The organism is Arthrobacter sp. KUASC02 (assembly GCF_059739395.1).
In genome coordinates this window covers 1-57,671 of record NZ_AP046053.1, presented here as the reverse complement: position 1 = coordinate 57,671, position 57,671 = coordinate 1, and the positions used below count along the sequence as shown (strand labels likewise).

Genomic DNA, 57,671 nt, shown 5'->3' with positions numbered 1-57,671 from the left:
GCCGGTGGATAAAGGCGGCCATGGCCTCACGCGTGATGGCGTCCAGGGGCCGGTAGGTTCCGTCGCCCCAGCCCTTGGAGACTCCCGAATAGTTGGTCCAGGCGATCTCGCCGTAGAAAGGGGCCGGAACAGGAACGTCCTTGAACGGCGCGACCGGCGGCTCCGAATAGCCCAGGGTGGCAGGCAGCCGGCAGTATTCGCCGCTGTACCTGTAGATGAAGGCGGCCATGGCCTCACGGCTCATCGATGCTCCCGGCCGGAAAGTGCCGTCCTCCCAGCCGTTGGCCAGCCCTTCCGCCTCGAGCCAGGCGATCTGCTTGTAGAACAGGCTTCCGGTGGGGACGTCAACGAACGGTGACTTAGCCGGCGGAGTGTAGGCGGGGCTCCCCGCGAGCCGATACATGAAGGCGGCCATGGCCTCGCGGCTGATTGCCTGGTACGGCCGGTAGGTTCCGTCGCCCCAGCCGGTGCTCAATCCGGTGTCATACATCCAGATGATGTCCGAACGGAAGCCGGATCCGCTGATGTCGGTGAAGGGCTCGGGGGCCGTGATCGTGACACCTGCCGCGTCCCCGGACACGTAATCGATCCTGACCCTGGTGCCGGCGTGGGTCACGAACGTGCTTCCGGCCTGCCAGGCGTGGTTCGTCGCGTAGTAGCCGTCGAAGGGAATGGTGGACGGCATGAGCAGCAATGAGGAGACTGCTGTGGCGCCGCCGCGCTGGACGATCTTGACGCCCTTGTTGCCGTTCACGGCCAGCCGGGCGTCATAGCCCACGGGCAGCCGGAGCTCCATGAAATAGACCTCCCCGCTTTTGGGGTCCGTGAATTTCAACGCGCGATTGGCTTCGGTTCCGGCCCAGGCCTTGAGGGTGTAGCTCTTGCTTCCGGCGGCAATCCCCGTGTTGCGTATTTCATCACCGCGGCCGAACCCTCCGGCCTCCCAGTGGCTGGAGCTGATGGTAGGCAGCTCGAACCAGCGAGAGGCGCCCATGAGGTCCATGGTGTCGCCGTACTCCCGCACGGAGCAGGAGCTGTCCATGTAGTTTCCGTTGATATCGGATCCGACGTCCGCCTTGCCGCTCAGGCACTGCAGGCTGTCAGCGTGCATCAGGCCCAGGACGTGTCCGAACTCGTGGGCCACCACGTTGTTGGTGAAGTTGCTCGGCAGGGGCATCAGTATGCGCCCGCCCTGGTTTCCGGCGCTCCATCCCGCTCCCAGTGCCCCCCACGACAGTTCCGTCGTGGGCACGAACACTACGAGCGCTTTGTAGGGCGCATTGACCCAGCCCAGCTCGCGCGTCACGGTGTCCATGATCTCGTAATAGGTCTGGGTGGACTTTGCCGCCGATGGAACACCGGTCCGGGTGGTCGCCACGGACATCGAGAGCCGGTTGTTGGACATGGTCTTCCAGAAAGCACTGGATGCACTGATTCCGGCTTTTGCGGCATTCAAGTCAATGGCCGCCGTCTGCTCCGCCGATTTGTCAGCAAGCTTTACGGTCACCAGGGTCACCTGGATGTCTCCGGCCCGGGTCAGGCTGCTGGCGGCCCCCTGCGGGGTCTCCGCCTCCCGGATGGCCCTGAGGGCTTCGGGCTCGAAGGTGTGGTCCGAGTGCGGTGTCCCCTCCGCAGTCGAGGAGACGGGAGGCACTGCCGGGTCGGACGGGGCCGCCTGCGCCGGAACGGCAAGGACGTTGATCGAGGCCATCGAAAGAAGCAGGGCCGATAGGACGGCGGCCGTCCGGTGAATGAGCTGCATCGGGCGTCAGTGCTTCTTTCAGTGTTCAGAAATCAGGTGCAGTAAGCCGCCACGGGGCGAGCCCTCCCAGAATATGGTTCGCTTGCGTACTTTCCCGGTGCACTCGCCAAAAACTGACGGAATCCTGCGCCGAACCTGCGCTAACGCCGGGTTAACCGGCGGCGACGAGGAAGTCCTTGAGCAAAGGACCGGATGTCGTCGCTCCCAGGCCGCCTTCTTCGACGAAGACCGCCACGGCCAGATCGCCGTGCACCGCCACGATCCAGGCGTGCGTCTTGGGCGGGTTCTCATTTCCGAATTCCGCCGTGCCCGTTTTGGCTCCCACGGGTTCCCCCGGCACGGAGGCCAGGAATCCGGCGTGGCCCGAGGTGACCACGGCGCGCATCATGTCGGCCAGCGCGGCCGCTTCCGCCGCCGTGACCGGCTTCTCGGCGGCCTTGGCCGGAGCAGGAGCCGTGGAGGACGACGACGATGTCCCGTCCGCCGTCGGCGTTCCGGACTCTTCGGGGGCTGCTGTGCCGGAGCCGGCTTCCGCGTTCAGGACGAGGACGGGTGACACGGGGGAGCCCTTGGCCACAGAGCCGGCCATGACGGCAGCAGCCAGCGGCGAAAGCAGCACCTTGCCCTGGCCGATCATGGAAGCGGCATGCTCGGTGCCCTCCGCCTCGCCGGGGACCGAGCCGAGGAAGGCGGCTGCCCCCAGCCCGGGCGCCTCAACGGCAACACCGAGCGAGGTGGCCGCGGATTCAAGCTGCGCCTGGCTGACGGAGTCGCGGGCCGCAATGAAAGCCGTGTTGCAGGAGTGCGCGAACGCGTCCCGCAGGGTGACGGATCCCAGGGAGCTTTCCGGATAGCCCTCCGCGTTCTTGAACGTCCGGCCGTCCACCGTGAGCGTCGGCGTGCATTCAACTTTGGAGTCCGGGGTCAGGCCGTTGCGGATCATGGCCAGGGAATCAACCATCTTGAACGTTGAGCCGGGGGCGTACTGGCCGAGCAGGGCCGTGTTGTAGCCGTTGCTGCCGGGTCCCGAAGCTGCTGCCAGGACAGCGCCGCTGGAGGGGCGCAGGGCCACGATGGCGGACGCCGGCCCGACCTCGGCCAGGACGTCCTCGGCGAGCTGCTGCAGGCGCGGGTCCAAGGTGGTTTTCACCGGCGTTCCCTGTTTCATGTCAACCTGGAACAGGGTCCTGCGGCCATTGTTGGGCAACGCTTGTTTCTCCTCGGCCGAGAGCCCTGCCTTTTCGGCATAGACCTGGATTCCGTCAGTGCCGCGGAGCTGTGCATCATATTGCTGCTGAAGCCCGCCCGTTCCGGTGGTGTCCCCGGCCTTGAGGGTCCCGCCGGATTTTTCGATCTGTTCGGCATTCGCCTCGGCGGCCGTCCCCAGGAGGGCGCGGGCGAAGGTGCGGGTCGGCGCCAGGGGCAGGAGGCCGGCGATGGACCGGGCGCCGGGGATCTGGCCAATTTGTTCGTCGGTAATGGTCCGGCCGTCCTGGCGCAGGGTGATGGCGGTGACGAATGCCTCGGGACCGGCTGCCTGTACCTGCTGCGTGTACGCGGCCGGGTCCACGCCCACCAGCTGGGCGAGTTTGGCGGCGGATGCGGCGGGGTCGGCTGAACCCAGCTTGGGCTTGTCGATGCCAACGTTCACCACCGGCCGGTAAGTGACAAGCTTGGCGTCGCCGGCGCCCAGGATATCCGCACGCTGGGGCGCCTGGGCGCCCGCGCCAATAACTTCGCCTTCTGCCAGTTCGGGCACCAGCAGGGCAGGCTTCCACACTGTCAGCCATTTGTCGCCGGACTTCTTCAGTTCGGCTGCCGCGGTGTACTTCCACTCGCCGGAGCCGATCTTCCAGGTGTAATTCAGCGGGACCGTCGCGGTGTCCTTCTCCAACGTCAGCTCTCCGGATTCCACGGCCGGTTTGGCGGGATCCAGAGCCTGGAAGACTTCTTTCAGCTGTTCGTTGGCGGCTGCGGACTCCTTGCCCTCAAAGGCGACGGAGCCGACGTCCAGCGCAGCCATTGCAGAAGCGAGCTTTCTCGCTGCGTCCTGCGCACCGGCACGGCCGTCGTCGCAAGCCACCAGCGATCCGCCAATTATGAGTCCCACAAGGGCAAGCGAAAGTTTCTGAAAGTTCCCCATCGCGCCATTATGCCCGCAAGCCCGGACAATGTTCTTGTCACATGGCGCCGGCCCGCAATCAGGGGCGGATGATCCGGCGCTGCGTGGCCACGGAAATCGCCGCGGTGCGGTTGTCCACGCCGAGTTTTCCGTAAATGTGCACCAGGTGGGTCTTGACGGTGGCCTCGGAGATGAAAAGCTGCCGGGCGATGGCACGGTTCGGCAGTCCGGTGGCGAGCAGCTGCAGCAGTTGGATCTCCCTGGCGGACAGTGCGGGTTCAGGGTTCCGGATCCTGCCCATCAGCCGTGCGGCCACCTCGGGAGCCAGCGCGGTCCCGCCGGCCGCCGCGGAGAGGACTGCCTGGCGGATGTGCTCGGGCGGGGCATCCTTCAGCATGTAACCGCTGGCGCCGGCTTCGACGGCGGCCAGGATATCGGCGTCGGAATCATAGGTGGTGAGGATCAGCACCGGCGGTGCAGGCGTGCCGGCCTCGCCGGCCTTGATCTTTTGCGTGGCCGTGACGCCGTCCATGCCCGCGCCCATTTGCAGGTCCATCAGGACAACGTCCACTGGCTCGCCCAGGGCGCGGAGCCTGGCCAGCTGGGCGAGGGCGGCAGCACCGTCGCCGGCTTCGGCGGCCACTGTGATGCCTTCGAAGTCGCTCAGCATGGCTCGGAGCCCGGCGCGCACCACCGGATGGTCGTCCACCAGCAGGATCCGGATGCCGCTCATGGCCGATCCCCGCCGGCTGGTTTCCCGTGTGCCGGTTCCGCCGTTGCCGATGTGTCCACGAGCGGGAGCCGGATGGCCACCACTGTTCCCTCGCCCGGGGCGGACTCGACGTCGAGGGTGCCGGCCAGCGCCGCCACCCTCTCCCGGAGCGACCGCAGGCCGTATCCGGAACCGTCCTGCGGCTGTGGTTTGTCCGGCCCGACCCCGGATCCAGCCGCTTCCGGGCGGAACCCGACGCCGTCGTCGTAAATGTCCATGGCCACTTCGGCACCCAGAAAGGACAGGGTCACGACGGCGGTGCTTGCCTTTGCATGGACCCACACGTTCGCAAGGCTCGCCTGCGCCGCACGGAGAAGGGTGGTGGAGTACGGGTTGGGCAGCTCCACGGGCGTGCCTTCGAGGTCGAAGCGGCACCTAAGGCCCGCCCCGCGTGCCGCCGCCTCCGCCTCGGTCTTTTCGCAGAGCCGGCGCAGGCTCCCCGCCAGGGACATCTGCTCAAGGGCCGGTGACTGCAGGCCGCGGACAAAGTTGCGCGCCTCGGCGAGGTTGGCGGACGCAGTCTCCTGCACCGTGCGGAGCCGTTCGCGGGCTGTGGCGGTGTCGCCGTCGTCGAGCGCCTTTTCAGCCGATCGGCCCATCAGCACAATGCTCGAGAAGCCCTGGGCCAGGGTGTCGTGTATTTCGCGGGCCAGCCGTGCGCGCTCGGTGAGGGTACCGGCGTCGTGCTGGCTGCGGGCCAGTTCGCCGCGCGTCCGTCGCAACTCCTCGGCCGCGAGTCGCTGGTTCTCCGCTTCAAGGTACAGCGCCCGGTACGCGAGGCCGGTGATCACGGCGAATGCGGCACCGAACACGGGCCCCAGCACCATCGGCAGCTCCAGGGCAGGCCCGGCTGCGCCCCTGTTGTGGAACCAGAGCGCCACCACCACCAGCACCGTGGACACCGCAATGACCGGGAGGGCCACGCGCCGCCGCAGTACGTGGAGCTGCAGGAAGAAGAGTGGAAAGGCCAGCCAGACGAAATCCGCGCTGGACCAGATGAGCACCAGCCACAGGGCGGAGACTGCCCCGAGCCACCACGGTGCATACCGCCGCGGATCAAAGCGGTTCGCATCCGTGGAGTGGCGTTTCTCCAGGACCGTGCCGACGAGGTAGACGGCGGCGAGCACCACGGCAAGGGCCAGGGTAAACCAGCCGGACAGCTCCGGACCGGACATCAGCACGCGCGCCATGGCCACCAGAAGCAGGACGGCGAAGCCCACGTGGAGGCTGATTCTCAGGAGCCGCAGGATTATCGCGGAACCGCTGGGTTCGCCCTGGATCACCACGTGCCTCGCATCAATCCAGCGTATCCTCCGCGACTCCCGTTTCACGGTGAAATCGGGCCCGGCTCCCGGAGATCAACCATTTGGTTGAGCCGCTGCTCCACCCGCTGCCTCCTGATGGCCAACCGGGAGGCCGATGTGCGCTGCCTCCCGTGGCGGAAGAGTGGAAAGCAACACCACACCACCACGAAAGGAACCACGTGTTTCTCGCCATTCGCGATCTCCGCTTTGCCAAAGGACGCTTCGCCCTGATGGCAGCGGTCATCGCCCTGATCACCTTGCTGCTTGTGATGCTCTCGGGACTGACCGCCGGCCTGGGCAACCAGTCAACGTCGGCGATCGCCGGGCTGCGGACCGACCAGATCGTCTTCGGCGCCCCGGCCGGCACTCCGGCCAAGGCGTCGTTCACCGAGTCGGAAGTGACCCGGGAGCAGCTGGCTGCCTGGTCCGCGCGGGACGGCGTCGCCGGGGTGGAGGCGCTGGGCATCAGCCAGGTCCGGGCGCAGGCCGTTGGCTCAGCCGGTGCGCCGGGCGGCACCGCAAACGTGGCCGTTTTCGGCGGCAGCAACGGTTTGTCCGCGGGCCCGGGCAGTCTCCTGGCAGATCCCGCGGGTGACGGAACGGTTGTGGTTGGCGAAACCCTCGCAGCGGACCTGCACCTCAGCCCTGGCAGCCTTCTGGCAGTGGGCGGCCTTGAACTTGCCGTTGCGGGCATCGTCCCGGACCAGTGGTATTCACACACCGGCGTGGTCTGGACGTCCTTGAATGACTGGCGTCAACTGGCCCGCATTGGCAGCGGATCGGTGGGCACCGTACTGGCGGTGACGTTCGACGCCGGCGCCCGGGTTGACGTGGACGCCGCCAATGCTGCGGCCGGGACCGTCAGTGCCACCCGTGACGGTTCGTTCCAGGCCCTCGGATCCTTCAAGAGCGAGAACGGCTCGCTGATGATGATGCAGGCGTTCCTGTACGGCATCTCCGCCCTCGTGATCGTGGCGTTCCTGACGGTGTGGACCGTTCAACGGACCCGGGACATCGCCGTGGTCAAGGCCATGGGCGGCTCGCCCGGCTACGTACTCCGGGATGCCATGGGACAGGCCGTGATGGTGCTGGCCGCAGGGACAATTGCCGGCGGCGGAACGGGCCTGCTCGGCGGCTTCCTGGCGGCGCAGGCGGCGCCGTTCCTGCTCACCCCGGCCACCACGCTGGCGCCCGTCGCCGGCATCCTGCTCCTGGGCCTGTGCGGCGCCGCAGTGGCCGTCCGCGGCGTCACGAGGGTTGACCCCCTCCTTGCCCTCGGCGGCAACTGACTCTCCCCCGTGGTCCCCTCCACCCGTATATTCCTTGAAAGGCATACTCCATTGGATACCCCGCTCAACCTGGTCAACGTAACGCTCGAGTACCCGGACGGAGACACCACCCTGAAGGCGCTGGACTCCGTGAACCTCGCACTCGGCGCAGGGGAGTTTCTCGCCCTCGTAGGACCCTCCGGATCCGGCAAGTCCTCCATGCTTGCAGTCTCGGCGGCGCTCATCCGTTCCACGTCGGGCGTGGTGACCATCGACGGGCAGGAGGCCACCGGCCTGCGGGACGCTGAGCTGACAGCACTGCGCAGGGAGCGGATCGGCATCATCTTCCAACAGCCGAACCTTCTACCGTCCCTGACCGCGGCCGAACAGCTCCTCCTGGCCGATCATCTGCGCGGGAAACCCCTGGCTGCGGCCCGCACGCTTGCCGCGGAACTTCTGGACGTCGTCGGACTCGGTGCCGTGCGGGACAAGCGCCCGCATCAGCTTTCCGGCGGACAGCGTCAACGCGTCAACATAGCCCGCGCCCTGATGGGCCGCCCCAAGGTCCTCCTGGTGGACGAACCCACCGCGGCCCTGGACCACGAGCGGAGCGGAGCGATTGTCCGGCTCCTGCGCGAGGTCACGGACGAATTCAACGTGGCCACCGTGATGGTCACCCACGACACCGAATTTGTGCCGATGACGGACCTGGTTGCGAGCATGCGGGATGGGCGGATTTCTGCCCTTCAGCCTGCCAAGGCCCCTTCACGGGCGTCATCGTAGGCTTCCCTGGCGTCCAGAATGCTGGGGACATTTGACTCGGCCCATTCCCTGAGCACGGTGAGCGGGCCCAGAAGGGACACCCCCAGGTCCGTCAACTGGTAATCGACGCGGGGCGGGACCTGGGCGAACACCGTTCTGGTGATCAGCCCGTCCCGTTCCAGCGTCCTGAGCGTCTGGGTGAGGACCTTGGGGGTGATGACGTGGACGTGCTTGCGCAATTCGGAGAAACGGACCGGTCCGTTGGCCAGGACCTGCACCACCAGGGAGGCCCACTTGTCACCGACCCGCTGAAAGACAACCCGTGAGGGGCACTTCGGATCCATGATGTCTCCGCCCGGCCAGGCGTCAAGCTGGTTGGTATCGATGAGGCATCCTCGTTTCTTTCGCGCCCCTAGGTATCCTAGAGATACTGTGAATTTCTACGATACCCAGTGCGAGGAGCGGCATGAAAATCGCGGTGTACGGCGCCACCGGCATGGTGGGCGGCCAAATCGTCAAGGAATCGCTGCGGCGGGGCCACGAAGTCACCGCTATTTCGCGGACCGGCGCCGCACTCCCCGGCGCCACGGCCTGCAGCGCAGAACTGGCGGACACACGTATGTTCGCCAGCATTGCCAGCGATCACGACGCCGTGGTGCTGGCCACGGTGCCCAGCCGCACGGGCGGTGATCACGGCGAATGGCTGGCTGCCATGAAGGCAGCCTTCGGCAGTGCCGGTGCGACGCGCCTGCTGGTGGTAGGGGGCGCGGGTGCTCTGCAGATTAACGGTATGCGCCTGTGTGATTCCCCCGATTTCCCTGAGCCCTACCGCCCCGAAGCCCGCACCATGGCCGCCGCCTACGATGAAATTCGATCTGCTCCGGAGTCCCTTGACTGGACCATGCTGGCGCCAGCTCCCGTCATGCAGCCGGGCATCCGCAGCGGCAAGTATGTGACGGCGGACGACTCACCCGCCGGCCGGTCCATCACCACCCAGGACTTTGCCGTGGCAATGCTGGACGAGCTGGAAAATCCGTCCCACCATCGGGCACGCTTCACGGTAGCCAACACAGATGCCAATGCTGTTGGCGAGCCGGGGTACCCCGTTTCCTGATCCGGAGGTGCCCCGGCACTCGGCCACGCGCCACCGCCTAGGACCCTGGGCGCCTAGAGCCTTGGGGCTAAAGACCGAGCCGGGGAAGCGGCAGACCGAATATGTCTTTGAGGGCATATTTAGCGGCGTGGAAGCCCGGCATGCCGGTAACGCCGGGGCCAGGCGGGGTGGAGGAGGAACACAAGTACACACCCGGCAGGGGAGTTCGCCACGGGACGGGACTGACCACGGGCCGCTGTACCAGTCCGCGGAGATCCATCAGCCCCGCCGCGAAGTCGCCGCCCACGTAGTTCTGGTTGTAGTCCGCCAGTCCGGCCGCCGTCGTCACCTGCACCTGCACCACAAGGTCCCGGAAACCAGGGGCAAAACGTTCCAGCTGCGCCGTCACTGCCTCCGCCATATCCACGGTTGACCCGGCAGGGACATGGCAGTACGTCCACAGGATGTGCCGTCCTTGCGGGGCGCGGGAATCGTCAAACCGCGAAGGCTGGGAGACCAGGACGTAGGGACGATCCGGGTGCTTTCCGGCGGCCACCTGGTTTTCGGCTTCGGCCATCTCTGCGCGCGTGCCGCCCACATGGACCGTGCCGGCATCGGCCAATTCTGCCGCCTGCCACGGAACCGGTCCGGCGAGGATGAAATCGACCTTGCAGGCGGCGTTGCCGAACCGATAGGAGGCCAGGGAGCGGCGGTACCCGGCGGGCAGGCTGTCCCCGGCCAGCCTGAGCAGTGCCGGGGGAGCGATATCCAGCAGTGTCGCCCTGACGGCCGGCAGTTCCGCCAGGGAATCGATCCGCCGGCCGGTTTCCACCGTCCCGCCATGCGCTTCAATGTCCCGGACCATGGCACTGGCGATGGAAGCGGACCCGCCCACCGGAATGGGCCAGCCTTGCGCATGCGCCAGCGTCCCCAGCATGAGCCCCGCACCGGCGGGCGCCAGCGACGGCAGGGCGCCCACGGAGTGCGCGGCAACACCCGTCAGGAGGGCCGGTGCCAGATCGTCCCTGAATCTGGCGTTCCACGCCGCTGAGCCCTGCTCAAGGGTCCGCAGCCCGAACAAAACGGCGGCAACGGGGTCGTGCGGAATCCGCAGGAGCTGGTTCAGGGTGAAGTCGGCAACGCCGGCGGCCCGGGCGACGAGGGGTGCCATCAGGCGGCGGTACGCGGGGCCGTCCCGTCCTAGCCCCGCAGCAGTGCGGTCCAGGGAGCGGTACGCCAGCGCGGCCCTGCCCCCGTCCAGGGGCGACGCGAAGGAAAGCTCCGGCGTGATGAGGTCGATGCGCCGCGCCAGCTCGAAGTCTTGAAAGAACGGGGAGGCAAGCGCCATGGGCTGGACTGCCGAGCAGATGTCGTGCAGGTGGCCGGGCTGCATCAGTTCGGAGGTCCGAAGGCCGCCGCCTGGAGTGGCAGCCTCCTCAAACACCTGCACCTTGAGGCCGGCGCGGGCCATGGTCACCGCTGCCGCCAGGCCGTTGGGACCGGAGCCGACGACGGCGACGTCAGGCATCGCTGGCCGCCCGCCGCCAGGGGAGCACCGATGCGGCCGGGTTCGCCGGATCCAATCGCAACCAGTCGGGTGCGCCGTCGAACGGCCCTCCTTGGGGATCGTCCAATGAGTGGCGCCGGATGATGTCGTAGCCGGGGTCCCAGATATCCCAGGCGACCCGGACCATCAGGTACGCGGTGGCAATCATGTGCAGGCCCACCGCCAGCACGTAGTAGGGCATGTCGATGTTGTGCTGCGTCGGGCCGCCGCTTGTCACCTGCCCCAGGTACATCCAGACCGCCGCCCAGTGCAGGCCTTCGATGCCCTGCCAGATCAGGAAATCGCGCCAGCGCGGGCGGGCCAGGGCCAGGAGGGGGATCAGCCAGATGACGAACTGGGGTGAGTACACCTTGTTGGTCAGGATGAACGCCGCAACGATCAGAAAAGCCAGCTGGGCGAGCCTGGGGCGTCGCGGTGAGGTCAGCGCCAGCAAGGCAATGAGCACGCAGCTGATGAGGAACAGGTTGAGGGCGAGGGTGTTGATCGCCTCGGGCCCGAGGGGCGTCCATTGCAGCCGCCCGGCCACCAGGTTGTAGGCGAACCAGGGGGAGCTGTAGCCGGCCGGGCGGTCCTCGGTGAACTGGTAGAAGTACTTCCAGCCGGAGGGGTTCATTGCGGCGATGGGAAGGTTGATGGCTAGCCACGCGGCGGCGGCCGCGGCGGCGGTGACCAGCAGGGGCCGGATCTTTCCCGTCCGCAGCGCCAGCAGCAGGATCGCTCCGAAGACCAGGACCGGATACAGCTTGGTGGCCGTGCCCAGGCCGATCAGCACGCCGGCCAGCACCAGCCGGTCACGGGCGAAGAAGTACATCCCGACGGCCAGCAGGCACACGGCCCACATGTCCCAGTTGATCACCCCGGCAAGGATGATGCCGGGGGCCACTGCCACCATGGCGGCGTCCCACGGCCGGCGCCGGCTCATGCGCGCGGTTGCCAGGACCGTGACGATCCAGACGGCGGCGATGAGAGTGGCATTGACGTCGAAGTAGCCGAGAATGCGCGCATCGGTGGCGCCCTGCCCCGGGACCAGCATGGCAGTCAGGCCGGCAATGATTCCCATCAGGACGGGATATTCGAAGAAGCTGCCTTCACTGAAAAAGGGAAAGGTGCCGTCGCCCAGTCCGCGGTTGCGGAAGAGTTCCGGGAAATCCGAATAGCAGGTGGAGTAGAACTGGCCTGGCGACTCCCAGCCGTTCGCGCGGCAGTAGTTCTTGACCATGATGCTTGCCAGGGCGGCCAGAACCGTAAGGATGATCAGGACGCGTTCAACGGTGAATATACCCGGCGAGACGACTCCGGGTTCAGCCCGGCGCCCCATGGGCCCGCCGATCAGCTCGGTGAAGTTCCTGAGCAGGAGGTCACTTCGGCTCGGGATAACCAGGCGGGACCGTTTCCGGTGCGCCGGCGGCATTGTCTCCTGCATTCCTCGAGCTTACCGTCGCAGTTGCGCACCAGCCGTCCCGGCTTGGCGGTGTACCGGCAACAAAAAGCCCACGCGTCGCCGCGTGGGCTTTTTGTGCATGAATCTTGCTCGCCGCCATTGGTTCTCCTGGATTTTTCCGTTACCGGCTGCAGCTCGGTACTGAAGGGAACGACGATCGTTTGCTCAGCGAAGGACGCCGCCCATCTGGTGCAGGACGACGTACACGTCTTCACGGTTCTGGTCGAGGAGCTGGCCGTTGAACAGCGTCTTCTCCTTCAACGCCGGCTGCCAGCCAAAGCGCAGAACGCTCCGGAGCCATTTCATCATGGGTACCTCCTTCCGGGGTGTTGTCAGGCGTCGTCGGCCACGGTCGACTTGTTGCATGGTGCTGGCGGTGCTGCTCACGTGTGGTCCTTTGATGAGTGGTTGTGCCCGGAATTGGGCATGACAAATAAAGCCAATTAATTAACGGAATTAATGGCACTAAATTAGGCAGGAAATGCCCGGTGAATTAGCTCCGGCATAAAGACCGAAGCAGATGATGGATTTCGCTACGCGAAGAGTGGCCCCAGAGGCAGCTACGCCGCAGACCCCAACAAGAAGCGGGGTTCTGAACTATGGGGTGTTGCGTAACCGCATGGGGCCCGCCTACGGATGACTGCCGGGAGCTTCCTGAATCGGGAAGCCGTTACCAGGATTCGGCCGGGAGGCCGGAATCGCTAGGTTAGGAGGCGGTCACTCCGTGAAAAGGGCGCGTGGCAGCAACTGAGGCCGGGGTGGCGGTGATGGTCATCTTCCATCCGCTAGTCAAAGTAATCATTTTTCCCAACCTCCTTTTCTGTTCTGCCGCTGTTCGGTTGACTAACCGGACAGCACGCGCCGATGACCCTGGCAAAACGCACTGGAGTCAGGAATAAAATTACACCAGCAATGGAGGATTTGACTAGTGAATTTAAGCAATTCCCGGAAATATTTGATAAATCGTCTTTATAGTCCCCAGCGGACCACGGCCGGGGTCCTCTTGTCCCATCCCAGCGTGCAGACTTTCGCCGTCCCCAGGATGAAATGCCGGCCCTCGTGCGGGTCCAGTCCCAACCAGCGTGCGGTCAGGATCCTGGAGAAGTGTCCGTGGGCCACAATCAGTACGTTGTCCAGTCCGGATTCGAGCACGCGGGCCACGATCTTGTCCGCCCGTGCAGCCACTTCCTCAAGGGCCTCGCCGTTGGGCACGCCGTGGGTCCAGATCAGGTATTCCGGGTTGTCCTTGCGGATCAGGTCGGAACTGATGCCTTCGTAGTCGCCGTAATTCCATTCCACTGCAAGGGGTTCCTGTTCAGCGTCGGGGAATCCCGCAAGTTCCGCCGTCCGGCGTGCCCGCCGCAGGGGGGAGGTCAGCACCAGGTCGAAGTCAACGCCGTCGAGAATCTTCCGCGCCTCCACGGACTGCTGCTCGCCCTCCACCGTCAAGGGCAGATCGGTGAGTCCGGTGTACTGGCCACTCTTGGACCATTCAGTCTCACCGTGGCGCAGGATCCAAAGCTGGGGGCGTGCGGTGCTGTTAGCTGAAATCACTTATGACTCCTCAGTCGTGGAAAGTTCGACGCCGGCGGCCGGCTGCTGTTCTGCGGCCTCGGGCTGGCCTGCCCACCACTCCCGCAGCCTGGCCTCTGCCACTGCGGGATCGAGCGGGCCGTGCTCCATGCGCTCGTCAAGCAGGAATTTGTAGGCCTTGCCCACCACCGGCCCGGGCTTCAGCCCGAGCAGGGCCATGATCTGGCCGCCGTCAAGGTCAGGCCGCACAGCTTCCAGCGATTCCTGCTCGCGCAGCGCAGCAATGCGCGCCTCGAGGTCGTCATAGGCGAAGGAAAGCCTGTCGGCCTTGCGCTGGTTGCGTGTGGTCACATCAGACCGCGTCAGCCGGTGCAGGCGCTCCAGGAGGGGTCCGGCGTCCGTCACGTAGCGGCGGACCGCGGAGTCACTCCACCCGGCCTCGCCGTAGCCGTAGAAGCGCATGTGCAGCTCGACCAGCCGCGCCACGGCCTTGATGGTGTCGTTGTCGAAGCGGAGGGCCTTCATCCGCTTCTTGGTCAGTTTGGAACCCACCATGTCGTGGTGGCGGAAGCTCACGGCACCGCCCGGTTCAAAACGGCGCGTCGCCGGCTTGCCGACGTCGTGCATGAGGGCAGCAAACCGGAGCACAAAATCGGGGCCGGGGACGGCGCCGTCGGAATCCGTTTCCAGGGATGCGGCCTGCTCCAGCACTTGCAAGGAATGCTGGTAAACGTCCTTGTGGCGGTGGTGTTCGTCGGCTTCGAGCCGCAGCGCGGAAACTTCCGGCAGGACGAATTCGGCCAGGCCGGTGTCCACCAGGAGGTCGATGCCCACGCGGGGGTGGGATCCGCAGATGAGCTTCACCAGTTCCTCGCGGATACGTTCCGCGGAAATGATGGTGATCCGTTCCGCCATCCGGGTCATGGCCTCTTTCACGTCCGCACGGACGGCCACACCTAGCTGCGAGGCGAAGCGGGCCGCCCGCATCATGCGCAGCGGGTCATCGGAAAAGGATGACTCCGGCGAACTTGGCGTGGCCAGCAAGGAGGCATGGAGGTCGCGGACGCCGCCGAACGGATCAACCAGCTCCATCGAGGGCAGCCGCAGCGCCATCGCGTTAATGGTGAAGTCCCGGCGCAGGAGGTCATCCGTAAGGGATGAACCGAACGCGACGACCGGCTTGCGCGACTCCGGGTCGTATGCCTCGGCACGGTAGGTGGTGATTTCGATCTGGAAGCCGGACTTCCGCATTCCGATGGTGCCGAATGCCCGTCCGATCTCCCAGAAGTTGTCCGCCCATTTCTTGATCAGCGCCAGGGTCTGGTCCGGCGTGGCGTCCGTGGTGAAGTCCAGGTCAGGGGAGAGCCTGCCCAGGAAGAGGTCACGAACGGGACCGCCCACCAGCGACAATTCGTGGCCGGCGTCGACGAAGCGCTGCCCGAGCTCCAGGACCACCGGGTCCACCTGGAAATCGACGGTGTGCGGGTCGGACTTTTGATGTGCGTGCGCCATAGTTACTTAAGCTTGTCAGAAAACCACGCCAACAAGCACCAATCGGGGCCGCCTAACCGCGCCGTTACACCGTTGCTTCGGGAATCTACGTCACACGCAGTCCACTTTCTTGTCATGTTCCGGTCATCAGGAACGGGCAAGAGTCGTTAGAGTGGACTTCATGGCCCATCCCGTACCGAGTGCTCCTGGCAGGAGGACAAACCCACCGTTGCCGTCGGCAATCGGTGCCCATGTCGCGCCCGCCCAGCACCCGGGACCGGCCTCGCTGCCCACCGTTGAGGAAATCTCCGCCGGCGGCGTTGTTGTTGATACGTCCGACGGCGAACTGAGGGTTGCGATCATCGCCCGCCTTAACCGCGGGGGTCGCCTCGAGTGGTGCCTGCCGAAAGGCCATCCGGAGGGCAAGGAAAAGAACGAGGAAGCGGCCGTCCGCGAGATCGCCGAGGAAACCGGCATCAGCGGAAACATCCTGGCCCCGCTGGGCAGTATCGACTACTGGTTTACCGTCAGCGGGCACCGCGTCCACAAGACCGTCCACCACTACCTGCTCCGGGCCACGGGCGGCGAGCTGACTATCGAAAACGATCCCGACCAGGAAGCCGTGGATGTCGCCTGGGTGCCCATCCAGGAGCTCGCCCGCAAGCTGTCTTTTCCGAATGAGCGCCGCATCGCGGACCTCGCCAGGGAAGTCCTGCCGGAACACCTCTGAGGTTCTGTGACTGATTCCAAGACTGTCCAGCCAAGCGAAGCCCGCTCCAGTGCCGTCATGGCGGCCGGCACCCTCGTCTCCCGGTTCCTGGGCTTCGGCAAGACCTGGATGCTGGGTGCAGCCCTTGGCCTCGGCTCCACGGTCAATGACACCTTCATCAATGCCAACAACCTGCCCAACCTGATCTTCCTCCTCGTGGCCGGTGGTGTGTTCAACGCCGTCCTGGTTCCCCAGATCATCAAGGCCAGCAAGGCCCCGGACAGGGGAGCGGACTACATCAGCCGCCTGCTCACCCTGGCTGTCCTGGTGCTTCTCAGCCTGACGCTGCTGGTGACCCTCCTGGCTCCATGGGTCATTGAGCTGACCACGCAGGGGTATTCGGCCGAACAGAAATCACTCGCGGTGTCCTTCGCGTTCTGGTGCCTGCCGCAGATCTTCTTTTACGGCCTCTATGCCCTGCTCACGCAGGTGCTGAACGCCAACGGGGCGTTCGGACCGGCCATGTGGGCGCCCATCCTGAACAACATCGTGGCCATCGCCGGCCTGGGCATGTTCATCTGGATCCTCGGGGCCAACGTCACCAATCCGCACACCCTGGACAACTGGGGACCCACCCAGACGTTCCTGGTGGCCGGGTTCTCCACCATCGGAGTGGTTGCCCAGACCGCCATCCTGCTGATTCCTGTATTCCGCCTCCGGCTGGGACTCCGTCCAAAGTTTGGCTGGCGCGGCGTGGGCCTGGGGCAGGCCGCAAAGCTGAGCGTCTGGACGCTCCTTACTGCCGCCGTCGGCCAGCTCGCCTTCCTGTACGTGATGCGCATCGCCACCATTCCGGGTACCGAACGCCTGCGCCTTGAGCGTGCCGGGGATCCGGCGGCCGGTTTCCTGCCGGGAAACGCCGTGCTGGAAGTGGCCAGCCAGCTGTACCTGCTGCCGCACTCGATCATCGCCCTCTCACTGGCCACCGTTCTGTTCAACAGGATGACGCGGGCCTCCCAGGACGGCGACAGGGGGGCCCTGCGGGACGCCCTGTCCCATGGCTTGCGGACCATGGCGGTGGCCACGGTTTTCGGTGCACTGGCTCTCTTCGCGCTGGCCGGCCCGCTGGGCATGTTCTTCTCCGGCGGCAAGGTACAGGACGGCGTGATGCTCGCGCAGACCCTGACCATCCTGGCCCTCAGCACGCCGTTCATGAGCGCCAACTTCATGATGTCCAGGGTCTTCTACGCCAACGAGGACGCCCGCACTCCCTTCTACATCCAGCTGGTCCTGGCGATCGTCAACGTGGTGGCGGCCTTCGCCATCCAGTTCCTGCCGTACGACCAGATCATTTTTGCCATCGCCATCCTGTACACGGGCGGCAACATCTTGTCCGTGATTGTGAGTGCGCACTTCCTCCGCCGCCTGCTGGGGCACCTTGACGGCCCCCGCATCGCCAATTCGTACATCCGGATGGGCTACGCGGCTTTGGGGTCCGCCGTGGCCGGCGCCGGTGCGCTGTGGCTGATGGGCAGCTACAGTGCCGACGGTTTTGCCTGGAGCGGCCGGATCCAGGCCTTGGTGACCATCGTCGTCGTCGGGCCCGTGATGCTGGTGGCGTACCTGTTCCTGCTGAAACTTTTCCATGTCACCGAGCTTCGCGACCTGCTGCAGCCGCTTCTGGGCAGGCTGGGGCGGGGATCCGCCCCATCCGCACCGACGGGCGCTGCGGCGGATACGTCGCGGGACACCGCAGGACTCCGGGAACGCACGACGCCGGAGCGCGCCACCGTTTCGGTTGACACCGGCCTGATCCCCCGCATTTCCGGAGAGTTCGATGCGGCATCGTTCCGTGCGGGACCGCAGGTTGAGGAACCGGCACCGCACCATGACGAGCACCAAACCGCTTCCGCAGGCGAGTACCTCCCGTCCGAGGATGTACCCACCACCGCGCGGGGGAGCTTCATGCGCGAGGAAATTCCGCTGCCCGGACGCCGCACCTTCCAGGGACCGGTCGGGCGCAACCCGCACTTCAGCGCACGGTCGGAAGGCCGGCGGAAGAAAAAGAGGTGAACTGGCGCGGTTTCACCGTGCCTGTCTCACACGGCCGTAACGCACCATCGGCTAGGATCAGAAGCTAACTAGGGTAGTAGTAACAGACCAGAAATTAACCGGCTAACCGGCGTATCCGCTTTGGCATGATTGAGGCGGGGATTCCCCGGGCAGTCTAGGAGGAACCCGTGTCCCACCCGATCGATGTTGGATCAGTGCTCGGCGGCCGCTACAAGGTCACCGCCACCGTATTGACCTCACACGACCATGATCTGGTGCTGGATGGTGTTGACCAGGTCCTCAACCGGCCGGTGAGCATCCTGGTTGCGGGTCCGGACAACGCGGAGCAGGTGGCCCAGAGCGCCCGCGAGGTGGCCACCGGTGAACGGCCCGGAAACGTGCAGATCCTCGACCTTGGCGTCAGTGAGTCCACCACCTACCTGATCACCAACCACACCTCAGCCGCCGATCTCCTGGACCTCGTGGTTGCCTCCAACCCGCCGTATGTGGAGCCCTTCTTCACGGACACGCTGGGCAGCGAAATCTTCGGTACCGCCCGGTCCCACGAGCCGGAAACCTATGACGGCCTGTACGACGAGGAAGAAGTCGACGCAGGCTACATCAACTACGGCAACAACCAGCCGGCCGGCCAGGACCGCAAACCTTCGTCCCCGCCGGTGGTCCCTCCCGTGGTGCCGCCCCGCACCGCGCCCGTTCGCCCGGCGTCGGCTCCCTCCGTCGGTTCCGCCGGATCCGACTCGGGCCAGGCACGCGGTCAGGGAGCCGGCGCAGCAGCAGCCGCCGGCGCCGCTGCTGGCGCTGCGGGGCTGGCCGCCGGTGGCGCAGCCGCAAGCAAAGCGTCCCGGGAACCCACCACTGCACCTCAGGCGACTACTCCGCAGCAGGCCGTACCTGCCGCACGGAACACGGAATCGCTCAATGCCCCGGCACCTGCAGCCGAATCACCCAAAGTCTCCCTGTGGGCGAACAACGACTATGACTACCCGGAAGAAGAGGCACCCTCCACCGGGCCGGCCAGGACTGCCCGTGAACGGATGGCAGCCACCTTCCCCGCGTTCGCCGGCGGCGGCCGGGGCGACGAAACAGACGATTATTACGACGACGACGAGCCCCCGGAGCGCGAGCCGAGGTCAATGCGGTGGCTCGTGGGAGGGCTGCTTGCTGCCGTGCTGGTGGTAGGCCTCATCTTTGCCGTCTCCAACCTGGGGAGTCTGTTCAAGACCGAACCGCAGAGCAACCCCGCCCCCGGAACGTCAAGCAGCGCGTCCCAGCCACAGTCCAGCGGCGAGCCGACAGCAAGCCAGTCCACCGCGCCGGCGGCAGGTCCGCCCGCCGTCGAGGGCGTCTCCCGCCTTGGCGACTTCGACTTTGCCGCCACCTACGATGGCGACCTTTCGAAGACGTTCGACGGCAATGCGGCAAGCTACTGGTCGGACATGGAGTTTGCCACGGACAACTGGGGCGGACTTGCTCCCGATGTTTCCCTGGTGGTGAAACTGAAGAGCCCCTCCAAGGTTTCGTCCATCACCCTCAGCCAGCTTGGCGGTTCCGGCGGCAATATCAGCGTGCTGACAAATGACCGTCCGTCCCTGGAAGGTGCCAAGCAGGTCGGGACCAACAGCTTTACCTCTCCGGATCTGACCATGCCGCTCCCGGAACCGGTCACAGCGCAGTACGTGATCGTGTCCATCAAGAACCTGCCCAAGCTGGCTGCACCGAAAACCCGCTTCGGCTACGGTCTCCGCCTCGGCGAGATCAAGGTTCAGTAGCGGCCCGACACCCGGCCGGCACGGGACAGCCACGGGCAGCAACAGCCTCCGGGCCCGGTAACACGGCTTCTTCAGGAACGACTAGGCGGTACCCTGAGTGGTGGCGCCTTGTTGGCCTACCTCCATGCCCGGAATATTCAGGATCAACAATGGGTTGTGCCATGTGGCCGGCCAGCAAAAGCAGGCGCATCGACTAAGGAAGAGGTTCACCATTCAGTGAGCACCGCAGAAAACACCGCGTCCCAAGTACGTGATGTCATCATCGTCGGCTCCGGCCCTGCAGGCTACACGGCTGCAGTCTATACGGCACGTGCCAACCTTAAGCCGCTGCTCCTTGCCGGTTCCGTCACGGCCGGCGGGGAATTGATGAACACCACCGACGTGGAAAACTACCCCGGTTTCCCTGAAGGCATCATGGGTCCTGACCTCATGGAGAACTTCGAGAAGCAGGCAGCCCGGTTCGGCACGGAGATCCAGTTCGAGGACGTCACCGCTTTGGACCTCGACGGCGACATCAAAACCGTGACCATCGCGACGGGGGAGACCTTCCAGGCCCGCGCCATCATCCTGTCCACCGGATCGGCTTACCGTGAGCTCGGCCTTCCGAACGAAAAGCGACTTTCAGGGCACGGCGTTAGCTGGTGTGCAACCTGTGATGGTTTCTTTTTCAAGGACCAGGACATCGCCGTCATCGGCGGCGGCGACTCGGCCATGGAGGAAGCACTGTTCCTCACCAAGTTCGCCAAGTCAGTCACCGTCGTGCACCGCCGGGACACGCTCAAGGCTTCAAAGATCATGGGCGACCGCGCACAGGCCCACGAGAAGATTAACTTCGTGTGGAACACCGCTGTCGAAGATGTCCTCGGCGGCGACAAGGTCACCGGCCTGAAGCTGAAGAACCTCGTGGACGGCAGCGAATCCGAACTTGCTGTCACTGGAGTCTTCGTGGCCATCGGAAACGATCCCCGCACCGAACTCATCAAGGACACGCTGGAGATCACCCCGGCAGGCACCATTGCCGTTGAGGGACGCAGTTCCAAGACGAGCGTCAAGGGTGTGTTCGCTGCCGGCGACGTCGTGGACCCCACCTACCGCCAGGCCATCACCGCCTCCGGCTCGGGCTGTGTCGCAGCCATCGACGTCGAGCACTACCTCGCAGACTTCCACGCCTAACAGCGCACTATTGATCCGAAGGGAAACAACAAAACAATGAGCAACGCGAAAGACGTAACCGACGCAAGCTTCAGCACGGATGTACTCTCGGCCGACAAGCCGGTCATCGTGGACTTCTGGGCAGAATGGTGCGGTCCCTGCCGCAAGCTTGGCCCCATCCTGGACGAAATCTCCGTTGAGTACAGCGAGAAGGTCAATGTCGTCAAGGTGAACGTGGATGACAACCCGGCAATCGCAGCCGAATATGGCATCACGTCCATTCCCGCCGTCTACCTGTTCCAGGGTGGCGAGGTGAAGAACACCGTTATCGGCGCCAAGCCGAAGCAGTTCTTTGAGAAGGAATTTGCTGACGTCCTCTCGTAGTACGTTGCCCGTCTAAGCGGCATCATGCGTAACCCGCAGTCCGGGATAGCAGCAGCGGTGGCCATCACCTGAACAGGTGATGGCCACCGCTTTTTGTTTCCCTGGTTTGAGGATTCTCGCTGGGGGCGGGCGAGGGTGGGCGGCTTCGCGGTTGGGGGGCGGGTCGGGCTGCTTCGCGGGCGGCGGGTAGGCTTCGCGGGCACGGGTAGGCTTCGCGGGCGCGGGGGCGTCGCAGGCAGGGGCGGCGTCGAGTGCCCGACCGGTAGATCGTGGTCGGGGGGGGTGGCTGCGAACTGCCAAGCCGGCAGGCTAACGAGGGCGTCGGCGCGAAGGGCGGCGTCGAGCTGCCCGACCGGCAGATCGTGCGCTGTTGTGGCCGTCGTCGCAGGTGACGGTGGCTGCGAGCTGCGCGACGGCACGCACGCGGGCAGGGGAGCCTCTCCGCGAGCCGCGACGGGGTGGTTCTCGACCTACTGCCGTCCAGCGAAACCCTGCACGCGCGATGGAAACTGCCATAGTAACTTTGGCCGGTTGTTTCGAATAGATAACTTGTTCAGAGCTGGATCTCGATGCGAATTCCCTTGCTTGGCTTACGGGAGGGTGTCCTGGGGGATTGCTGTCTGCTCAGATGTTGCGGTGTTCCCGGTCAACTAGTGGTTATCTTGGGTAGCTGATCAGGTCAGACTATGATCTGATCTTGCAGCCGACACCCACCGGCTGATGGACCCGCTTCCAAATCTGAGATTGTTTCACGTGAAACGCTGCGCCTCCTGTTCAGGAGGCCACTTCATCTGGGGGATTCCAGATGGTGCTGGAGATGGAGTCTCGCCTTGACGGCGGGTGTTTGGAACTGCCAGGACCTCAGGGGCCGTAACTGCTGATCGCAGTCGACCGGGGCGGGTTCCCGCATCCGCGGAAAATTGTTTCACGTGAAACGCTCCGCAATGCTTTACGAAAACTTGGCGAGACCCACCCGCTGATTACGGCGACATCGCGCGATCCCGCGAAGGAGTGCGTCGGGTCAACCTTCTTTCAACCCGGTGAAAGCACTGCCAAACTCAGACTCTGTTCTTCCCGCGGGAACAAACCCACCCTGAGGTCGTGGGCCACCAGCCTACCGGTCACCGATTCCGGTCCGGTTCACATTGAGCGCCGGCCGCCTTCGATCCTCGCTGCCTATACACGGTATCCCAGCGCCATCACCGCCACGATGCCTACACCTGACAGTGGGCGAGGCTTTGTGTGGGCCAAAGGGATCGTCCTCTGCCGACCCAAGGAATGCCAGAGACAGACTCGCTCTACGCCCTCACGCAGGTGCGGGACTTCAATGCGCCATCGACCAGGCCGGAGAATACAACCGGCAGCGGCCGATCGGCCTCCCAAATGCTCCGCGAACTCGGCAAGTCAGTGCATAGGAAGCTTCATTCTGGCTATAAGCTAGACCGCAAGGGCGGGAACAACTTTCCCTCCAACATCCTCCAACTGGTCGAATTCCACACGAATCGGATGCCTCACTCCTGCACCAGAGCGGGCAACAAAGGGCTCGATTTGTAGGGGGAGTCATCGAAATGTGAAGGTAGACGCAACATGATCGCCCGCGGGTCGCGCTTGTTCACAGTCTAGATCTGACCCGTCACGCGAATTCAACTAGCAACCCCTGGCGAGTCGTGTCTCGAGTCGCGCGTCCCAGGTCCGGAGTATTCGAATCGAAGCCTCGTATGCCGGCACCAAATTGACCCCGACTAGACTGTCTCCGGGGGAGTACCTGAGCAATCTCTCCGGCGGCATGCCTGAACTCATGATTCCCAGACGGGTGAGGTAATCACCACTAGCGTCATTACGATGCCCCCGTCGGGACCATTGCTGTTTCACGTGAAACATCCAAGCGTGAGAGACTTCGACCTCGAACTTCCACCATTGTGATCCCCGCCCTCCTGCAAGCCGTGGACCATTCGGACGAGTCCAATTGAGTAAACGCTGAATGTTGCCAGTCGTCTTTGCCGGATTTCAACGGTCCGATCACGTACTCCTGGACCATTCAGCGTACTCATGTCATGACCAGCGACTGCCACAATGGGCGTCATTCGGAAGGACACCCAGAGTCTGGGACGACAAGGGCGAGCACTGCCGAACACACAGAGCGTTGGGAGTGCAACAATTCCGTTAGGGAGTATGCTCCCTGCTCACTTGTCCCCATATTTGATGCCCGCTGTCGAGCTTCGCCAATCGTCCCGGCTTGCTCTGCCTACGGGGGTCCGGACAGGAACCAGGCGTACCCGTACCCTAGGGCTTCGGCGTAGTAGCGCACCAGGAAGTGTAGTGAGGACCGCACCAGGAAGTGAACTTAGGACGACTAACGGAAGCCACTGCTGCTCCGCCCCGCCTTCCTGATTGCTCCTGTTTCACGTGAAACATGACCTCTCCTAGTCCTTAGTAACCAATCCAGTTTTCAATTCCCGTGTGCATCGATTCGAGAATGGACTCCCGCGCTGTTGGCAACTTCGCTACACCGACGCTAGGGGAACCGATGACTTTCTGAGGTGGGTCGCTCCGCCGTCGGCCCCCGTCCGCCCAAATCCGCTATCCCCACCTATGTGAGCCCCAGCTGCCAGCGCGAAGCACAGTATCCGAAGAGAGCCGGGCGATGGGCCTGTCAGCTCAATACCCTGAATTAGGTATCTGTCGCCCGGTGAATCACATTTCGTCCCTCCGAAAGTGGACGCCTCGGCGCCTCTCGGAATACCCACCTGCGCACTGGAGAAACGGTGTGCCTTCGGAGGTAGACCCGAACTACGTCGTGCCGGCCGGACCCCACCACGCCCTTGACGCAACGGGCCTCCGCCAGAGGAGTGAACCTTCCCTCAACTAGCCTTCAGCGACCCAATCCCGCGAGACCAACAGCGACCATAACTACCCACCCCCATGACGGATAACCACGCAACCGTCGACCGCTGCGGGTAGTAGCGCATTGCGCTGACTTGAAGGCCTGCGCGAACCAGGGGACAGTCAGCACCATAGCACCGGAGGGCGCCATAACCGGGACCTCGAAACTAGCTCATCCACCATAGGGACAAGGCACATCCCCGAAACAACTCCCGGCCCAGCCTCACCGGACTGTCGGCGACTCTGCGGGCTCCACTGCCATCCATCCCGGCCAGGCGCCCCCACGTGGTCCCATGACAGCAAGCTGACCGAGGATGAAGTGCCCCGGGAGCAAAGGAGTCGATTCCCGCAGCAGGGCAGGAGAACACTGACCTGCCACTTGTGGGGCTTCCTCCTGATTGCCAGTATTCTTCTGCGACGCCATCCAGCCTGTCGCACCGGCACCTCGAACCGCACCATCAGAGGCTTGGACCATCAGAGGCCTGGACTACCGAAGAGCCGGCCGACTGTCCTTGTGGCTTCCATGGCCATCACCATCTCCGGAGCGGGGTTCGAGGCCACATCTCGGACTTGATATAGCTACGTGTTGATACCGCCGGCGCTGTCTTGGCCCTTTAGGACTGCCTGCGCTTCCCTCGCTTGCACGGGTGGTCATGAGGGTACGGCCGCCTCTCTTGCTGATTCGACCTACCTGGCACCTCTCGATCGTCCCGAAAGTGCCTACGACGAACGGTGAATTACGGAGTGGTGGCTGCCTCTGACCTTCCTAACGCGCGCGATGAAGACAAGTAGTGGCGAAGTTTCTCCATCCGACTGTCGATGCAGACTTGTCGCAGAGCAAGGGTTCGAAGAGTTTTTCCCCAAGTCCATTCCAATTGTCCACATATGATATCCACAGGTTTATCCACAGCGCTTTCCACAAGGGGGCAACTGTGATTTTCGCCATGATTTCTGCTAGACGGGATCCAGTGCCCCACGTGACAGGAGTCACTCAAAAAGTCCCAAGTGGCGTGAGGTTCAGGGTGGTAGAAATTGCCACCAAAAAACGAGAAAAGTGCCAAGAATCAGCGAATTTGAGGCTTTTAGTAGCGAAATCGCCGCCCAATCCGCCACTTGTCATGTTTCACGTGAAACACGGGTATCCGTTGGCAGCGCTACGCCATGCAAGCTTTGAATGAACGACCCTGAAGCATCCCCACGATCGGAGGGGGCCGATCCATTGTCCACAAAGTTATCCACAATGATATCCACCGGGTTATGCACCGGTCACCCCGCCATCGACGACCCTGTCAACGCGGCAGACAAGGCACCGATCGATTCATGCGGGCACCTAACAGCGGCCCCGTACGACGGCTCTCCACGTTGAACGCAGCCGTCGCTGGAGCTTTGAACTCGGCTTGTTACTGCGTGCGGATGAACAGGGGAGGGCCAGAAAGGTGCGACCGTGGAAGGAACTGATCCTCCGGTCGGCGCAAGGTCATTCATCCTGTGCGACATAGCCAGGCGAACCGAGGAGGTCATCCTGGCACGGATGCTGCATACAGCCATCGGCCCCATCTTTACGCGTGCCTCGAGCGTTCACTCAGGTGGAGCCGATCTCACTGTGCAGCTGCAGCACCATCCGACAATCGCGGTCCGTCATGGCGGCCATGCCTGTTCTCAGCACTTCCGCGGGGAGGAGCCGGGCGTCGAATCAGTCTCCATCGTCGACCGCGCGGCAACCATGGAGCACGTAGTGGCACCGACGTCCTCATCTCTCGTTGCGCCTGCCGTCGGAATACAACTGGCCTGATCTGACCTGACTAATCAGATTTTCGGACACTCCGGAACCTATCTGCGAACGTCCAGTTTCCAATGCACCATCCCAGTCTCCATGGACCGTAGCTCTTCCGCCGCAGGTTGACGAAGTCACAATGCCTCAGCGAGAGTTTCCAAGCTTCCCCCGGGCAGGCCTCTGGCAACTCTTGTTGACCGGTTCCCCACAGGACACCACCCGGCAGTAGTGCCCGGTATTCGGGGTGGGTTCACGGACGCAGCGCAGAAGCACCTTCCGGCAGTCGGGAATGACAAATGGCGATGGTGACCTGGATTCACCGCCCACATCCACGTTTCACGTGAAACATCAGCGGCTTTCCCAGCAGGCGCAATGCGAATTGCTTAGCTCTAAACGCTGGCGCTTCGGGGGAGTGGCCGATGACCTCATCCCACTCCGAGCTATGCCAGGATCGGCTACCCCTTGGGCCATTCCCAGGCTGCTTCCTTGCCCGGTCTTGGGGCTGGTCCGGAACGACGAACCCTCCATCGAAGAAGTTCTGGTTCTGACGTCAGCCACGAAATTGAGCGAAATAGCCGACAGCCCTACTGTCCTCACCACGGACCGGAATTCCCTCAGTCTCGTTTACTCTTGCGCGCCAACAGTGAAGACTAAGCTACTCCCAGTTCCTGCACGCTTTCCACAGTCCAAGCGAAGCACGCACCCACTGAACATCCGACGGAGGTATACGTAGAGGAAGGCACAGTCAGCGGAAGTCACGCTGCTAAGGGTGTCCTGTTTGCTGCCTCATCATGCCGCGATCACGTCCTGGCCCTTCCCGAGAATACTGGTACAACTGAGCAAATGTGCGCCTCGGTTCCACGTGAAACAGCACGGCCATCCCTTCACGCAACAGTTCGAACCAATCTACGCCACTCCCTAGAATCTCGCAGAGGGAGACGAATCCGTTGCGCCGACTCGGCGAGAGGGGCTCTGCAGAAGCCCCAAAAACTCTCCATGTTGGCCAGAGAAGGACAAACTGTCATGCGTCGACGATGTGCTCCGGATGTATGAATCTGTCCTAAACGGCGTCAACAACCGCACCCTTCTGGCTTCACTGCCCCCTTTCTACCTCCACAAGTACAACGCCGGCGACACCCCCACCAGAATGCATGGCGATAACAAGCCGATCTGGCGTGGCTGCCGCAACCCAGCGAACCATCTCCGAATGAATCGACAGCCCCAAAATCACACGATCAGCTGGTAGCGGCACTTTCACTCGCCGAAGACAATCCCATCAGATCCCGACCTTGCCCTATCTCGGTTTCGCCCAGGCGGCACCCAGGCCAGGCGGTGCCACGACAAGCCGAGGTGGGCAGCCAGAGCCATTCACGCCACATTCCGGTCGTCGGGCGCTCTATGGGCCCGTCTGGCTCGCAAACTACGGTCCTGTCGAAGGTCTTCAGCGTTGAAGCCCACGCGCCGTAGACCGGCACTCCGGGCCGTTTGGGCCCGTGCCAAGGACGCGTGGGCGACCCTTAGGACACCTAAGTCCACGTATAGGAGCACAGCAACGATCTCGAAAGCGGCGGGCTCCGCAATGGATAACCTGCGGTTGGCGACAGACCACGGGCTGGCGCCCCTACGTCATAGGCTGCCGGCCTCATAGGGGTCCCCTGAAACCTAAACTCGATGCGAACAAGGCATTACCTACGGCTACTTTCGGAGCTGCCTCGCCAACAAGGGGCAGAGGACAAACAAAAAGAGGGCCTGTTTCACGTGAAACAGACCCTCTCCGCTTGCTTAGATCTAGTTCTCAGATCCCGGTGAAAGAACTTCCATGATCCGGTTCAAGTCCTCCACGCTGGCAAATTCGATACTCACGCGGCCTTTTCGGGCACCGAGAGAGATCTTTACATTTGTATCCAGTCGATCCGACAAGGACGATGCAAGGTAGTCAAGGCGTTCATGACGAGCGCCTGGACGGGGGACATTGTTCTTGGAGGTGGTTGCCGGACTCTGATACAGAGTGACAGCTTCCTCGGTTGCCCGAACGGACATTCCCTCCGCGACAATCTTCTGTGCCAGGCGTTCCATGGCCGCTGCATCGGGAAGGGCAAGCAATGCCCGTGCGTGACCTGCGGACAGCACACTCGCGGCGACCCTTCGCTGGACCAGCGGCGGCAGCTTCAGGAGGCGCAAGGTGTTCGAAACCTGCGGGCGGGAACGGCCAATTCGATCCGCGAGCTGCTCATGAGTCGTACCGAAGTCCTCCAACAGCTGCTGGTAGGCGGCCGCTTCTTCAAGGGGATTCAGCTGGCTGCGGTGCAGGTTTTCGAGGAGTGCATCTCGAAGCAGGTCATCATCGGTGGTGTCCCTGACGATTGCAGGGATGGTTTCCAGCCCTGCGGCCTGTACTGCACGCCACCGACGCTCACCCATGACGAGCTCAAACGGTTCGCCACCCTTTTCGGTTGAGGTCCGGACCACAATTGGCTGAAGAACGCCGATTTCGCGGACGGAGTGAACCAGCTCCGCCATGTCGTCCTCATCGAAGACGGAGCGGGGCTGTTTGCGGTTCGGGTGAATGTCGCCGACCGGAATTTCCGCGAACCTGACGCCCGGGACTTCTACCAGTTCAGGTCCGGCATCGGTGACAATTGCAGTCGCTGATGGAGCCGCCTCATCCTCGTCGGGTTTCTCCGCAGCGGCCGGCTTGGCTGCGGCAGGCTTGGCCGCGGACTTCCGGGCAGGAGCCTTGGATTCAGCCGGAACCTTCGACTCAGACGGTGATGCGCTGCCGACAGACTTTTTGGGTGCCGGGGAAGCCGGCGCTGGCGTTTCCTCTTCCACGGGAACGGCAGCGGCCGTGGACGTCTTGCGTGCCTCGGGAAAGAACAAGTCCACTGGTCGTGAAGGCGCTGTGCCGTTGCCGGAAGCGTTAGCCGGAGCGGAACTTGGAATGAGTGCGCCAAGACCACGACCGAGGCCGCGTCGCTTATCGCTCATGGATAAATCCCTCCAATGGAAGAGCCCGGCAGACCCGGCTCTGGCTAGTGCAATTGTTGAAAATTCTAACGTTCAGCGATTTCGGCTGCGGCTTCCAAGTAGGACAGTGCACCGCTGGAGGAGGGGTCGTACGTCATCACAGTCTGCTGGTAACTGGGAGCCTCGGAGATCCTGACCGATCGCGGCACCACGGCACCGAGGACCTGGTCCGGGAAGTGCTGACGAACTTCGGCTGCCACCTGCGCGGCCAGGTTCGTCCGGCCGTCATACATGGTGAGAAGAATGGTGGAAACAACCAGCTCTGCATTGAGGTGCTTCTGGATCATCTCAATGTTCTTCAGCAGCTGGCTGAGGCCTTCCAGAGCGTAGTACTCGCATTGGATGGGAATCAGGACCTCGTTGGCGGCGCAGAAGGCGTTGACCGTCAGAAGGCCAAGGCTCGGCGGGCAGTCAATGAAGATGTAGTCAAGACGGGCCTCGCCCGACTTCTCGCGTTCCTTGGCGTAAACATCAATCGCGCGTCGGAGCCGCTGCTCCCTGGCGACGAGGGAAACAAGCTCAATTTCAGCGCCGGCCAGGTGAATGGTGGCGGGTGCACAGATCAGGTTGGCGATATCGGGGCACGGGGCCACCACGTCTTTGAGGGGGACGTCGTTGATCAGGACGTCATAGATGCTGTCGACGTCCGCATGGTGTTCGATGCCTAGAGCCGTGGAGGCGTTCCCCTGGGGATCGATGTCGATGACCAGGACATTCAACCCGGCGGCAGCAAGGGCAGCGGCAATGTTGACCGTGGTGGTTGTCTTGCCGACCCCGCCCTTCTGGTTCGACACCGTGAAGATACGTGTCTTCTCCGGCTTGGGAAGCTGCCGTCCAATCAACCGTTCGCGGCGTTTGTTTTCATGGGCCAGGTCCCGGGCAATCGGGCTCGAGTCATCAATGGTGTCCATGATGTTTCCGCTGACCGAGTCAGTTTCACGTGAAACTGCCGCGGACTTGGACCGGTTTGTAACCGAATTCAGGTGATTCCACGAATCCGTGGGCGCAATTGAGGGCGCAACCATGGCCCGTGCGGACCCCAGGGACACGAACGGGGGGATCCGCTGTGTGGAGGCTTCGCTACTGGTCACTGTGACACACTCACTCTCATTCGGCTTTTTCTGCCGTTCACTAGCCTAACTGGTTCCCCCAAAAGTCCTGCGGCACCGGGCCAGCGGTTAGGCAATCTTTTGCGTCTTATTAACGATGATTCGGACCACAGTGGTGGGTTCCTCGAGGATGTCCTCGCCGACTACCACTACGGACGTCTGTACGCCGCCGAGCTTGCGGATCGCTTTGGCAGCCTTCTCGATCTCTTCCCCGGCGCTGCGTCCTTTGATAGCCACAACCTCGCCCTTGCCAGCGAGCAGGGGGATCGTCAGGCCGGCAAGGTTGGACAGAGCCGACACCGCACGGGCGGTGACAACGTCGGCATTCACCATACCCACGGCCAGTTCAGCGCGCGTGCGCATGACCGTCACGTTGCTCAGCCCGAGGTCGTCCACAACCTCCTGAAGCCAGATCACCCGGCGTTCCAGCGGTTCGATGAGGGTCAGTTCGAGGTCAGGCCGCGCAATTGCCAAACACAGTCCCGGCAGTCCGGCACCGCTGCCAACATCCGCAACATGGCTGCCTTTAGCAATTTCCCGCTCGATCACGGCGCAGTTCAGAACGTGCCGGCTCCAGAGCCTGGGAATCTCCCGCGGTCCGATAAGGCCACGTTCAGTACCGGACGTGGCCAGGTGCTCCACGTAGCGCTTGGCCAGCTCGAGGCGGTCGCCAAAGATGGCCTCAGCCGCCTTCAGTTCGGCGTCGGTAATGTCAACCATTGTCAGCGTCCCGGAATCTTCAGTCTGCGGAGACAACGATGTGCCTCCCGGCACCTTCGCCTTCGGATTCGCTGACGAACCCGAGATCGGCCACAGCGTCGTGGACAATCTTCCGCTCGTAGGCGCTCATCGGCTCCAGTGCCACAGCCTGACCGGATTCCTTCACGGAAGCCACGGCGTCCTCGGCAATCTTCTGCAGGTGGCCCGCGCGCTCCTGGCGGTATCCGTTGATGTCCAGCACCAAGCGGGAACGGTTCTCGGTGGCGGAAAGGACCGAAAGCCGGGTCAGCTCCTGCAGAGCTTCGAGCACTTCACCGTCGCGGCCAACGAGGCTTTCAAGGCCAGCAGATTCTTCCTCTGCCACGATGGAAATGTAGGTCCGTCCGTTGCGGACCTCGATGTCGATATCTCCGTCAATGTCGGCGATGTCCAGCAGTTCTTCCAGGTAGTCGGCTGCGACGTCGCCTTCTTCTTCCAACCGGCTTGCCGAAGACCCCTTGCCTGCATCCTGGATCTCATCCTGGGCGTCGTCCTGGTCTTCAATGGCCTCGGCGGAAACGGCGTTTTCGGTGCTATCGACAGACATTACTTCTTCTTCCTGTTCTTACGTTGTGGCTGGATGCGCTGGCTCTTGGCCTCGGCGACCGCGGCAGCAGCGGCAGCTTCAGCCTCGACGTCGGCCTTCTTGCCTCCCAGAATGGGCAGGGCCGGAAGGCCCTTGGCGGCACGGCGCTCGGCGAGGGCCTTGGCGGCGGGGGATCCCGGCGTCGGCATGCGGCGGATGACGAAGAACTGCTGCGCCATGGTCCAGAGGTTGGTGGTGGTCCAGTAGATGAGGACACCGATGGGGAAGTTGATGCCACCCACGCCAAAGACGATAGGCAGGATGTAAAGCATCATCTTCTGCTGGCGCATGAACGGGCTGGCCATTGCCTCTTCGGACATGTTCTTGGCCATGATCTGCTTCTGCGTGATGAACTGCGACGCCGTCATGGCCAGGATCATCACGATCGAGAGCGTCCAGACAGCCACCACGTTGCCGCCCGCAGGTGTGCCGTGAAGCAGGGTGGCGGACAGCGGAGCACCGAAAATACTCGACTCATCGAACTGGACAACTTGTTCGTGGCTCATGGCGCCAATGCCGGCACCCTTATCGCGGGCCGCCGTGATGCCGGACAGCACCTGGAACAGGGCGAAGAAGAAGGGCATCTGGATCAGCATGGGCAGGCAGGCCGAGAACGGGTTGGTTCCGTGCTTCTTGTACATGGCCATCTGTTCCTGGGCCATGGCCTGGCGGGACAGCTGGTCCGTCTTGCCCTTGTACTTGTCCTGCAGCTTCTTCAGGTCCGGCTGCAGGAGCTGCATTCCGCGCTGGGCCTTGATCTGCTTGACGAACACGGGGATCAGGGCGGCACGAATGACCAGCACCAGCCCGATGATGGACAGCGTCCAGGTCCAGCCGTTCGCCGCCGGCAGGCCAATGGTGCTCAGTCCCTCATGGAAGCCCACCATGATGATGGACACGAGCCACTTGAACGGAAACATGATTGTTTCAAAGAAGTCCATACGATATCCCTATTCGTCAGGCCGCAGTGCGGCCTTCTCCATCAGTCTGAGCAGCCAGGTACTTGTCCGGGTTGTTCAGCACAACAATTGTGGGGGTCCGGTTTTCGGGCCAGTGGCGGTGACCGGCGGGGACATGGTCCACTCCGCCGGCGTTCCAAGGATGACAGCGCAACAGGCGCCGGGCCGCAAGCCAGCTTCCCTTGACGGCGCCATGCACCGTGATTGCCTCGAGGGCGTACGCCGAGCACGAAGGAAAGAAGCGGCAGACCTGACCGTACAAGGGCGAAATCACCTTGCGGTAGGCCTTCAGCAGCAGAATGAGAAAGTTGCGGGGCAGGTTCCAGAGCACTGTGCCCACCAGGACCGCTGCCGGTTTGAGGAAGTGGACGACGGCGGCAATGGAGTTACGCACGCGGTGTCCCTTCCTGTGTTGTTTCCCGTGAAACCGCTGACGCGGCCCGAGGAAGGCGGCCGCCCAGCCGTTTCATGGTCGTTTCCAGAGCGGCATTGTAATCTGCCAGCAGTTGGTCCCAACTGGCAGCCGCGGCCGCAGGCAGTGCCCGGACCACAATGGCGAACCCGGTACCGTATTCCTGCAACGACAAAGCGCCGGCTTCCCTCAGTCTCCTCTTAACGAGGTTCCTGACAACAGCGTTCCCGACACTCTTGGAAACGATGAATCCGATCCGGCTTGGTTCGTCAGCAGCAATAGCTACCGTATATAACACTACGTTCCGGCGTCCATTGCGGACGCCGGAACGTACAGTTGTTGAAAAATCGGTTGAAGTCCTCAGACGGTTCCTGGTGGCTAGCACCGTTAAACTCGCAAAGGGATGTTGACCGACGAGTCAGTGTATTTAGGCCGACAGTTCGGTGCGGCCCTTGCCACGACGGGCTGCCAGGATGGCACGGCCGGCACGGGTACGCATACGAAGGCGGAAGCCGTGCTTCTTGGCTCGACGGCGGTTATTCGGCTGAAAAGTCCGCTTGCTCACGTTAGTTACTCCAGTGGATCAAAGGTGCGCCCACCCGATCAAAAAGGGGAAGAACTGGCCGACGCTAAGTTTTGTATGTGCACACGCTGCCCTCGGCTCGTAGGACGCGAACGTCAGAGAGATTCAAATGAGGTCGAAAAGCGGACACAAAGGACTTCACAACGTTAGGCCAAAAAGCATCCGGTAGTCAAACCGGGCTGCCCCTCACTGCCCTGCACCTGCTGTGGTTAACCTCAGCCCACAGCCTGTGGATGAAGTGGCTCACAGGGCCCGTTTTCGAACCACAACGGTGTAATTATCCACAAGGCTCTACCCAGCTATCTTCTAGGCTTTTCATCCCCTAGAGTGGCTCAGTAGCCGATTATCCACGCTCTGTGCATAACCCTGTGGATATAAGCCGGAACCAGCCCCTGGTTCAGGACTTGTGGCTGCAGGTAATGCAGGCAAGCAAGTTTGAGGAACTGATTGATGACAGTAGACGAAGCCAACCACGCGAATACTGTCGGAAGTTCCTGGCGGCGGGTTGTGAGCCTTCTGGAGCAGGACCACCGGGTTTCACCCCGGCAGCGCGGCTTCGTAATCCTCGCCCAGGCGCAAGGACTGATCGGTTCAACCCTCCTGGTCGCTGTGCCCAACGAACTCACCCGCGAAGTCCTGCAGACGCAGGTCAAGGAAGCCCTTGACGATGCCCTGCACAACGTCTTTTCCGACGACATCCGCTGCGCTATCGACGTGGACACCGATCTGGTGCCCCTCCATGTGGAGCCGGAGCCCGCCGTCGAACTTTCCCTCGCAACCGATCCCATGGTGGAGCAGAAGCCGCAGCCCATGCTGCCGAGCACTTCCCATGAATTCGGCAGGCTCAACCCGAAGTACGTCTTCGACACGTTCGTGATCGGTTCCTCGAACCGGTTTGCGCATGCGGCCGCCGTCGCCGTCGCCGAGGCACCGGCCAAGGCCTACAACCCGCTGTTCATCTACGGTGACTCGGGTCTGGGAAAAACCCACCTGCTGCACGCGATCGGACACTACGCCCGCCGGCTCTACAGCGGCATCCGCGTCCGCTACGTCAACTCCGAAGAATTCACCAACGACTTCATCAACTCCATCCGGGACGATGAAGGCACCAGCTTCAAGACCACGTACCGCAACGTGGATGTGCTGCTGATTGATGACATCCAGTTCCTGGCCGGCAAGGACCGCACGCTGGAGGAGTTCTTCCACACGTTCAACGCGCTCCACAACAACAACAAGCAGGTTGTCATCACCTCGGACCAGCCGCCCAAGCTGCTGGCCGGATTCGAAGACAGGATGAAGTCCCGTTTCGAGTGGGGCCTGCTGACCGACATCCAGCCGCCCGAGCTGGAAACCCGGATCGCGATCCTCCGCAAGAAGGCCCTCAGCGAAGGTCTGTCTGCACCGGATGACGCCCTGGAGTACATCGCGTCCAAAATTTCCAGCAACATCCGTGAACTTGAGGGCGCACTCATCCGGGTCACGGCCTTCGCCAGCCTGAACCGGCAGCCGGTGGACGTTGCCCTCGCCGAGATGGTCCTCAAGGACCTCATCACGGACGACGGCGCCCAGGAGATCACGTCGGCGCAGATCCTGACCCAGACAGCTGACTACTTCAAGCTCAGCATGGAGGAACTCTGCAGCAAGTCCCGGACCCGCACCCTGGTGACCGCACGCCAGATCGCCATGTACCTGTGCCGGGAGCTGACGGACATGTCGCTTCCGAAGATCGGCCAGGAGCTCGGCGGCAGGGACCACACCACCGTGATCCACGCAGACCGCAAGATCCGTGAACTGATGGCCGAGCGCCGTGTGATCTACAACCAGGTTACGGAGCTGACCAACCGGATCAAGCAGCAGCAGCGGGATTCCTAAGCCCGGCTTCGCCTCCGCCTCCTTACCTTATTAACAGGCACATGTGGATAAGCCTGTGGATAGTTAAGGGGACAACCGCGGTTAATGGGCTTAAAACCCTTAAGGCATCTGTGGATCAGCGAAACGGCCGAAAAAGTTGTCCCCATCCACACCCTGTTTAAAACCTGCGTCGCCCACAGCGGATGAACAGGGCTTAACCGCGGAATCGTGCCGTGAAACAGGGTTATCCACAGTTTCCACAGCAGTTATTAACACTACTAATCCCAAAAAATTGAATTTCCCTCAAACAACAATCTCGTTCCCTCCCCCGGACAGCCTCGTGGCCTCGGCCCCGAAGGGCCGGCGTCCCGGCCAGGGATGGGGCAAACGGGAATCTTCCGGCTAAGCTGTCAGCAGCGCTCCCATCCTTGGGTCTGTTTGTGGTTCAGCAAGCGCGGACCATGCAGGTTCCGGTGTCCGGGGGCAAGGTTTTCGAACTCCCTGTGGGAGTTCCCGTTCAGAAAATGGCAGCAGCAATGAAAGGCGGCACCCTTCCGTGAAGTTCAGAGTCGAACGGGACGTCCTGGCAGAAGCCGTCACATGGACCGCCCGGTCGTTGTCTCCGCGGCCGCCGGTTCCCGTGCTTTCCGGGCTCCTTCTCAAGGCTGAGGCCGGCACGGTCAGCCTCTCGAGCTTCGACTACGAAACGTCGGCCCGGCTTGAAATCCCGGCTGATATCAGCGTTGAAGGCACCATCCTGGTCTCCGGCCGCCTCCTTGCGGACATCTGCAGAAGCCTGCCGTCCGCCCCTGTTGAGGTCGAAACCGACGGCAACAAGGTCACGCTCACCTGCCGTCGCAGCAGCTTCCACCTCGCAACCATGCCCGAGGCGGAGTACCCGCCGCTGCCCGCGCTGCCCACCATCAGCGGAACAGTTCCGGGTGACTCCTTCGCCCAGGCCGTGTCCCAGGTGATCATCGCCGCCAGCAAGGACGACACCCTACCGATCCTCACGGGCGTTCGGATGGAGATCGAAGACGATCTCATCACCCTCCTCGCAACAGACCGCTACCGTTTGGCCATGCGCGAAGTGCCGTGGAAGCCCGTTACCCCCGGGATCTCCACCAGCGCCCTGGTCAAGGCCAAGACCCTCAACGAAGTTGCCAAAACTCTCGGCAACAGCGGCGACATCAACCTCGCACTCGCCGACGATGACAGCCGGCTGATCGGATTCGAAAGCGGCGGACGCACCACCACGTCCCTGCTGGTGGACGGCGACTACCCCAAAATCCGTTCGCTGTTCCCGGATGCCACACCGATTCACGCAACTGTCCAGACCCAGGAACTGGTCGAAGCCGTCCGGCGCGTCTCCCTCGTTGCCGAGCGCAACACCCCGGTCCGGCTGGCGTTCACCGAAGGCCAGCTCCACCTCGACGCCGGCACCGGCGAGGACGCCCAGGCGTCGGAAGAATTGGAAGCACAGCTGACCGGCGATGAGATCACGGTTGCGTTCAACCCGCACTACCTCATCGAAGGCCTCAGCGTCATCGAAACCAAGTACGTCCGGTTCTCCTTCACCACAGCACCCAAGCCCGCCATGATCACGGCACAGGCCGACGCCGACGGCGAAGACCAGGACGACTACCGTTACCTGGTCATGCCGGTGCGCCTCCCCAACTAGGTAGCAGCTGATGTCGTTATGGGCACCCAAAACGACATCTAATGCGACCCAGTTGGGCCCGCCATCGCAGTCCCTCCACCACACCAGCGCAGAAAAGAGTTCCTACCGTGCACATCGGACTGATCGGCCTTGGAAAAATGGGTTTCAACATGCGCGAGAGGCTGCGCAAGGGGGGCATTGAGGTCACCGGCTTCGACCGCAACCCTGACGTCACGGACGTCGCCACCGTGGACGAGCTCATCGCAGCCGTTCCGGCTCCGCGCGTCATCTGGGTCATGGTTCCGGCCGGCGAAATCACTGATGCGGTGATCACCGAACTGGGTTCCAAGCTCGACGCCGGCGACCTGGTGATCGACGGCGGCAACTCCCGCTTCACGGAAGACCAAAAGCATGGTGCCGCGCTGGCCGAGAAGGGCATCCGGTTCGCTGACTGCGGTGTGTCCGGCGGAGTCTGGGGCCTGCAAAACGGTTACGGACTGATGGCCGGCGGCGATGCCGCCGACATCGAACGGGCGATGCCCGCATTCGATGCGCTCCGTCCCGAAGGCGACCGCGCGGACAGCTTCGTCCACGTTGGCGGCATCGGTGCAGGCCATTACGCGAAGATGGTGCACAACGGCATCGAATACGGGCTGATGCAGGCCTATGCGGAAGGCTATGAGCTGCTGGCCGCCAAGGACATCGTGACCGACCTGCCGGGAACCTTCCGCGCCTGGCAGAAGGGGACCGTTGTCCGCTCCTGGCTGCTGGACCTTATGGTGAAGGCACTGGACGAGGACCCGGGCCTGGCCTCGATCGATGACTACGTCGAGGATTCCGGGGAAGGCCGCTGGACCGTTGAGGAGGCAATCGCCAACGCCGTTCCTGCCCCGGCCATTACAGCTGCGCTGTTTGCGCGTTTCTCCTCCCGCGAGGACAATTCCCCGGCCATGAAGATGGTGTCCGCCCTGCGGCACCAGTTCGGCGGGCATGCCACCCGCCCGGCCAAGTAGCAGCAGTCCGAGCAGTCCCGGAATCCTGAAGACGGCGTGTACCTAGAAAAGCTTTCGCTGACCGATTTTCGCAGCTATGCCCAGGTGGACCTCTCCTTCGAACCCGGAGTGACGGTCCTCGTGGGGTACAACGGCATCGGCAAGACCAACCTTATGGAGGCCATCGGGTACTTGGCCACGCTGAGTTCGCACCGTGTCAGTTCGGATGCTCCGCTTCTGCGCTTTGGTACCGAACGGGCACTGATCCGGGCCAAGCTGGTTCGGGGCGAGCAGTCCACTGTGCTGGAACTGGAAATCAACGGAAGCCGTGCCAACCGCGGACGCATCAACCGCAGTAACCCAGTCCGTGCCCGGGACATCCTGGGCATCTGCCAGACGGTGCTTTTTGCGCCGGAGGACCTTGCCCTGGTGAAGGGTGATCCCTCCAACCGCCGGCGTTTCCTGGACGAGTTGCTGGTCAGCCTCATGCCGCGGCATTCCGCCACGCGGACTGATTATGATCGTGTGCTCAAGCAGCGCAACGCCCTTCTCAAATCAGGCCGGACCGGTAAATTCACTGCCGGGCACGAGGCAACCCTGGATGTGTGGGACCAGCACATGGCCAGGGCCGGTGCCGAGTTGCTGCACGCCCGGCTGGAACTGGTGGAAAGGATCCGACCCCACCTGAAAGAGGCTTACGCGCAGTTGACCGACGGGTCCAAGGAAGCGGACGCGATCTACCGGTCCACGCTCCAAGACATGATGGACGACGACGGCGCCGGCCCGGGTTTCGCTGCGGAACCCGCCGCCGTCGAACGCGTCGAAGACCTCCGGGAACTGTCCGTTGAGGACCTGACCGAACGCTATGTGCAGGCTTTTGCGGCCTCCCGGCGCAAGGAACTGGAACGGGGCGTTTCCCTGGTGGGTCCGCACCGGGACGACGTCGAACTCATCCTCGGCGAAGCGCCGGCCAAGGGGTATGCCTCGCACGGCGAAACATGGTCCATGTGCCTCTCCCTGCGGCTGGCGTCCTACTACGTGATGCTCGATGACGCCCGCACCGGCGGGTCCGCACCGATCCTCATCCTCGACGATGTGTTTGCCGAACTCGACGTCCAGCGGCGGCGTAAACTGGCGGCAATAGTATCCGGTGCCGAACAGGTGCTGGTGACCGCCGCCGTCGACGCCGACATACCGGAAGAACTGGCCGGGCGGCGGGTGAAGGTGGTCCCCGGAGGAATCGATGAGTCGGAATCCCGATGAGTAAGGATGCTGGCGGCCTGCAGCCGGGCCGCGATCCCGACGAAATAGATGCGCCCCAGGCGGCGCTTAACCGGATGCGCGAAGCTGCCGCTGCCCGCGGCGAAATCCGGCGCAAGTCCCCGCTGCCCGGAGGCGGAGCCAAGAAGCCGGGACGCAGCGCCGGCGGAACACGGGGCTTCACCCAGTTCCACGGCACGGGCCGCGACCCGTTGGGTCTGGGGAAAGTGGTGGGACGCCTCGTGGCCGAACGGGGCTGGACTTCGCCGGTTGCCGTCGGATCCGTGATGGCCGAGTGGGGCACGCTCGTGGGCCCCGAAATTTCGGCACACTGCACGCCGGAAAGCTTTACCGACACCACGCTCCACGTGCGGTGCGATTCCACCGCGTGGGCAACCCAGTTGCGCCTGCTCAGCTTCAGTCTCCTCGAGAAATTCCGGAGCGAACTGGGCGAAGGCGTCGTGACCAAGATCCAGGTCCTCGGGCCTGCGGCGCCAAGCTGGCGGAAGGGCGGACGGACAGTCAACGGCCGCGGTCCCCGGGACACTTACGGATAGCAACCGGCTGTGGCGGCCCGCCGGATTTCCGCCGCCGCCGTCCCCGACCCTTGAAAAATGGCCAAACGGCGTGTAGGGCGCTCTAACGCCCCTGGGCCGTATAGGAACCCAGAGACGGTACCCCTGGAGCCTTGCAGGCGGGGCCAATGGCCTGTCAGCACCATATTCCCGCGCGTTTGCGGCCCTGGAATGCGGGATTACGCTCTCCAGCACGGTAGAATCGGGGTAGATAACTGGGCGCCGGTGAAACGTTGACTGAGTCCGTTTTTCGGCGCTTTTCCTGCGGCCGGGGCACGGTTCCGCCAGTCAACGAAGTAATCGGCGTTATCAGTGACGTGCCTGTTGGCAGGAGCCTCTTCTATCGGAGACGGTGACGGCCGGCCATACGAATACAGAGGAGTCGAAAGCGCCTGTGGCTAACGACAATGCAGATATCCCGGCAGTGGAACCCGCAGCTGAGGATGCCCGTACAACTGATGCGCCGGCGGAGGCAGCCGAACGCAAGGGATACGGTGCGAGCGACATCACCGTCCTTGAAGGACTGGAAGCTGTTCGGAAACGTCCCGGCATGTATATCGGGTCCACGGGACCCCGCGGACTCCACCACCTTGTGTATGAAGTGGTGGACAACTCCGTGGATGAGGCCTTGGCAGGCTACTGCACCCACATTGAGATTGTTCTCCAGGCCGACGGCGGCGTCAAAGTGGTTGATGACGGCCGCGGCATCCCGGTGGACATGCACCCCACCGAGCACAAGCCCACGGTTGAGGTTGTAATGACCATCCTGCACGCCGGCGGAAAGTTCGGCGGTGGCGGATATGCCGTTTCCGGCGGCCTCCACGGCGTGGGTATTTCAGTGGTGAATGCCCTCTCCAGCCGGGTGGATACCGAAGTCCGGCGCCAGGGCCACGTCTGGCGGATGTCCTTCGCCGACGGCGGCAAGCCCCAGGGCAGCCTGGTCCAGGGTGAAGAGACGGACCAGACCGGGACCACCCAGACCTTCTATCCGGACGCCAGCATTTTTGAGGTCACGGAATTCGACTTCGAGACGCTTCGTGCCCGCTTCCAGCAGATGGCGTTCCTCAACAAGGGCCTGCGCATCACGCTGACGGACGAACGCCGCGTTGCTCAGGAAGGCTCGGAGGACGAGGACCTGGATCTCGACGCCGTTCCCACCGAGGGTGAAGTGGCCGCCGAATTCCGCACGGTTGTGTACCAGTACGACGACGGCCTGCTGGACTACGTGAAGCACCTTAACTCGGGCAAGAAGGTTGATGTTGTCCACGAGGATGTCATCGCTTTCGAAACCGAGGACAAGGAACGGAAGATCGCCCTGGAAATGGCGATGCAGTGGACCAATGCGTACTCCGAAAGCGTCCACACCTATGCCAACACCATCAACACCCATGAGGGCGGCACCCACGAAGAGGGCTTCCGGGCCGCGATGACGTCGCTCATCAACCGCTACGCGCGCGAGAAGAACATCATCAAGGAAAAGGATGACAACCTCACCGGTGATGACATCCGTGAAGGACTCACCGCCGTCATTTCCGTGAAGCTGGCGGAACCGCAGTTTGAAGGCCAGACCAAGACCAAACTCGGCAACTCCGAGGTCAAGGGCTTCGTCCAGCGCGTGGTCACCGACGGCCTGGGCGACTGGCTGGAGCGCAATCCCGGCCCGGCACGCGATGTGATCCGCAAGGCGATTTCCGCAGCCCAGGCCCGGATGGCAGCCCGCAAGGCCCGCGACAACGCGCGCCGCAAGAGCCCGCTGGAGTCCTTCGGCATGCCGGGCAAGCTCTCCGACTGCTCGTCCAAGGACCCGGAGAAGTGCGAGGTCTACATCGTGGAGGGCGACTCCGCCGGCGGTTCCGCCAAGCGCGGCCGCAACCCCGAAACGCAGGCCATCCTCCCGCTGCGCGGCAAGATCCTGAACGTGGAACGGGCACGGCTGGACAAGGCCCTCGGCAACAACGAGGTCCAGTCCATGATCACGGCATTTGGTACGGGTATTGGCGAGGACTTCGACCTCAGCAAGCTCCGGTACCACAAAATCGTCCTCATGGCCGATGCCGACGTTGACGGGCAGCACATCACGACGCTGCTGATGACGCTGCTGTTCCGGTACATGCGCCCGCTGATTGAAAACGGATACGTATACCTGGCCCAGCCGCCGCTGTACCGCATCAAGTGGTCCAATGCTCCGCACGACTACGTCTACAGCGACCGCGAACGCGATGCCCGGCTTGTTGCCGGCCAGGCCGCCGGGCGCCGCATCCCGAAGGACAACGGTATCCAGCGCTACAAGGGCCTTGGCGAGATGGACTACACGGAACTGTGGGACACCACCATGGACCCCGACCACCGCACACTCCTGCAGGTCACCATGGACGACGCCCTCGCGGCTGACCAGATCTTCACCGTGCTGATGGGCGAGGACGTTGAATCACGCCGAAACTTCATTCAGCAGAACGCCAAGGATGTCCGGTTCCTGGATATCTAGAGCTCCACAAGAGCCTAAATATCCCTGAAGCGACATATACCTGAAACGGAAAATATAGACTATGAGTGACGAAACACCCGAGGTTCCCGCGGACTCCGCCGGACCCGTCGAGCCCGTCCTGGAGGGCGATGTGCTGGTGGACCGCGTGGAGCAGGTGGATCTGCAGACGGAAATGCAGCGGTCCTACCTGGACTACGCCATGGCCGTTATTGTCGGACGCGCGCTGCCGGACGTCCGCGACGGCCTGAAGCCCGTCCACCGCCGCGTTCTCTACGCCATGTTCGACGGCGGCTACCGCCCGGACCGCTCCTTCAACAAGTGCGCCCGTGTGGTGGGCGAGGTCATGGGCCAGTACCACCCGCACGGCGACACAGCCATCTACGATGCCCTGGTCCGCCTGATCCAGGACTGGACCATGCGCTACCCCCTGGCGCTGGGGCAGGGGAACTTCGGTTCGCCGGGTAACGACGGCGCGGCTGCACCGCGGTACACGGAAACGAAGATGGCCCCGCTGGCCATGGAAATGGTCCGGGACATCGACGAGGAAACCGTCGATTTCCAGGACAACTATGACGGCAAGAACCAGGAACCCACCATCCTGCCGGCCCGCTTCCCCAACCTGCTGGTCAACGGCTCCTCGGGTATCGCCGTCGGCATGGCCACGAACATTCCGCCGCACAACCTCCGCGAGGTTGCCGACGGCGTGCAGTGGTACCTGGCCAACCCGACGGCAAGCCGCGAAGAGCTGCTGGAAGAACTCCTGCTCCGGATCAAGGGACCGGACTTCCCGACCGGCGCCACGATCCTGGGCCACAAGGGCATCGAGGACGCCTACCGTACGGGCCGCGGCTCCATCACGATGCGCGCCGTGGTGAATGTTGAGGAACTCCAGGGCCGCACCTGCCTGGTGGTCACGGAGCTGCCGTACCAGGCCAACCCGGACAACCTGGCCATCAAGATCGCCGAACTCGTCAAGGACGGGAAGATCTCCGGCATCGCCGACCTCCGTGACGAGACCTCGGGCCGCACCGGGCAGCGGCTGGTGATCGTGCTCAAGCGTGATGCCGTGGCCAAGGTGGTGCTGAACAACCTCTACAAGCACACCCAGCTGCAGGACAACTTCGCCGCCAACATGCTGGCGATTGTGGACGGCGTCCCGCGGACGTTGAGCCTCGATGCCTTCATCCGGCACTGGGTCGCCCACCAGATGGACGTCATCGCCCGCCGGACCCGCTACCGCCTGCGCAAGGCCGAGGAAGAAGCGCACATCCTGCGCGCCCTCCTCAAGGCCCTGGACATGCTGGACGAGGTCATTGCCTTGATCCGTGCGTCCAACACCACCGAAGCTGCCAGGGACGGCCTGATGCAGTTGCTGGACATCGATGAGCTGCAGGCACGGGCCATCCTGGACATGCAGCTCCGAAGGCTGGCAGCACTGGAACGCCAGAAGATCCAGGACCGCCACGCCGAACTCGAAGCCCTGATCGCAGAGTACAACTCGATCCTGGCCTCCGAGGAGCGGCAGCGGGAGATCATCAGCACCGAACTTTCCGAGATCGTGGCCAAGCACGGGGATGACCGCCGCACGAAGATCCTGATGGGCTTCGACGGTGACATGTCCATGGAGGACCTGATCCCCGAAGAGGAAATGGTGGTCACCATCACGCGCGGCGGCTACGTCAAGCGCACCCGCAGTGACAACTACCGCTCACAGCAGCGCGGCGGCAAGGGGATCAAGGGTGCCCAGCTGCGCGGGGACGACGTCGTGGAGCATTTCTTCGTTACCACGACGCACCACTGGCTGCTGTTCTTCACCAACCTGGGGCGCGTCTACCGGGCCAAGGCCTACGAACTCGTGGAAGCGGGGCGTGACGCCAAGGGCCAGCATGTGGCCAACCTGCTGGCCTTCCAGCCGGATGAGCACATCGCCCAGGTCCTGGATCTCCGGGACTACCAGCACGCTCCTTACCTGGTGCTGGCCACCAAGCGGGGCCTCGTCAAGAAGACCCGCCTGGAGGACTACGACACCAACCGCTCCGCCGGCGTGATCGCCATCAACCTGCGCGACGGCGATGAACTCGTCTCCGCCCAGCTGGTTTCGGAAACTGACGACCTCATGCTGGTTTCACGAATGGGCCAGTCCATCCGCTTCACGGCCACGGACGATGCACTGCGGCCCATGGGCCGTGCCACGTCAGGCGTGACCGGCATGAAGTTCCGCGAGGATGATGAACTGCTGGCCGCTGATGTCGTCAAGGACGGCTCGTTCGTCTTCATCGTCACCGAGGGCGGCTACGCCAAGCGGACCGCGGTGGAGGAATACCGCCTCCAGGGCCGCGGCGGGCTCGGCATCAAGGTTGGAAAATACCAGGAAGAGCGGGGCCACCTCGTAGGTGCCCTCATCGTCCAGGAAGAGGACGAAGTCCTTGTGGTTATGGAAGGCGGAAAGGTGGTCCGTTCCTCGGTGGCCGGAGTGCCTGCCAAGGGCCGGGACACCATGGGCGTCATCTTCGCGAAGCCGGACAAGAACGACCGCATCATCGAGGTGGCGCGGAACAGTGAACGCGGCCTGGAGGGCGAGGAGGCGGAAGCCACCGACCCGGAAAACCCGGCTGAAAGCCCGGCAGCCGCCGGGGATGACGTAACGTTGGCTGAAGGTGCCGGATCACATGATGGGTCCGCAGAGGCAGATTCAGCACCGGCCGTGGAATCCGACGAGTCATCGGACGACGCTGAGCTGGACGAAGAAAATACCGGAGGTAACGAGTGAGTAATTCCGACTCATATCCCAAGCCGAACAGCAACACTCCCGGCGGGATCAGGCAGCCGGCGTCCGCTCCGCGCGTGAACGCCCCCGTACGTCCCCAGCAGCGGCCGTCGACGCCGGGTGCCCCCGCGCAGCGCCCGGTGGTCCCTGGCCAGCGTCCGGCACAGGGGCAGCGGCCCGGTGTTCCGGGCCAGGCCCCCCAGGGCCAGCGGCCCGGCGTGCCCGGCCAGCGACCCGGCCAGGGCTCCGCGCAGGGTGCCCCCGGCCTGGTCAAACCGGCCCCGAAGGCGAAGGTCCGCCGTGCGCGCCTCCTCGTCAGCAAGGTGGACCCCTGGTCCGTGCTAAAGATGGCCTTCCTGCTGTCCGTTGCCCTGGGCATCGTGACAGTCGTTGCGGCCATCGTCCTGTGGACCGTGCTGGACCTGACGGGCATCTTCGACCAGGTGGACAGCCTGCTCGGAACGCTGGCCGGATCCGAAGGCGGCGGGTTCGAACTGAAGAAGGTTGCCTCGCTGGGCCAGGTCGCTTCCTTCGCGGTCATCATCGCCGTGGTGAACGTGGTCCTGCTGACCGCACTGTCGATGCTCTCAGCCGTGCTGTACAACATTTCCGCCACCCTCGTAGGTGGCATCGGAGTGACCCTCACGGACGATTAGTCCGCGGATTTTCACCGGAAATCCACCGGTGAAATGCCTCGATTTGAGATCGGGCCGGGATGTGCTGTAAAGTCATGTCTCGGCCCGATGAGGCATCGGGGCGTATAGCTCAGGCGGTTAGAGCGCTTCGCTGATAACGAAGAGGTCCCAGGTTCAAGTCCTGGTACGCCCACGGAACCTGCACAGGTTTTGAAAATGGTTCGGGTAAAACCGAACCGGAACGGGGTGCATGTGAAGAAGTTGCTGGTTGTTGCAGTAGCTATCGCAGGCGCGCTGCTCTTCAAGAAAGTGCAGGAATCCGAAGCCCGGAAAACGGTCTGGAGCGATTCGACTGACACAGTCGAATAGTCCGGATCCTGGTGCGGACGCTGGTCAGAAGCGTTCCGGAACTAGGGTATGATTGACGGGTTGCTTCTTATGGGGGCATGGCGCAATTGGTAGCGCACCTGCTTTGCAAGCAGGGGGTTCGGGGTTCGAGTCCCCGTGCCTCCACCATAAGAAAGGCCCCGGAATGCGGAAACGCAGTCCGGGGCCTTTTGCTTTGCCCGCCAGGCAGTCCGGCAGTCCGGCAGCCCGCCAGGCAGTCAGACAGTCCGGCGGCTCGGCAGCACCCCGCCAGGCAGCCCGGCGCCGTCCCGGCCCCTCATGTCCCGGCCGCTAGTGTTGGAACGGTGAACTTCTTCCTCGCCGCTTTAGGCGTCCTGGGGGTGGCCTCTTCCGGGCCCCTCATTGCCGCTACGCTGGGCGCCACCTCTGTCAGCGCCCTGGCCATCGCCTTCTGGCGCAACGCCATTGGAGCCGCTGTCATGGCCTCGCCGGTCCTGGTGACCAATCCACGGCAGTTCGGCCGGGTGACGCCCCGCGAGTTCCGCTGGGCGGTCCTGGCCGCCGTCGCCCTGGCACTGCACTTCGCCTGCTTCATCACATCCCTCCAGCTCACCTCGGTAGCGGCGGCTACAGCGCTTGTCTGCCTCCAGTCGGGCTGGATCGCGGTCTTCCAGCTGTTCCGGGGCGTACGGCACCGCTGGCAGGTTCTGGTGGGCCTGGGAATGGCCTTCGGCGGCGTCGTGGCCATCACCGGCTTCGACATGGGCACCTCCCCAGACGCCTTGCTGGGAGACCTCCTGGCGGTGGCGGGCGGCGCCCTGGCGGGCCTCTACACCCTCGCGGGCGGCAAGGCTCGGGAGACCATGGGCACCGGCACCTACACAACGCTTTGCTACGGCATGTGCGCGGCCGTGGTGGCGCTCCTTGCCTTGATCTCCCGGCAGCCGCTGGTGGGCTTCGAGGCAGCCGGCTGGCTGGGAATCGTAGCCATCACCGTGTGCGCGCAGCTGGTGGGGCACACGGCGTTCAACCATTTGCTGGCCACCATGAGCCCGCTGCTGGTGTCCATGATCATCCTGCTGGAGATTCCCGGTGCCGCGCTGCTGGCGGCTGTGTTCCTGGATGAGAGCCTGCCGGGCGGCACCTACGCCGGCCTGGCGCTGATCCTGGTCGGGCTCGCCGTCGTGGTGGCAGGCCAGCGGCGCAGAAGGCCGGAACGACCCGGCGAGCCCCGGGTGGCGGAGCTGGGCACGGACTGAGGCCCGGAAAGGGCCGGGCCGACGCTACTGGCCGCCGCGGCGCACCGGCTGGGCGGAGCTGACCGTGTGGATGGCGCGCAGGAGCTTGGCCGGGAAGTAGACGGAGAAGAACACCACCATCGGTGCCTTGAGGGCCATCTTTTTGACGTTGTGGGCCTTGTACGTCCGGTCGAACCTGGTGACGTAGTACCGGTAGTCGCGAGGAGAATCCTCGAGGCGGCGGGCGGACATACCGGAGACCATCTGGGGCCAGTACTGGATACGCAGGTCATGGTCGGCCAGGTGCAGGGACAGGTCGATGTCCTCGTGCATCTCGTCTTTCTCATCCCGGCAGGTTTCTCCGCGGATGGTTTCCCAAGCCGAGCGGCGCAGCGCCATGTTCGAGCCAAAGAGGAAGTGGTACTGGTGTTTGGCCAGCTTGAGCATCAGCTGGCGCATCTTGTCATCGGCCTTCAGGCCGAAGCGGCGCATCGGCATGTCGTAGTACACCACCGGACCGGTGGCTGCCTGGACGGAAGGATCAAGGAAGGCTTTCTGGACCTGTTCCACCCAGTCCGGTTCCACCACGGAGTCCGCGTCGATCCGGCCCAGTATGTCGCCGGTGGCGTGGTTGAGGCCGAAGTTACGGGTGGGAATGAGGCCCTGGGACCTGTCCTGGGTGAGCAGGATGATGGGGCTCTCAGGGTATTCCTGCTGCATCTGGCTGACGATGTCTGCCGTGCGGTCCTTGGACATGTTGTCCACAACAATGATCTCCGTGGCCGGCACCGACTGGTAGATGGCCGCAATAAGGCACTGCCTGATGACGCTGGCCTCGTTATATGCCGGTATGACGATGGATACGCCCGGCATAAGCGCAGCGTCGTGCGAGGCATCCTCGGCGGATCTATCGGGTGACATCACCACAAATTTAGCACCCTTGGGCGTCCCAGCCCGGGACGGCGGGTGAAGGTACGGGAAACAACGGAGGAGCCCCGCACATTTTGCGTGCGGGGCTCCTCCGTTGTTGTACCGGCCGGCGACGGCCGGGCTTTACGTGTCGGTGGGCTTTGCGGCACCGTTGTTCATGCTGGATGCGATGTTCTTCACGGCAGTCTTGGCGTCCGTGGCAACGGCGGCTGCCTGGTCCTTGGCGTCCTCGGCCGCTTCATCAGCCTTCGCAGCGGCGTCGCCGGATGCTGCAGCAACAGAGTCAGCTGCGTCAACAGCCTTCTCACCGGCGGTGGCGGCCGTGGCACTCACGTCGTTGACGGTTGTGGCCGGAACGGGCGCGGGCGTCACAGGAGCAGGTGTCTTCCAAGGATCCTCCACGGGCTTGGAAGCCTTCCACGCGGCCACACCGGCGGCGACGGCTGCGGCGATGACGCCGAAAATCAACAGTCCGCGGTGCTTGGGCTTCTGCGGCTTGGCCACCTCACCGGTAACAACGCGCGTGGCCTCCGCGGCAGCAGCCTTGAGCTGGTGGCCTGCGGCCTGGGCCTGATCCTGAATGGAGTGCACAACGCCGGAGTCCGCAAGCCTCTGGGCTACGGCATCCACATGGGAGGGCGCGCTTTCCAGCGTGCGGTGTACGGCCTCCGAAGCGTGGCCGATCTGGTCCGAGAGCCGCGGAAGGTATTCAACTACGACGCGGTCGCGGGCATTCAGGATCACCGGGGCGGCCTTGTCCAGCGCCTCGTGGAGACGCGGGGTGGCGCCGTCTACGGCATCGTGGATCTTCGGCGCAAGGTGCGCGAGACCGTCCTGGATGCGCGGCGTCACGGTGGCAACGCCGTCGGCCAGATTGTGGGCTGCCGATTTGAGCCCCTCCTGGATCTTTGGGGAAGCGGTGTCAATACCGTGCTGCAGGCGGGGAACCGCCCAGTCGACGGCTGCTTCAACGCGGGGGGCTGCCCAATCCTTGGCGTTCTCTACCGCGCTGCTGACTGACTGCTCCAGGTCACGGGCAATACGATCCGATTTCTTCACAACTACCTCCCGATTAATGTGACGGTTCTGTTGTTAGCCTACGTGGATTGCCCCGCACCGGCTATTCATCAGGGCCATTTCCAGCCGATTTCACCTAGCGCGGAACTGCCCGGCAGGCCTGATGTGCAATAGCCCGACGTGGAACAATGGGCCTATGACTGCCATCGCAACTGCAAAAGCAACCATCCACACCAGCCTCGGCGACATCGTCGTCAACCTCTTCGGCAACCACGCGCCCAAGACGGTCAAGAACTTCGTCGGCCTGGCCACGGGCGAGCAGGCTTGGACCCACCCGGAAACCGGTGAGGACAAGACCGGCACCCCCCTGTACAACGGCACCATCTTCCACCGCATCATCAAGGACTTCATGATCCAGGCCGGCGATCCCCTCGGCCGCGGCGTGGGCGGACCGGGCTACAAGTTCGACGACGAAATCCACCCCGAGCTGACCTTCAACCAGCCCTACAAGCTGGCCATGGCCAACGCCGGCATCCAGATGGGCAAGGGCACCAACGGCTCGCAGTTCTTCATCACCACCATCCCCACCGACTGGCTGCAGGGCAAGCACAGCATCTTCGGCGAAGTTGCCGATGAGGAGTCCAAGAAGGTCGTTGACGCCATCGAAGGTGTCCGCACCGGCATGGGCGACCGCCCGGTCGAAGACGTCGTTATCAACAGCATCGACGTCGAGCAGCTCTAACACCCCATGAGTTACGGAATTCCGGCGGCCGAGCCGTCCGCGCAGATTCCGGTGTGCCCCAGGCACCCGGACAGGCCTTCCTATGTCCGGTGCCAGCGCTGCGGGCGCCCGGCATGCCCGGAATGCCAGCGGGCGGCCGCCGTCGGATTCCAATGCATTGACTGCGTCAACGAAACAAAACGTACGACGCCGGCAGCCAGGACCGTTTACGGCGGAACCGCTGTTGCCGGCCGGCCCCTGGTGACGTTCGGGATCATCGCAGCCTGCGCGCTGGTTTTTGTACTGCAGTGGATAGTCCCCAACGACGGGATTTACCAGAACTTCGCTTTCGCCACGGTCTACGCCACCCCCGAGTACGGGGTCTTCGAACCGTGGCGCATGCTGACCTCGGCGTTCCTCCACTCCCAAGGCTTCATCCTGCACATCGTGCTGAACATGTACATGCTGTGGATGTTCGGCCAGGCGCTGGAACCCCTCCTAGGGCGCATCCGCTTCCTGGCGCTCTACTTACTGTCCGCCGTCGGCGGATCGGTCGGCTATCTCCTACTGACGCCGACCTACACTCCGGGCCAGCCCCTCGCCGGAGTCGTGGGCGCCTCCGGCGCAATCTTTGGACTCTTCGGCGCCATGCTGGTGGTCCAGCGTCACCGCGGCGGTGACACAAAGCAACTGTGGGTACTGATCGCCATCAACGGCGTCATCGGCTTCATCGTCCCGCAGATTGCCTGGCAGGCCCACCTTGGCGGTTTGGTGACGGGCGCTGCCTGCGCCGCAGCCATCGCCTACGTTCCCCGTGGCCCGCAGCGCTGGCTCTGGCAGTCGGCCGGCCTGGTGCTGGTGCTGGCTTTGCTCGCCGGCGCCACCTGGCTGCGAATGGCCGGCGCCTAAACACGCCCCGCCTTCATACCCTCCTCCCCTCAGCACCCCAGCACGCCCGCCTCCGCGGCGCCTGCGCTCTCTCTGTCGCAGCCCGCGGTACTTCAGGCTGTGACGTGGTGTTGCGGGCGCTCCCCGCGGGGACCCTACCTGCCAATATCTGCACCCCGCCTGAGGGCACCGTAACCACCTCTTGCGCCGGCACCCTAGCCCTCTCCAGGAGTTTTCCACAGAGGTTATCCACACTGTTGGTAACTTACATGCTTGTAGTTCATCCCCCTTCCCCGGTGATGCCCTTGCCAGCTGGCGATTATCGACAGGAGTGGTCCAGGTTGTCCACAACTGTGGATAACGGAGACCGGCGGGGTTGTGGTTAAGTGGACAACTTTGTCCTCTGCGACCGGGCAACTGTGAGGTGCTTCAGGGCCCGGAATCGGGCATGCGGCCAGCAAGTGCCAGGCCGCGCAGGGGGAAACCGGCCTCCTGTGCACCACATTTGGCTCTTAGACGGCAGATCCCGACGCCGATTGAGCGCCGCCCGGGCCCTCTTCAACAGGTTATGCACACTGTTAATAACTCCTGACGCCCGAGGCACAGGATGTAAATTGGCGCGTTGGAGCCTGATTGGGCCTTAGATCTGTGATTTATCCCCTGCGTTATCCCCACCTGTGGATAACTTCTGGGGATAGCCTTGTTCTTAAGTGGATAAGTTAAATCGGTTCGTTGCCCGCCCTGCCCGCCGCGGTTCACTGCACGAACCGGCGGGGTGGATGGAGGACCAGCGCGGCATTCTTGGGGATTTACCATCCGGAACCGGTTATCCACAGGCAATCCACACTGTTAATAACTGTCGGCCCTGTGATTCGTCCGGAGTCCCGGTGACTCACAGGCCATGGCCCGCGGAACGTTCGCCTAAACTGCCGAGACTTATCAACACTGTGGATAACTTTCCCCACAGGACCGGGATAAGTTCAGGCCCGGTCAGTCCACACGCCGGACGAGCCGCGACGATGGCTGTCAACAAGATGGGTGTCGATCATGCCGATCGCCTCCATGAGCGCGTACATCGTGGTCGGCCCCACGAATGCAAAGCCTTTGGCGCGCAGGGCCTTGGATAGGGCAATGGACTCGGCCGATGTTGTGGGGATCTCGCCATGTGTGAGCGGACTCGGAGTCACGTCCGGTTGGAAACTCCAGACGAAGTCCACCAGCCCGCCTTCATTCCGTAGCGCGATGGTTGCCCGGGCGTTGGTGATCGCCGCCCTGATTTTGAGCCGGTTCCGGACGATGCCGGCGTCGAGCATGAGGCGCTCGACGTCGTCGTCGGTGAAGGCGGCCACCGCATCGGGCTGGAAGTTGTGGAACGCGGACCGGAAGGCGGGCCGCTTCCTCAGGATGGTGGCCCAGGACAGGCCGGCCTGGAAGGCCTCCAGGCTGATGCGCTCGAACAGCCCCTGCTCGTCGCGGACGGGCATGCCCCACTCGGTGTCGTAGTACTCCTGGAGCAACGCATCCACGGCCGCCCACGGCGGGCGGGCCAGGCCGTCATTGCCGACGATGGTGCCGCGTTCATCCGGGGTCATGTGGGTTCCTTAGGTTTTCCTGCGAGGTGGTGCTGCGTCCAGCATATTCAGCAACCTGCGCCGGACATGCCCCGGCCTTCGCGCAAATTCATAGCCGAACGACGACTCTCACATTATGCTGTGGCTCTGATCACAAATTACTGGGAGGTACGTGTGAGGAAAACCAAAATTGCCGTGGCTGGCGTGGCGGGGGTCGTTCTCGGGATGCTCAGCATCCAGGCCCCGGCCGTAGCCGCACCACCTGTCGACGACGGGTCAACCAGCCCCGCTGCGGCAGTCCGGCAGGACAACCGCCCCGGACCGCGGACCAAGGAACTCGTGGAACGGCGCAAGGCGGCCATTGAAAAGGTTGCCAAGGGGCAGGCGAAAGCCAATGGCGACGGCGTGGTTCAACTGGCGCCGGACAAGTTCGCCGAGGTCGAAACGGCCAAGCAGGACAAGATCTTCACCGTCCTCGCCGAGTTCGGCACCCAGGGCTCGGGCCGTTTCGGAACGGCACCTGGCCCACTGCACAACACGATTGCCGAACCGGACCGTGCCGTGGACAACACCACGCTCTGGACCAAGGATTTCAGCCCCGCCTACTACGAAGAACTCTTCAACGGCAGCGGTGAATCGATGAAGGGCTACTACGAGGCCGTTTCCAACAAAAAGTACTCGGTGACCAACACCGTGACGGACTGGGTCACGGTGCCCAACAACGGATCCTTCTACGGCGACAACGCCACCGAAGATACCGGCGGTTCATGGGCGTTTGTGCGGGACTCCGGCAATGCCTGGTGGGATTCCCAGGTGGCAGCCGGCAAGACACCGGCTGAAATTGACGCTTACCTTGCCCAGTTCGATGTCTGGGACCGCTACGACTTCAACAACAACGGCAATTTCGATGAGCCCGATGGCTACATCGACCACTTCCAGGCGGTCCACGCCGGCGAAGGCGAGGAAGGCGGCGGCGGGGCCCTGGGCGAGGATGCCATCTGGTCCCACCGCTGGTACGCCTACGGCAACCAGTTCGGTTCCGCCGGACCGGAAGGCAACCTCTCCGGCGGAACCCGGATCGGTTCCTCGAAATACTGGCTCGGCGACTACACCACGGAACCTGAGAACGGCGGGGTCGGCGTCTTCGCCCACGAATTCGGACACGACCTCGGACTGCCGGACTTCTATGACACCACTGGGGCCGCAACCAACAGCACGGCGTTCTGGACCCTCATGAGCTCCGGTTCCTGGCTGGGCCACGGTGCGGCGGCCGGGGCGGGAATCGGCACCACCCCGGGTCTGATGGGACCCGAGGAGAAGCTCTTCCTCGGCTGGCTGGACCACAGCGAGGTGGAACTGGGAACCACAGGTGACTTCGTCCTGAACCCGTCCCAGCTTCAGGCCGACGGCACGGACCAGGCCGTCAAGGTCAACCTGCCGGACAAGACCACCACCACCAAATACACCGTTCCCTCCTCGGGGAGCAACGCGTGGTGGACGGGAAGCGCGGACGGCCTCAACGAATCCTTGACCCATGCCGTCCCGGCACAGTCGAGGGTGACCGTCACGGCGAACGCCTGGTACGACATCGAGGCGAACTACGATTTCCTCTACGGCGAATATTCCACTGACGGCGGCAAAACCTGGAAATCCGCCGGGCGTGCGCTCAGCGGAGCGGCCGCGTGGGGGCAGGTGCGTTACTCCTACGACGCTGGCGGCCTCGAATCACTGTTCCGCTTCAGGTACCAGACCGACGGCGGCGTCCATAACCCGGGTGCCTTCATTGACGACGTGAAGATCTCAGCGGGCAAGACCGTGATCCTCAGTGACGACGTCGAGTCCGGTGCAGGGACGTGGACTGCCGGCGGCCAGTGGCAGCTCAGCAGCGGCTCGGTGACGCAGACCACCGAGCAGTACTACCTCGTGGAGAACCGCGAGTACGTGGGCTACGACGCAACGCTGGCGGAAGGGCCCTATGCCTTCACCCACAGCATCACGAAACCGAACTGGGTCGATTTCTTCAAGTACCAGAACGGCATGCTGGTCTGGTACATCGACGACTCCTACGCGGACAACAACGTTTCGGCCCACCCCGGTGCCGGCTCGGCCCTGCCGGTGGATGCCAGGCCCGCGCCGTTGAAGTGGTCCGACGGCACCATGCCCGGCAACAGCCGCCAGCCGTTCGACGCAACGTTCGGCCTGGAGGACACGGATCCGCTCTGCATCGCGAAGGAAGTGCAGACCGGCACCAAGCGCAGTTCGTCATTCAGCTACCTTGACGCCTGCGCCGTCAGCAGCGCCGCGATCAGCGTCTTCAAAGACAGCGATCCGCTGGCCTACTACAGCGCCGACAACCCCTACGGGAGCGTCAAGGTTGCAGGTCACGGCGTGGAGATTTCCGTAACCTCCGACGCCGGCACGGACTTGGCGATCCACGTGGTCAACCCTGCACTGAAGTAGGCGCAGGCAACAAAAAAGTCGGACCGGCACACATGCCGGTCCGACTTTTTTTGTGACGCAGGTTTCGTGGGGTCAGATAAGAGCCCGGGAAAATCTGTGGCTAGGAACGCCAGCGGGTGGTCATCAGGAACCCCGCAATGGCGATACCGAATCCGGCAACGATGTTCCAGGATTCCCACGCCCTGACAGGGAGTGCGCCCTCGCTGATGTAGAAGGTGATGATCCACAGCAGCCCGATGATCATCAGGCCAAACATGACGGGCTTGAACCACACCGCGTTGGGTTTGTATGCCTGCGATGCAGAAGCCGGCCTGTCCGCGGCGGCGGTCTTCTTTCGTGGCTTTGACTCGGGCACGGGTCCTCCTCGTCGGGCTGAATCAAGGGCGGGGCCTCCGGCTTGATATCCTGCAGGAAGGAACATGCCGGCGGGGTTGGCGCCTTGGGTCAGGTCTGAATTCTTACTAGCAGCCAATTCTAGCTGTAGTTCAGAACACACCCGCGCCAGCCCATGCCGCCAATTGAGGAGACCACGTGGTGTTGCTGGAGAAGGAGACGACCGCTGCCGCGCCGGCGCGCGGCGTCGGAGTTCTCCGGACACTGATCCAGATCGTGGGCGAGCTGCTGATTACGGTGGGAGTCGTCCTCCTTCTGTTCGTCGCCTGGCAGCTGTGGTGGACCAATGTGGAATCCGATGCCAAGCAGAGCGAGACCATCAAGAACTTCGCACAGGAACTGGGTGGTTCCCCTGCCCCGGCGGAGTCGCCCGGCCCGGCGGCATCCGCCCCCGCCGATTACGGTCCGCCGAAGGTTGCCGAAGCGCCGGGACACGGCCAAACCATCGGCATCATGTACATCCCCCGCTTCGGGGCGGACTACACCCGGCCCATCGTGCAGGGAACTTCAACGGACGTCCTGGACACGCTGGGCCTTGGCCACTACAGCGACACGGCGATGCCCGGGGCCACCGGAAACTTCGCCGTGGCCGGCCACCGCCAGACGCACGGGGCCGTCCTGGACAATATCCACACCCTCGTGCCCGGCGACAAGATCTATGTCCAGACCCGGGACGGATTCTATGTCTACGTCTTCCGGAACAACCAGATCGTGCTTCCGTCGGCCACTGACGTGCTGCTTCCGGTGCCCACCCAGCCCGCAGCCAAGCCCACGGAGGCCTACCTCACCATGACCAGCTGCAATCCCCGCTTCGGTTCGCAGGAGCGCATCATAGCGTATTCCCTGCTGGAGCACTGGCAGCCGGCGTCGGCGGGACCGCCGGCAGAAATCGCGGCCCAGGTGGCCAAAGCACTCGGGAAGGGCTGACCCATGTATGGATGGATTTTCCGCCACTTGCCGGGACCGCTATGGGTCAGGATTGCCACGGCGCTGGTGCTGCTTGCCGGCGTGCTGGTATTGATGGTTCAGTTCCTCTTCCCCTGGATGTCACAGTTCACACAGTTCACCGACTCAACGATTGGTTTAGTAACTCGACAATGAGCGCCACCAAGATCCTGGTCGTAGACAACTACGACAGCTTTGTTTACACCCTGGTGGGATACCTCCAGGAGCTCGGCGCCGAGACGACGGTGGTCCGCAACGACGACGTCACCCTCGCCGAGGCAATAGAGATGGCGGACGCGCGCGACGGCGTCCTCATCTCTCCCGGTCCCGGCACCCCCGCGGAGGCAGGCGTCTGCATCGACCTGATCAAATGGTGCGGCAGCCACAGCAAGCCGATGTTCGGCGTCTGCCTTGGGCACCAGGCGCTGGCTGAGGCCTACGGCGCCACGGTGACGCATGCCCCGGAACTGATGCACGGGAAGACATCCCTCGTGGAGCATGAAGGAGCCAGCGTTTTCGCCGGACTCCCCTCCCCTGTCACGGCCACGCGCTACCACTCCCTGGCTGCTGTCCGCGAAACCATCCCCGACGTCCTCGAGATCACCGCGCAGACAGCGAACGGCGTGATCATGGGCCTGCAGCACCGGACGGCACCGCTCTGCGGCGTGCAGTTCCATCCGGAGTCGGTCCTCACCGAAGGCGGATACCAGATGCTGGGGAACTGGCTGGAATCCCTCGGCATGACCGGCGCAGCGGAGCGGGCCGCCAAACTGAGCCCGCTCATCCAGCACTAACGGCACCAGGACTTACGGCATCGCGCTAACGGCATCCAACTGACGGCCGGGGCCCGGAAGCCGGGGCGCGGCCCCTAGTCGCGGTTGCGGCCCGTCTCGGTAGGCGTAGGCGTGGGGGTCGGTGTGGGCTTGGGCGCCGGCGCCTTGGCAACCACAATGCTGATGGTCTTCCCCTGCTCCACCAGCGCATTGACCGCGTCACTCTGCTCTGTCACCTTGCCCGGTTCAACTTCGGAGTTCTCGACTTCCTTCACGTCGATCCCCAGGCCAAGGTTCTTGAGTGCCGTCTCTGCTTCCGCCCTGGGCAGGCCGCGGAGTTCGGGCATGGCCACCTTGCCGGTGGACACCACGATTTCCACGGTGGTTCCGACGGCGACGGTTTCGCCCGGAGCAGGTTTGGTGGTGATCACGATTCCCGCCGGCACCGTGGCGCTGTTCGCCATGGTGGTGCCGGGGGCGCCCGCTAGGCCAATCTGCCGCAGGACGTCCCGGGCAGCAGCTTCCGTGCGTCCCGGCAGATCAGCCGGGATTTTGACGGCGCTGGGGCCGTCGGAGATGTTCAGGGTTATTTTCGATTCGGGTTCCATCGCTGTACCGGCTGCCGGCACCGTGCCGATGGCCGTTCCCTTGGTGATGGTGTCGTGCGGCAGCCTGTTGATCTGAGGGCTCAGCCTCGCGTTGTACAGCCGTTGCAGCGCCTCGGATTCGGTGAGCGCCGATACGGCGGGCACGTCGACCTTCGCCACGGGAGGCGGCGGCTGGTTCATCATGTTGTACAGCCAGAGGCCGCCGCCGGCCAGGACCAGCAGGGTGAAAATGACCAAGGTGGCAATCCACGTCCGACGGC

47 protein-coding genes and 2 tRNA genes (1 of these 49 running past the window's edge) are annotated in these 57,671 nt (G+C 63.4%); 26 read left to right on the top strand and 23 right to left on the bottom strand.

Going from position 1 to position 57,671, the window contains the following annotated elements; translation table 11 throughout:
- The 4 genes from AC6JAC_RS00245 to AC6JAC_RS00230 all read right to left on the bottom strand — a co-directional run.
- Nucleotides 1–1,762, bottom strand: partial view of an S-layer homology domain-containing protein gene (locus AC6JAC_RS00245; RefSeq protein WP_497963001.1) — the 5' portion only. 44 nt of this gene lie to the left of the window's left edge; only the first 1,762 of its 1,806 coding nucleotides appear in the window; it begins with the start codon at nt 1,760–1,762; the stop codon falls past the left edge of the window.
- Nucleotides 1,763–1,913: 151 nt separating this feature from the next.
- The gene (locus AC6JAC_RS00240; RefSeq protein WP_497962999.1) at nt 1,914–3,905 is read right to left on the bottom strand and encodes a penicillin-binding transpeptidase domain-containing protein; all 1,992 of its coding nucleotides are present in this window, start codon (nt 3,903–3,905) and stop codon (nt 1,914–1,916) included.
- 58 nt (nt 3,906–3,963) lie between these two features.
- Nucleotides 3,964–4,617 (bottom strand): response regulator, encoded by a 654-nt coding sequence (locus AC6JAC_RS00235; protein WP_028271861.1) that lies wholly within the window; start codon nt 4,615–4,617, stop codon nt 3,964–3,966.
- The gene (locus AC6JAC_RS00230) at nt 4,614–5,939 is read right to left on the bottom strand and encodes a sensor histidine kinase (protein WP_497966730.1); all 1,326 of its coding nucleotides are present in this window, start codon (nt 5,937–5,939) and stop codon (nt 4,614–4,616) included. The genes AC6JAC_RS00235 and AC6JAC_RS00230 overlap by 4 nt, the downstream gene beginning before the upstream one ends.
- 200 nt (nt 5,940–6,139) lie before the next feature.
- Here AC6JAC_RS00230 and AC6JAC_RS00225 point away from each other — a divergent pair, with 200 nt between their 5' ends.
- Nucleotides 6,140–7,249, top strand: a complete 1,110-nt coding sequence (locus AC6JAC_RS00225) for an ABC transporter permease (RefSeq protein WP_497962998.1) — start codon at nt 6,140–6,142, stop codon at nt 7,247–7,249.
- 51 nt (nt 7,250–7,300) lie between these two features.
- A complete protein-coding gene (locus AC6JAC_RS00220) occupies nt 7,301–8,011 on the top strand; it encodes an ABC transporter ATP-binding protein (protein WP_497962996.1) in 711 nt (236 codons plus the stop codon).
- On the opposite strand, the gene AC6JAC_RS00215 is transcribed toward AC6JAC_RS00220, so the two are convergent.
- Nucleotides 7,975–8,334 carry a winged helix-turn-helix transcriptional regulator gene (locus AC6JAC_RS00215; protein ID WP_156037161.1) on the bottom strand — a complete coding sequence of 120 codons (360 nt, stop codon included), beginning with the start codon at nt 8,332–8,334 and terminating at the stop codon, nt 7,975–7,977. The two genes, AC6JAC_RS00220 and AC6JAC_RS00215, sit on opposite strands and share 37 nt — an antisense overlap.
- Before the next feature lie 122 nt (nt 8,335–8,456).
- On the opposite strand from AC6JAC_RS00215, the gene AC6JAC_RS00210 reads away from it, so the two are divergent.
- Nucleotides 8,457–9,104 (top strand): NAD(P)-dependent oxidoreductase, encoded by a 648-nt coding sequence (locus AC6JAC_RS00210; RefSeq protein WP_347897736.1) that lies wholly within the window; start codon nt 8,457–8,459, stop codon nt 9,102–9,104.
- A gap of 67 nt (nt 9,105–9,171) precedes the next feature.
- On the opposite strand, the gene AC6JAC_RS00205 is transcribed toward AC6JAC_RS00210, so the two are convergent.
- The 5 genes from AC6JAC_RS00205 to AC6JAC_RS00185 form a co-directional block, all read right to left on the bottom strand.
- Nucleotides 9,172–10,611, bottom strand: a complete 1,440-nt coding sequence (locus tag AC6JAC_RS00205; RefSeq protein WP_347896932.1) for a phytoene desaturase family protein — start codon at nt 10,609–10,611, stop codon at nt 9,172–9,174.
- Nucleotides 10,604–12,073 (bottom strand): glycosyltransferase family 87 protein, encoded by a 1,470-nt coding sequence (locus AC6JAC_RS00200; RefSeq protein ID WP_497962994.1) that lies wholly within the window; start codon nt 12,071–12,073, stop codon nt 10,604–10,606. Before AC6JAC_RS00200 ends, AC6JAC_RS00205 begins: the two co-directional genes overlap by 8 nt.
- A gap of 183 nt (nt 12,074–12,256) precedes the next feature.
- The gene (locus AC6JAC_RS00195) at nt 12,257–12,400 is read right to left on the bottom strand and encodes a hypothetical protein (protein ID WP_347896928.1); all 144 of its coding nucleotides are present in this window, start codon (nt 12,398–12,400) and stop codon (nt 12,257–12,259) included.
- Between the two features lie 660 nt (nt 12,401–13,060).
- Entirely contained in the window at nt 13,061–13,645 is a 585-nt protein-coding gene (locus AC6JAC_RS00190) for a histidine phosphatase family protein (protein WP_442853350.1), read from the bottom strand.
- On the bottom strand, nt 13,646–15,136 hold the full coding sequence (locus AC6JAC_RS00185) for a CCA tRNA nucleotidyltransferase (protein WP_028271869.1): 1,491 nt from the start codon (nt 15,134–15,136) through the stop codon (nt 13,646–13,648).
- 208 nt (nt 15,137–15,344) lie between these two features.
- Here AC6JAC_RS00185 and AC6JAC_RS00180 point away from each other — a divergent pair, with 208 nt between their 5' ends.
- From AC6JAC_RS00180 to AC6JAC_RS00155, 6 genes are all read left to right on the top strand, one after another.
- Nucleotides 15,345–15,845: an NUDIX hydrolase gene (locus AC6JAC_RS00180; RefSeq protein ID WP_028271870.1), complete on the top strand. Its 501-nt coding sequence runs from the start codon at nt 15,345–15,347 to the stop codon at nt 15,843–15,845.
- 57 nt (nt 15,846–15,902) lie between these two features.
- Complete coding sequence (murJ, locus tag AC6JAC_RS00175) at nt 15,903–17,897, top strand: murein biosynthesis integral membrane protein MurJ (RefSeq protein WP_497966728.1); 1,995 nt, start codon at nt 15,903–15,905, stop codon at nt 17,895–17,897.
- A gap of 167 nt (nt 17,898–18,064) precedes the next feature.
- The gene (locus AC6JAC_RS00170) at nt 18,065–19,666 is read left to right on the top strand and encodes an ABC transporter substrate-binding protein (RefSeq protein ID WP_454699874.1); all 1,602 of its coding nucleotides are present in this window, start codon (nt 18,065–18,067) and stop codon (nt 19,664–19,666) included.
- A gap of 216 nt (nt 19,667–19,882) precedes the next feature.
- Nucleotides 19,883–20,839, top strand: coding sequence for a thioredoxin-disulfide reductase (trxB, locus tag AC6JAC_RS00165; RefSeq protein WP_028271873.1), 957 nt, complete (start codon nt 19,883–19,885; stop codon nt 20,837–20,839).
- Nucleotides 20,840–20,875: 36 nt separating this feature from the next.
- A complete protein-coding gene (trxA, locus tag AC6JAC_RS00160; RefSeq protein WP_011693983.1) occupies nt 20,876–21,202 on the top strand; it encodes a thioredoxin in 327 nt (108 codons plus the stop codon).
- 4,327 nt (nt 21,203–25,529) lie between these two features.
- On the top strand, nt 25,530–25,877 hold the full coding sequence (locus AC6JAC_RS00155; protein WP_497962990.1) for a hypothetical protein: 348 nt from the start codon (nt 25,530–25,532) through the stop codon (nt 25,875–25,877).
- Nucleotides 25,878–27,647: 1,770 nt separating this feature from the next.
- Here AC6JAC_RS00155 and AC6JAC_RS00150 read toward each other — a convergent pair.
- From AC6JAC_RS00150 to rpmH, 8 genes are all read right to left on the bottom strand, one after another.
- Nucleotides 27,648–28,847 (bottom strand): ParB/RepB/Spo0J family partition protein, encoded by a 1,200-nt coding sequence (locus AC6JAC_RS00150; protein WP_497962988.1) that lies wholly within the window; start codon nt 28,845–28,847, stop codon nt 27,648–27,650.
- Between the two features lie 65 nt (nt 28,848–28,912).
- Nucleotides 28,913–29,977: a ParA family protein gene (locus AC6JAC_RS00145; protein WP_081818950.1), complete on the bottom strand. Its 1,065-nt coding sequence runs from the start codon at nt 29,975–29,977 to the stop codon at nt 28,913–28,915.
- 87 nt (nt 29,978–30,064) lie between these two features.
- Nucleotides 30,065–30,715 carry a 16S rRNA (guanine(527)-N(7))-methyltransferase RsmG gene (gene rsmG, locus AC6JAC_RS00140; RefSeq protein ID WP_028271877.1) on the bottom strand — a complete coding sequence of 217 codons (651 nt, stop codon included), beginning with the start codon at nt 30,713–30,715 and terminating at the stop codon, nt 30,065–30,067.
- Nucleotides 30,716–30,734: 19 nt separating this feature from the next.
- A complete protein-coding gene (locus AC6JAC_RS00135; protein WP_454699876.1) occupies nt 30,735–31,301 on the bottom strand; it encodes a Jag family protein in 567 nt (188 codons plus the stop codon).
- Entirely contained in the window at nt 31,301–32,281 is a 981-nt protein-coding gene (yidC, locus tag AC6JAC_RS00130; RefSeq protein ID WP_028271879.1) for a membrane protein insertase YidC, read from the bottom strand. The genes AC6JAC_RS00135 and yidC overlap by 1 nt, the downstream gene beginning before the upstream one ends.
- 16 nt (nt 32,282–32,297) lie before the next feature.
- A complete protein-coding gene (gene yidD / locus AC6JAC_RS00125) occupies nt 32,298–32,693 on the bottom strand; it encodes a membrane protein insertion efficiency factor YidD (RefSeq protein ID WP_028271880.1) in 396 nt (131 codons plus the stop codon).
- Nucleotides 32,686–33,096 (bottom strand): ribonuclease P protein component, encoded by a 411-nt coding sequence (rnpA, locus tag AC6JAC_RS00120; protein ID WP_028271881.1) that lies wholly within the window; start codon nt 33,094–33,096, stop codon nt 32,686–32,688. The genes yidD and rnpA overlap by 8 nt, the downstream gene beginning before the upstream one ends.
- Nucleotides 33,097–33,138: 42 nt before the next feature.
- Nucleotides 33,139–33,276, bottom strand: coding sequence for a 50S ribosomal protein L34 (gene rpmH, locus AC6JAC_RS00115; RefSeq protein WP_003800212.1), 138 nt, complete (start codon nt 33,274–33,276; stop codon nt 33,139–33,141).
- Between the two features lie 468 nt (nt 33,277–33,744).
- Here rpmH and dnaA point away from each other — a divergent pair, with 468 nt between their 5' ends.
- From dnaA to AC6JAC_RS00055, 12 genes are all read left to right on the top strand, one after another.
- A complete protein-coding gene (gene dnaA, locus AC6JAC_RS00110) occupies nt 33,745–35,166 on the top strand; it encodes a chromosomal replication initiator protein DnaA (protein WP_028271882.1) in 1,422 nt (473 codons plus the stop codon).
- A 535-nt stretch (nt 35,167–35,701) separates the two neighbouring features.
- Nucleotides 35,702–36,826, top strand: a complete 1,125-nt coding sequence (dnaN, locus tag AC6JAC_RS00105) for a DNA polymerase III subunit beta (protein ID WP_028271883.1) — start codon at nt 35,702–35,704, stop codon at nt 36,824–36,826.
- Between the two features lie 107 nt (nt 36,827–36,933).
- Nucleotides 36,934–37,818, top strand: coding sequence for a phosphogluconate dehydrogenase (NAD(+)-dependent, decarboxylating) (gene gnd / locus AC6JAC_RS00100; protein ID WP_055797403.1), 885 nt, complete (start codon nt 36,934–36,936; stop codon nt 37,816–37,818).
- A 36-nt stretch (nt 37,819–37,854) separates the two neighbouring features.
- Complete coding sequence (recF, locus tag AC6JAC_RS00095) at nt 37,855–39,060, top strand: DNA replication/repair protein RecF (RefSeq protein WP_497962984.1); 1,206 nt, start codon at nt 37,855–37,857, stop codon at nt 39,058–39,060.
- Complete coding sequence (locus AC6JAC_RS00090; RefSeq protein ID WP_347896902.1) at nt 39,057–39,614, top strand: DciA family protein; 558 nt, start codon at nt 39,057–39,059, stop codon at nt 39,612–39,614. Before recF ends, AC6JAC_RS00090 begins: the two co-directional genes overlap by 4 nt.
- Nucleotides 39,615–40,026: 412 nt before the next feature.
- A complete protein-coding gene (gene gyrB / locus AC6JAC_RS00085; protein WP_028271887.1) occupies nt 40,027–42,117 on the top strand; it encodes a DNA topoisomerase (ATP-hydrolyzing) subunit B in 2,091 nt (696 codons plus the stop codon).
- A 61-nt stretch (nt 42,118–42,178) separates the two neighbouring features.
- Nucleotides 42,179–44,887 (top strand): DNA gyrase subunit A, encoded by a 2,709-nt coding sequence (gene gyrA / locus AC6JAC_RS00080; RefSeq protein ID WP_028271888.1) that lies wholly within the window; start codon nt 42,179–42,181, stop codon nt 44,885–44,887.
- Entirely contained in the window at nt 44,884–45,540 is a 657-nt protein-coding gene (locus AC6JAC_RS00075; RefSeq protein WP_028271889.1) for a DUF3566 domain-containing protein, read from the top strand. Before gyrA ends, AC6JAC_RS00075 begins: the two co-directional genes overlap by 4 nt.
- Nucleotides 45,541–45,638: 98 nt before the next feature.
- Nucleotides 45,639–45,712, top strand: a tRNA-Ile gene (locus AC6JAC_RS00070).
- Nucleotides 45,713–45,735: 23 nt separating this feature from the next.
- The gene (locus AC6JAC_RS00065; RefSeq protein WP_231511296.1) at nt 45,736–45,888 is read left to right on the top strand and encodes a DLW-39 family protein; all 153 of its coding nucleotides are present in this window, start codon (nt 45,736–45,738) and stop codon (nt 45,886–45,888) included.
- Between the two features lie 71 nt (nt 45,889–45,959).
- A tRNA-Ala gene (locus AC6JAC_RS00060) sits at nt 45,960–46,035 on the top strand.
- A 176-nt stretch (nt 46,036–46,211) separates the two neighbouring features.
- On the top strand, nt 46,212–47,126 hold the full coding sequence (locus AC6JAC_RS00055) for a DMT family transporter (protein ID WP_497962981.1): 915 nt from the start codon (nt 46,212–46,214) through the stop codon (nt 47,124–47,126).
- Between the two features lie 24 nt (nt 47,127–47,150).
- Here AC6JAC_RS00055 and AC6JAC_RS00050 read toward each other — a convergent pair whose 3' ends face one another.
- On the bottom strand, nt 47,151–48,026 hold the full coding sequence (locus tag AC6JAC_RS00050; RefSeq protein WP_028271891.1) for a glycosyltransferase family 2 protein: 876 nt from the start codon (nt 48,024–48,026) through the stop codon (nt 47,151–47,153).
- 132 nt (nt 48,027–48,158) lie between these two features.
- On the bottom strand, nt 48,159–49,094 hold the full coding sequence (locus AC6JAC_RS00045; protein ID WP_028271892.1) for a hypothetical protein: 936 nt from the start codon (nt 49,092–49,094) through the stop codon (nt 48,159–48,161).
- A gap of 154 nt (nt 49,095–49,248) precedes the next feature.
- On the opposite strand from AC6JAC_RS00045, the gene AC6JAC_RS00040 reads away from it, so the two are divergent.
- Together AC6JAC_RS00040 and AC6JAC_RS00035 are read left to right on the top strand one after the other, a co-directional pair.
- Nucleotides 49,249–49,794: a peptidylprolyl isomerase gene (locus tag AC6JAC_RS00040; protein WP_028271893.1), complete on the top strand. Its 546-nt coding sequence runs from the start codon at nt 49,249–49,251 to the stop codon at nt 49,792–49,794.
- A 6-nt stretch (nt 49,795–49,800) separates the two neighbouring features.
- Nucleotides 49,801–50,682, top strand: a complete 882-nt coding sequence (locus AC6JAC_RS00035) for a rhomboid family intramembrane serine protease (RefSeq protein ID WP_028271894.1) — start codon at nt 49,801–49,803, stop codon at nt 50,680–50,682.
- Between the two features lie 959 nt (nt 50,683–51,641).
- Here the strand turns inward: AC6JAC_RS00035 and AC6JAC_RS00030 are convergent.
- Nucleotides 51,642–52,253, bottom strand: coding sequence for a DNA-3-methyladenine glycosylase I (locus AC6JAC_RS00030; RefSeq protein WP_028272335.1), 612 nt, complete (start codon nt 52,251–52,253; stop codon nt 51,642–51,644).
- Between the two features lie 153 nt (nt 52,254–52,406).
- On the opposite strand from AC6JAC_RS00030, the gene AC6JAC_RS00025 reads away from it, so the two are divergent.
- A complete protein-coding gene (locus AC6JAC_RS00025) occupies nt 52,407–54,692 on the top strand; it encodes an immune inhibitor A domain-containing protein (RefSeq protein ID WP_497962978.1) in 2,286 nt (761 codons plus the stop codon).
- Between the two features lie 100 nt (nt 54,693–54,792).
- Here the strand turns inward: AC6JAC_RS00025 and AC6JAC_RS00020 are convergent, their stop codons facing one another.
- Complete coding sequence (locus tag AC6JAC_RS00020) at nt 54,793–55,047, bottom strand: cell division protein CrgA (protein ID WP_028272337.1); 255 nt, start codon at nt 55,045–55,047, stop codon at nt 54,793–54,795.
- Between the two features lie 176 nt (nt 55,048–55,223).
- Here AC6JAC_RS00020 and AC6JAC_RS00015 point away from each other — a divergent pair, with 176 nt between their 5' ends.
- Nucleotides 55,224–56,012 carry a class E sortase gene (locus tag AC6JAC_RS00015; protein WP_028272338.1) on the top strand — a complete coding sequence of 263 codons (789 nt, stop codon included), beginning with the start codon at nt 55,224–55,226 and terminating at the stop codon, nt 56,010–56,012.
- Nucleotides 56,013–56,182: 170 nt separating this feature from the next.
- Nucleotides 56,183–56,824, top strand: a complete 642-nt coding sequence (locus AC6JAC_RS00010) for an aminodeoxychorismate/anthranilate synthase component II (protein ID WP_028272340.1) — start codon at nt 56,183–56,185, stop codon at nt 56,822–56,824.
- Between the two features lie 74 nt (nt 56,825–56,898).
- Here AC6JAC_RS00010 and AC6JAC_RS00005 read toward each other — a convergent pair.
- The coding region (locus AC6JAC_RS00005; RefSeq protein WP_497962976.1) for a PASTA domain-containing protein at nt 56,899–57,671 on the bottom strand (773 nt) is incomplete at its 5' end.

What these genes read in the sequence shown, in the direction of transcription:
- AC6JAC_RS00200 (WP_497962994.1), bottom strand. Translation starts at nt 12,073, where the DNA reads ATGCAGGAGACAATGCCGCCGGCGCACCGGAAACGGTCCCGCCTGGTT.
- yidC (WP_028271879.1), bottom strand. Translation starts at nt 32,281, where the DNA reads ATGGACTTCTTTGAAACAATCATGTTTCCGTTCAAGTGGCTCGTGTCC.
- gyrA (WP_028271888.1), top strand. Translation starts at nt 42,179, where the DNA reads ATGAGTGACGAAACACCCGAGGTTCCCGCGGACTCCGCCGGACCCGTC.
- trxA (WP_011693983.1), top strand. Translation starts at nt 20,876, where the DNA reads ATGAGCAACGCGAAAGACGTAACCGACGCAAGCTTCAGCACGGATGTA.
- rsmG (WP_028271877.1), bottom strand. Translation starts at nt 30,715, where the DNA reads ATGGTTGACATTACCGACGCCGAACTGAAGGCGGCTGAGGCCATCTTT.
- AC6JAC_RS00210 (WP_347897736.1), top strand. Translation starts at nt 8,457, where the DNA reads ATGAAAATCGCGGTGTACGGCGCCACCGGCATGGTGGGCGGCCAAATC.
- AC6JAC_RS00050 (WP_028271891.1), bottom strand. Translation starts at nt 48,026, where the DNA reads ATGTCACCCGATAGATCCGCCGAGGATGCCTCGCACGACGCTGCGCTT.
- murJ (WP_497966728.1), top strand. Translation starts at nt 15,903, where the DNA reads ATGGCGGCCGGCACCCTCGTCTCCCGGTTCCTGGGCTTCGGCAAGACC.
- AC6JAC_RS00195 (WP_347896928.1), bottom strand. Translation starts at nt 12,400, where the DNA reads ATGATGAAATGGCTCCGGAGCGTTCTGCGCTTTGGCTGGCAGCCGGCG.
- AC6JAC_RS00135 (WP_454699876.1), bottom strand. Translation starts at nt 31,301, where the DNA reads ATGTCTGTCGATAGCACCGAAAACGCCGTTTCCGCCGAGGCCATTGAA.
- AC6JAC_RS00030 (WP_028272335.1), bottom strand. Translation starts at nt 52,253, where the DNA reads ATGACCCCGGATGAACGCGGCACCATCGTCGGCAATGACGGCCTGGCC.
- AC6JAC_RS00150 (WP_497962988.1), bottom strand. Translation starts at nt 28,847, where the DNA reads ATGAGCGATAAGCGACGCGGCCTCGGTCGTGGTCTTGGCGCACTCATT.
- AC6JAC_RS00010 (WP_028272340.1), top strand. Translation starts at nt 56,183, where the DNA reads ATGAGCGCCACCAAGATCCTGGTCGTAGACAACTACGACAGCTTTGTT.
- AC6JAC_RS00235 (WP_028271861.1), bottom strand. Translation starts at nt 4,617, where the DNA reads ATGAGCGGCATCCGGATCCTGCTGGTGGACGACCATCCGGTGGTGCGC.
- AC6JAC_RS00065 (WP_231511296.1), top strand. Translation starts at nt 45,736, where the DNA reads ATGGTTCGGGTAAAACCGAACCGGAACGGGGTGCATGTGAAGAAGTTG.
- AC6JAC_RS00040 (WP_028271893.1), top strand. Translation starts at nt 49,249, where the DNA reads ATGACTGCCATCGCAACTGCAAAAGCAACCATCCACACCAGCCTCGGC.
- AC6JAC_RS00185 (WP_028271869.1), bottom strand. Translation starts at nt 15,136, where the DNA reads ATGGCGCACGCACATCAAAAGTCCGACCCGCACACCGTCGATTTCCAG.
- dnaA (WP_028271882.1), top strand. Translation starts at nt 33,745, where the DNA reads ATGACAGTAGACGAAGCCAACCACGCGAATACTGTCGGAAGTTCCTGG.
- AC6JAC_RS00215 (WP_156037161.1), bottom strand. Translation starts at nt 8,334, where the DNA reads ATGGATCCGAAGTGCCCCTCACGGGTTGTCTTTCAGCGGGTCGGTGAC.
- AC6JAC_RS00240 (WP_497962999.1), bottom strand. Translation starts at nt 3,905, where the DNA reads ATGGGGAACTTTCAGAAACTTTCGCTTGCCCTTGTGGGACTCATAATT.
- AC6JAC_RS00035 (WP_028271894.1), top strand. Translation starts at nt 49,801, where the DNA reads ATGAGTTACGGAATTCCGGCGGCCGAGCCGTCCGCGCAGATTCCGGTG.
- AC6JAC_RS00090 (WP_347896902.1), top strand. Translation starts at nt 39,057, where the DNA reads ATGAGTAAGGATGCTGGCGGCCTGCAGCCGGGCCGCGATCCCGACGAA.
- AC6JAC_RS00205 (WP_347896932.1), bottom strand. Translation starts at nt 10,611, where the DNA reads ATGCCTGACGTCGCCGTCGTCGGCTCCGGTCCCAACGGCCTGGCGGCA.